This window comes from Paenibacillus sp. Mc5Re-14 (genome assembly GCF_001049835.1).
GTDB classification, from domain to species: Bacteria; Bacillota; Bacilli; order Paenibacillales; family Paenibacillaceae; genus Paenibacillus; species Paenibacillus polymyxa_C.
In genome coordinates, this window is sequence record NZ_CVPD01000001.1 from 2,328,187 (window position 1) to 2,377,500 (window position 49,314).

General features: G+C 46.2%; 48 protein-coding genes, 1 tRNA gene, 2 rRNA genes and 1 riboswitch (2 of these 52 cut by a window edge). Of the genes, 18 read left to right on the plus strand and 33 right to left on the minus strand.

The annotated features are described in order from the left end of the window. The 4 genes in view from BN1546_RS10640 to BN1546_RS10655 are tightly spaced (at most 19 nt apart) and all read right to left on the minus strand, a layout consistent with a single transcriptional unit that may run on beyond the window. Nucleotides 1-28, minus strand: partial view of an MBL fold metallo-hydrolase gene (locus BN1546_RS10640; protein ID WP_090737435.1) — the beginning only. Its footprint begins 1,358 nt before the window's first position; 28 of the gene's 1,386 nt are visible here — the first part of the coding sequence; the start codon lies at nt 26-28; its stop codon lies beyond the left edge, outside the window. Beyond that, nucleotides 25-1,695 (minus strand): ABC transporter permease, encoded by a 1,671-nt coding sequence (locus BN1546_RS10645; protein WP_090737437.1) that lies wholly within the window; start codon nt 1,693-1,695, stop codon nt 25-27. Before BN1546_RS10645 ends, BN1546_RS10640 begins: the two co-directional genes overlap by 4 nt. Before the next feature lie 4 nt (nt 1,696-1,699). Further along, nucleotides 1,700-2,773, minus strand: a complete 1,074-nt coding sequence (locus BN1546_RS10650; protein WP_090737439.1) for an ABC transporter substrate-binding protein — start codon at nt 2,771-2,773, stop codon at nt 1,700-1,702. 19 nt (nt 2,774-2,792) lie between these two features. After that, a complete protein-coding gene (locus BN1546_RS10655) occupies nt 2,793-3,791 on the minus strand; it encodes an ABC transporter ATP-binding protein (RefSeq protein WP_090737441.1) in 999 nt (332 codons plus the stop codon). 201 nt (nt 3,792-3,992) lie between these two features. On the opposite strand from BN1546_RS10655, the gene BN1546_RS10660 reads away from it, so the two are divergent. Together BN1546_RS10660 and BN1546_RS10665 are read left to right on the plus strand one after the other, a co-directional pair. After that, entirely contained in the window at nt 3,993-4,871 is an 879-nt protein-coding gene (locus BN1546_RS10660) for a LysR family transcriptional regulator (protein WP_058711745.1), read from the plus strand. Between the two features lie 141 nt (nt 4,872-5,012). Beyond that, entirely contained in the window at nt 5,013-5,873 is an 861-nt protein-coding gene (locus tag BN1546_RS10665) for a hypothetical protein (RefSeq protein ID WP_058831457.1), read from the plus strand. Nucleotides 5,874-6,003: 130 nt separating this feature from the next. Here the strand turns inward: BN1546_RS10665 and argS are convergent, their stop codons facing one another. The 3 genes from argS to BN1546_RS10680 form a co-directional block, all read right to left on the minus strand. Beyond that, a complete protein-coding gene (gene argS, locus BN1546_RS10670) occupies nt 6,004-7,683 on the minus strand; it encodes an arginine--tRNA ligase (protein WP_090737442.1) in 1,680 nt (559 codons plus the stop codon). Continuing rightward, the gene (locus tag BN1546_RS10675) at nt 7,680-8,120 is read right to left on the minus strand and encodes a YwiB family protein (protein ID WP_013368761.1); all 441 of its coding nucleotides are present in this window, start codon (nt 8,118-8,120) and stop codon (nt 7,680-7,682) included. Before BN1546_RS10675 ends, argS begins: the two co-directional genes overlap by 4 nt. Before the next feature lie 94 nt (nt 8,121-8,214). Then, nucleotides 8,215-9,105 (minus strand): LysR family transcriptional regulator, encoded by an 891-nt coding sequence (locus BN1546_RS10680; protein ID WP_090737444.1) that lies wholly within the window; start codon nt 9,103-9,105, stop codon nt 8,215-8,217. A gap of 150 nt (nt 9,106-9,255) precedes the next feature. On the opposite strand from BN1546_RS10680, the gene BN1546_RS10685 reads away from it, so the two are divergent. The 4 genes from BN1546_RS10685 (at nt 9,256) to BN1546_RS10700 (ending at nt 13,862) form a co-directional block, all read left to right on the plus strand. Beyond that, nucleotides 9,256-11,007: an ABC transporter ATP-binding protein gene (locus BN1546_RS10685; protein WP_090737446.1), complete on the plus strand. Its 1,752-nt coding sequence runs from the start codon at nt 9,256-9,258 to the stop codon at nt 11,005-11,007. Then, entirely contained in the window at nt 11,004-12,743 is a 1,740-nt protein-coding gene (locus BN1546_RS10690; protein WP_090737448.1) for an ABC transporter ATP-binding protein, read from the plus strand. Before BN1546_RS10685 ends, BN1546_RS10690 begins: the two co-directional genes overlap by 4 nt. Before the next feature lie 210 nt (nt 12,744-12,953). Beyond that, nucleotides 12,954-13,268, plus strand: coding sequence for a MazG nucleotide pyrophosphohydrolase domain-containing protein (locus tag BN1546_RS10695; RefSeq protein WP_049825437.1), 315 nt, complete (start codon nt 12,954-12,956; stop codon nt 13,266-13,268). Between the two features lie 12 nt (nt 13,269-13,280). Continuing rightward, a complete protein-coding gene (locus BN1546_RS10700) occupies nt 13,281-13,862 on the plus strand; it encodes an LOG family protein (RefSeq protein ID WP_090737450.1) in 582 nt (193 codons plus the stop codon). Nucleotides 13,863-14,063: 201 nt separating this feature from the next. On the opposite strand, the gene BN1546_RS10705 is transcribed toward BN1546_RS10700, so the two are convergent. Both BN1546_RS10705 and speE read right to left on the minus strand, forming a co-directional pair. Further along, on the minus strand, nt 14,064-15,350 hold the full coding sequence (locus BN1546_RS10705; protein ID WP_090737452.1) for an MFS transporter: 1,287 nt from the start codon (nt 15,348-15,350) through the stop codon (nt 14,064-14,066). Nucleotides 15,351-15,615: 265 nt separating this feature from the next. Beyond that, on the minus strand, nt 15,616-16,443 hold the full coding sequence (gene speE, locus BN1546_RS10710; protein ID WP_043885838.1) for a polyamine aminopropyltransferase: 828 nt from the start codon (nt 16,441-16,443) through the stop codon (nt 15,616-15,618). Between the two features lie 282 nt (nt 16,444-16,725). Here speE and BN1546_RS10715 point away from each other — a divergent pair, with 282 nt between their 5' ends. Then, nucleotides 16,726-18,783: a transglycosylase domain-containing protein gene (locus tag BN1546_RS10715; RefSeq protein WP_058831461.1), complete on the plus strand. Its 2,058-nt coding sequence runs from the start codon at nt 16,726-16,728 to the stop codon at nt 18,781-18,783. Nucleotides 18,784-18,859: 76 nt separating this feature from the next. Here the strand turns inward: BN1546_RS10715 and BN1546_RS10720 are convergent. The 3 genes from BN1546_RS10720 to BN1546_RS10735 all read right to left on the minus strand — a co-directional run bounded on the left by BN1546_RS10720 (nt 18,860) and on the right by BN1546_RS10735 (nt 21,872). Beyond that, nucleotides 18,860-20,022, minus strand: a protein-coding gene (locus BN1546_RS10720; RefSeq protein WP_369690564.1) for an IS3 family transposase whose coding sequence is annotated in 2 segments (ribosomal slippage) — nt 18,860-19,758 and nt 19,758-20,022 — 1,164 coding nt in all. Because the reading frame shifts where the segments join, the coding sequence is not laid out codon by codon here. A gap of 200 nt (nt 20,023-20,222) precedes the next feature. Next, the gene (locus tag BN1546_RS27280; protein WP_040102424.1) at nt 20,223-20,687 is read right to left on the minus strand and encodes a hypothetical protein; all 465 of its coding nucleotides are present in this window, start codon (nt 20,685-20,687) and stop codon (nt 20,223-20,225) included. A gap of 135 nt (nt 20,688-20,822) precedes the next feature. After that, the gene (locus BN1546_RS10735; RefSeq protein WP_090737453.1) at nt 20,823-21,872 is read right to left on the minus strand and encodes a hypothetical protein; all 1,050 of its coding nucleotides are present in this window, start codon (nt 21,870-21,872) and stop codon (nt 20,823-20,825) included. Nucleotides 21,873-21,996: 124 nt separating this feature from the next. Here BN1546_RS10735 and BN1546_RS10740 point away from each other — a divergent pair, with 124 nt between their 5' ends. Further along, nucleotides 21,997-22,389, plus strand: coding sequence for a VOC family protein (locus tag BN1546_RS10740; RefSeq protein ID WP_090737455.1), 393 nt, complete (start codon nt 21,997-21,999; stop codon nt 22,387-22,389). Nucleotides 22,390-22,475: 86 nt separating this feature from the next. Beyond that, nucleotides 22,476-23,288 carry a pentapeptide repeat-containing protein gene (locus tag BN1546_RS10745; protein ID WP_090737457.1) on the plus strand — a complete coding sequence of 271 codons (813 nt, stop codon included), beginning with the start codon at nt 22,476-22,478 and terminating at the stop codon, nt 23,286-23,288. Between the two features lie 103 nt (nt 23,289-23,391). Here BN1546_RS10745 and BN1546_RS10750 read toward each other — a convergent pair whose 3' ends face one another. The 3 genes from BN1546_RS10750 to BN1546_RS10760 all read right to left on the minus strand — a co-directional run bounded on the left by BN1546_RS10750 (nt 23,392) and on the right by BN1546_RS10760 (nt 24,993). Further along, nucleotides 23,392-23,790 carry a hypothetical protein gene (locus BN1546_RS10750; protein WP_255305297.1) on the minus strand — a complete coding sequence of 133 codons (399 nt, stop codon included), beginning with the start codon at nt 23,788-23,790 and terminating at the stop codon, nt 23,392-23,394. Between the two features lie 246 nt (nt 23,791-24,036). Then, nucleotides 24,037-24,390, minus strand: a complete 354-nt coding sequence (locus BN1546_RS10755) for a YunG family protein (RefSeq protein WP_013368747.1) — start codon at nt 24,388-24,390, stop codon at nt 24,037-24,039. Between the two features lie 57 nt (nt 24,391-24,447). Then, on the minus strand, nt 24,448-24,993 hold the full coding sequence (locus BN1546_RS10760; protein ID WP_090737461.1) for a histidine phosphatase family protein: 546 nt from the start codon (nt 24,991-24,993) through the stop codon (nt 24,448-24,450). A 141-nt stretch (nt 24,994-25,134) separates the two neighbouring features. Here BN1546_RS10760 and BN1546_RS10765 point away from each other — a divergent pair, with 141 nt between their 5' ends. Next, nucleotides 25,135-25,884 carry an MBL fold metallo-hydrolase gene (locus tag BN1546_RS10765; protein ID WP_090737463.1) on the plus strand — a complete coding sequence of 250 codons (750 nt, stop codon included), beginning with the start codon at nt 25,135-25,137 and terminating at the stop codon, nt 25,882-25,884. A gap of 99 nt (nt 25,885-25,983) precedes the next feature. Here BN1546_RS10765 and BN1546_RS10770 read toward each other — a convergent pair whose 3' ends face one another. Together BN1546_RS10770 and BN1546_RS10775 are read right to left on the minus strand one after the other, a co-directional pair. Next, nucleotides 25,984-26,490: a PTS sugar transporter subunit IIA gene (locus tag BN1546_RS10770; protein WP_013368744.1), complete on the minus strand. Its 507-nt coding sequence runs from the start codon at nt 26,488-26,490 to the stop codon at nt 25,984-25,986. A 277-nt stretch (nt 26,491-26,767) separates the two neighbouring features. After that, nucleotides 26,768-27,274: a YwhD family protein gene (locus BN1546_RS10775; protein ID WP_090737465.1), complete on the minus strand. Its 507-nt coding sequence runs from the start codon at nt 27,272-27,274 to the stop codon at nt 26,768-26,770. A 124-nt stretch (nt 27,275-27,398) separates the two neighbouring features. Here BN1546_RS10775 and BN1546_RS10780 point away from each other — a divergent pair, with 124 nt between their 5' ends. From BN1546_RS10780 to BN1546_RS10795, 4 genes are all read left to right on the plus strand, one after another. Beyond that, a complete protein-coding gene (locus BN1546_RS10780; RefSeq protein ID WP_090737467.1) occupies nt 27,399-29,411 on the plus strand; it encodes a M1 family metallopeptidase in 2,013 nt (670 codons plus the stop codon). Between the two features lie 11 nt (nt 29,412-29,422). Continuing rightward, nucleotides 29,423-30,250, plus strand: a complete 828-nt coding sequence (locus BN1546_RS10785; protein ID WP_013368741.1) for a hypothetical protein — start codon at nt 29,423-29,425, stop codon at nt 30,248-30,250. A 276-nt stretch (nt 30,251-30,526) separates the two neighbouring features. Next, nucleotides 30,527-30,664: riboswitch (cyclic di-AMP (ydaO/yuaA leader) on the plus strand. Between the two features lie 5 nt (nt 30,665-30,669). Beyond that, nucleotides 30,670-31,170 (plus strand): C40 family peptidase, encoded by a 501-nt coding sequence (locus tag BN1546_RS10790; protein WP_013368740.1) that lies wholly within the window; start codon nt 30,670-30,672, stop codon nt 31,168-31,170. Between the two features lie 302 nt (nt 31,171-31,472). Next, entirely contained in the window at nt 31,473-31,979 is a 507-nt protein-coding gene (locus tag BN1546_RS10795; protein ID WP_025677180.1) for a GNAT family N-acetyltransferase, read from the plus strand. 78 nt (nt 31,980-32,057) lie between these two features. Here the strand turns inward: BN1546_RS10795 and BN1546_RS10800 are convergent, their stop codons facing one another. Both BN1546_RS10800 and BN1546_RS10805 read right to left on the minus strand, forming a co-directional pair. Continuing rightward, nucleotides 32,058-32,357 carry a 4a-hydroxytetrahydrobiopterin dehydratase gene (locus BN1546_RS10800; protein WP_007428083.1) on the minus strand — a complete coding sequence of 100 codons (300 nt, stop codon included), beginning with the start codon at nt 32,355-32,357 and terminating at the stop codon, nt 32,058-32,060. Between the two features lie 117 nt (nt 32,358-32,474). Next, nucleotides 32,475-32,768, minus strand: coding sequence for a hypothetical protein (locus BN1546_RS10805; protein ID WP_013368737.1), 294 nt, complete (start codon nt 32,766-32,768; stop codon nt 32,475-32,477). A 187-nt stretch (nt 32,769-32,955) separates the two neighbouring features. Here BN1546_RS10805 and motA point away from each other — a divergent pair, with 187 nt between their 5' ends. Both motA and motB read left to right on the plus strand, forming a co-directional pair. After that, nucleotides 32,956-33,750 carry a flagellar motor stator protein MotA gene (gene motA, locus BN1546_RS10810; protein WP_013368736.1) on the plus strand — a complete coding sequence of 265 codons (795 nt, stop codon included), beginning with the start codon at nt 32,956-32,958 and terminating at the stop codon, nt 33,748-33,750. Beyond that, entirely contained in the window at nt 33,743-34,570 is an 828-nt protein-coding gene (gene motB / locus BN1546_RS10815) for a flagellar motor protein MotB (RefSeq protein ID WP_013368735.1), read from the plus strand. Before motA ends, motB begins: the two co-directional genes overlap by 8 nt. Before the next feature lie 136 nt (nt 34,571-34,706). On the opposite strand, the gene rluF is transcribed toward motB, so the two are convergent. After that, nucleotides 34,707-35,408 (minus strand): 23S rRNA pseudouridine(2604) synthase RluF, encoded by a 702-nt coding sequence (rluF, locus tag BN1546_RS10820; RefSeq protein WP_014599354.1) that lies wholly within the window; start codon nt 35,406-35,408, stop codon nt 34,707-34,709. Nucleotides 35,409-35,458: 50 nt separating this feature from the next. Next, complete coding sequence (locus BN1546_RS10825; protein WP_025677178.1) at nt 35,459-37,735, minus strand: PAS domain S-box protein; 2,277 nt, start codon at nt 37,733-37,735, stop codon at nt 35,459-35,461. Nucleotides 37,736-38,063: 328 nt separating this feature from the next. On the opposite strand from BN1546_RS10825, the gene tadA reads away from it, so the two are divergent. After that, entirely contained in the window at nt 38,064-38,561 is a 498-nt protein-coding gene (gene tadA, locus BN1546_RS10830; RefSeq protein WP_013368732.1) for a tRNA adenosine(34) deaminase TadA, read from the plus strand. A gap of 59 nt (nt 38,562-38,620) precedes the next feature. Further along, the gene (locus BN1546_RS10835; protein ID WP_025677175.1) at nt 38,621-39,178 is read left to right on the plus strand and encodes a GNAT family N-acetyltransferase; all 558 of its coding nucleotides are present in this window, start codon (nt 38,621-38,623) and stop codon (nt 39,176-39,178) included. 123 nt (nt 39,179-39,301) lie between these two features. Here the strand turns inward: BN1546_RS10835 and BN1546_RS10840 are convergent, their stop codons facing one another. The 12 genes from BN1546_RS10840 to BN1546_RS10890 all read right to left on the minus strand — a co-directional run. After that, the gene (locus BN1546_RS10840; protein ID WP_058712453.1) at nt 39,302-40,378 is read right to left on the minus strand and encodes a hypothetical protein; all 1,077 of its coding nucleotides are present in this window, start codon (nt 40,376-40,378) and stop codon (nt 39,302-39,304) included. Nucleotides 40,379-40,573: 195 nt separating this feature from the next. After that, entirely contained in the window at nt 40,574-40,729 is a 156-nt protein-coding gene (locus BN1546_RS10845) for a small acid-soluble spore protein P (RefSeq protein WP_014599349.1), read from the minus strand. Nucleotides 40,730-40,801: 72 nt separating this feature from the next. Then, complete coding sequence (locus BN1546_RS27285; protein WP_013368727.1) at nt 40,802-40,972, minus strand: hypothetical protein; 171 nt, start codon at nt 40,970-40,972, stop codon at nt 40,802-40,804. Nucleotides 40,973-40,999: 27 nt separating this feature from the next. Further along, nucleotides 41,000-41,341 carry a hypothetical protein gene (locus BN1546_RS10850; protein WP_013368726.1) on the minus strand — a complete coding sequence of 114 codons (342 nt, stop codon included), beginning with the start codon at nt 41,339-41,341 and terminating at the stop codon, nt 41,000-41,002. 145 nt (nt 41,342-41,486) lie between these two features. Then, a tRNA-Ser gene (locus BN1546_RS10855) sits at nt 41,487-41,575 on the minus strand. A 90-nt stretch (nt 41,576-41,665) separates the two neighbouring features. Next, entirely contained in the window at nt 41,666-42,949 is a 1,284-nt protein-coding gene (serS, locus tag BN1546_RS10860) for a serine--tRNA ligase (protein WP_013368725.1), read from the minus strand. A gap of 36 nt (nt 42,950-42,985) precedes the next feature. Beyond that, on the minus strand, nt 42,986-43,552 hold the full coding sequence (gene pdxT, locus BN1546_RS10865) for a pyridoxal 5'-phosphate synthase glutaminase subunit PdxT (RefSeq protein ID WP_090737469.1): 567 nt from the start codon (nt 43,550-43,552) through the stop codon (nt 42,986-42,988). Nucleotides 43,553-43,568: 16 nt separating this feature from the next. After that, a complete protein-coding gene (gene pdxS, locus BN1546_RS10870; RefSeq protein ID WP_013368723.1) occupies nt 43,569-44,450 on the minus strand; it encodes a pyridoxal 5'-phosphate synthase lyase subunit PdxS in 882 nt (293 codons plus the stop codon). 131 nt (nt 44,451-44,581) lie between these two features. Next, nucleotides 44,582-45,970 (minus strand): D-alanyl-D-alanine carboxypeptidase family protein, encoded by a 1,389-nt coding sequence (locus tag BN1546_RS10875; RefSeq protein WP_090737471.1) that lies wholly within the window; start codon nt 45,968-45,970, stop codon nt 44,582-44,584. A 326-nt stretch (nt 45,971-46,296) separates the two neighbouring features. Beyond that, entirely contained in the window at nt 46,297-47,754 is a 1,458-nt protein-coding gene (guaB, locus tag BN1546_RS10880) for an IMP dehydrogenase (protein WP_013368721.1), read from the minus strand. Between the two features lie 343 nt (nt 47,755-48,097). After that, nucleotides 48,098-48,214, minus strand: a 5S ribosomal RNA gene (gene rrf / locus BN1546_RS10885). A gap of 145 nt (nt 48,215-48,359) precedes the next feature. Next, nucleotides 48,360-49,314 (minus strand): 23S ribosomal RNA (locus BN1546_RS10890) (it continues 1,972 nt past the right edge of the window).

Genomic DNA, 49,314 nt, shown 5'->3' on the forward strand with positions numbered 1-49,314 from the left:
CCCAAATCCTAAGCTTGGTCATCATCATTTCCACTTTCTTCGCGAGTTTAAGCTTTCCATTAAGATTAGTAGCAGTGTGGTCAACCCAACCGATATAACAGCCATCGCCATGCCAAGCGACACCTGTCCCTGCTCAAACTGGGCAAATATATAGGTTGCAGACGTCTGGACGGACGGCGGTAAAATCAGCAATGATCCTACCAGCTCCCGTGAAGCAATGGTAAAGGTCATCATCCAACCAGCGAGCATCCCCGGTGCAATTAGCGGCAATACAATCCGGCGGAATATGTAAGACGGTCGCCCACCAAATACCTGTCCCGCCTGAAAAAGAGTATGATCCACCTGTGTAAAAGCGCTTTTGACATACTGAACCGTATAAGGGACAAACAAAATAACATACGTCAGAATGACCATGCCGTATGTGTTATACAACGGAATCGGCATCCACGGCGAGTTCCACCACAAAATCAGACCCACCACCATAACAATTCCCGGCACTGTATTCGGAAGCAAGCTGAATGCATCAACTGTCTGTTGAATTTTCGTGCGTGAGCCACCGATAACCAGCGCAAACCAGGTCCCCAGCACCACAGCAATCGTCGATGCACCCAAAGAGAGAAATACACTGTTCAGTAGCGCTTCCATGCTTTCTGAGCCCCACGACAGCAGTTCCTTGTAATAGTCGAGTGTAAGATTGTTCCATGCCAGTCCGATTCCCCGCAGCTTCATGGAGGAGGCCGCGATAATTGAAAAGTAAGGGATACCAATAGCTGCGATGAGCAGCAATAGGATGAATGCGACACTCAGTGCTGTAGTCCAGCTGGATACACGAAGACGAGAAGGTCGCGAACCTTTACCCCCTACCAGCCTGTATGTGAACTTTCGATTGATCACCGATTGCACATACCACATAAGCAGGCAGGCCGTTAACAACACCGAAGCCATTGATGTTGCTTTGCCAAAATCAATGGGCCAGCTGGAAATATATTTGTGAATTTCAGAAGTCATGACCTCATACCCGATACGGCGCCCAAAGGTAGCGGGTGTGCCAAACTCAGCAATCGTTTTAACGAAAATGAGCAGCGCACCCATTCCGTATGCCGATAACAGCAACGGTAAAATGATTCGACGGAACCTGTACAGAAATCCCCCGCCCATGACCGCACCTGCCTCTTCCAGACTCCCGCCAATCCTCACCAGCGCCCCGCGCAGCAGCAGGTACAAGAATGGAAACAGATGCAGGCTCATGATCATCACCATGCCACCAAGGCTGAAAAAGGAAGCCGTTAAGAAATGCAGGTCCGGGAACAACTGTTCCAGATACCCGTTTTTTTGCATAAACAGAATCCATCCCATGGACCCGATATAGGGCGGAGTCATAAACGGAATCAGCAGCACGACATCCAACCAGCGCCAGTGTGCAAGTCGGGTGTTGGACATGATCCAGGCTAGCGGAAGTGCAAGGGCAGTCGTTCCTGCAATTACGCAGATGCCTAGCCAAATTGAGCTGAATAGCACTCCTGCAAATTGAGAAGCAGCTAACGTTCGAAAAGGCGCTGCCCATTGAAATTTCCCTTCAACATACACACTTTGGATGAAGATTTGCAGCAATGGCAGCAAAATTAGGAAAAGAAGCGCGATCAGAGCAAGTATCAGGGACCATCCCCTGATGTGTTTAACAGACAAACCTCCCATCGGCTTATTTGAACTTTTGCGTGAACTTTTCCGTCACGTCTGATCCGTGCTCACCCATCCATTCCCAATTGGTTTTCAGCAATGGGATCTCATCCAGGTTGGCACGCTTGTCAGCTTTGATATCCGTGCGTCCAGGGAGTAGGGAAGCATCTGCTACTAGTTTTTGTGCCTCGTCCGACAACAGATAGTCAATGAACGCTTTGGCATTTTGTTCATGCTGTGTGGACTTGAGGATTGCGGCAGGACGCGGACTAATAACCGTTCCCTCTGTCGGATAGACGATGTCAATCGGCTCGCCTTTGGCTTTAGCCTTGTAGGTCATATAATCGACCGCAGCGACGACTACACCTTTAGCCCCCGTAATCACTGGATCTAGCGCTTCCTGATTGGCACCGGCCATGGCCACACCGTTTGCCTTGTACTGCTCAAACAACGTCCAGCCTCCATCGCCCTTGGCGCTCAGATAGCCTGTCATAAAATCCAACGCTGAGCCGGACAGCGATGGGTCGGGGATGTTAACCTGATCCTTGTACTCAGGCTTCGCTAAATCGCACCATGAAGTAGGTGGTGTCTTCACTAACTTTGTGTTATATGCAATACCTAGAGCAGAAGCACTGGTGCTAAAATAGTTGCCCTCCTTATCGGACCAGTCTGGGTTTAGCTTTTCCGCATTTTTGGCATCTGGATAGGGGAGCGTGAGTCCTTCCTTTTTCAAGCCTTGCACAGACGGAAGTGATGCTAGCACAACCACGTCCGCTACCGGATTCGTTTTCTCCGCTTCCATGCGGGCTAAAATCTTACCTGTCGTTCCCTGGAATAACTCTACCTTAACTCCACTCTGCGCCTCATACCCCGCTACCAGCTTTTTCGCCAGTCCATCCGGGCCTGCGCTGTAAACAACCAGCTTCTGATCGGTGGACGCCGCTGCTCCCGCTGGTTTTGCTGTTCCATCTGCTTGTGCCCCATTCTTCGATGTCGTAGCCGTTCCGCAGCCTGCCACAGCCAGTCCAAAAGTCAATGTTAAAGCAAGCATAGCCCCTTTTTTCCATCCTGTACGAAAAACACGCCTATTCATCATCTTATATAACCCCTTTTCCCTATGTTTCAAGTTGGTGGATGTATTGCGGTGATACCCAAATATGCATTTGTTCGCCTATGGGCAAGCGGGTGGAGTGATACGCAGTCCATTGCTCACCGTTTTCGGCTAATAGACGGATTTCATAGCGGTCGCCAACATAGCTGACATGCAGGATCTCTACTGTAAAAGTGTGCTGATCCGCTTGCTCCTGTTCCCAACGGACATGTTCAGGCCGAAAAAGTGTCCGTTCCAACTCGATCCAGTTGGATTTGCCGATAAACCTTGCCACCTCTGAATGAGCTGGACGACTATAGATCACCTCTGGTGTTCCGGTCTGCAAAATATGTCCACTTTTCATAACGACCACTTCATCAGACATGGACATGGCCTCGATCTGATCATGGGTGACGTATAGGGCGGTTAGCCCCAAATCGCGCACAAGCGATATCATCTCAATGCGCATCTCCTCCCGTAGTACGGCATCCAGTGCACTAAGCGGCTCGTCGAACAAAACCAGTCGAGGCCGGATAGCAACTGCTCTTGCAAAAGCAACCCGCTGCTGCTGACCACCGGATAGTTGATGAGGGTAACGATCCTCCAGCCCTGACAACCTCACCTTATCGAGCGCCTCCAGCACCACTGCCCGCAGTTCCTTGCCTTGAGCGTTAACAGCCCTTTTCCCCCGTTTGCTCGCTCGCAAGCCGAAGGCCACATTTTCAAACACCGTCATATGCGGCCACAGCGCGAAATCTTGAAAGACCATACCAAAGTGGCGGAGATGTGTGGGAACATCCTTTTTGCGTTCAGCTGAAAAGAGAATTTCCTCTCCCATCGTGATTGTGCCGATATCCGGTGTCTCCAGACCAGCAATCAAGCGCAAGAGCGTCGTCTTCCCACAGCCGGACGGTCCGAGCAATGTGGTGAATTTACCCTGTCGTACGACTAGATTCGTCTCATGCAACGCGGTGGTTTGGCTGAAGGTTTTACTTACTCCGCGAATATATAGATCCTGATTCATCACATTACCTGCCTGTTCTTATGACTGACCCCAGTGTAAAACTTGAATTCGCAACCTGTGTTATTGGAAAGTTAAAACAAAATTAATTATTTCAATGAATTGTGTTAACACTCATAGATTTAATCTATATAGAGGCGATTGATGCTGCTGCCCAAAGAATAAGCATGATTGTTCGATCAAACTGAAAGCGAGGCATTCTAAGTGAACTTAAGTCTTCTAAAGTTACATATTGTAGAGCTGCTGAACAAGCACCATAAAATTACCACCGTAGCCGAGCTTCTCGGCCTAAAGCAACCTACTGTTACTTTTCATATGAAAAATCTGGAACGTGAATTCGGAGTAAAGCTGTTTGACACACGTATGGGCAAAATCATCCTGACGGATGCCGGAAATGCCCTACTGCACTATGCCACCAAGATTAATGCACTTGCGGCTGAGGCCGAGCGGGTTGTCCGTGAGTTCGATACACTCCAACGAGGCAGCATACGTATTGGCGCAAGCTATGTACCTGCTACCTATCTGCTTCCTGCCGTGCTGCATCGGTTTGCCCGCGAGCATCCGGGCATTCACATCGCCTTATCCGTGAAAACAGCGCCCGTGATCAAGGACATGCTTGCTCGCCACGAAATTGACCTTGGCATTATTTCGGCAGAGCCGTTTCAATCCCCCACGCTGCTCTCAGAATCCTTGGGGGAAGATGAACTGGTGCTCATCTGCTCACCCACTCATCCGCTCGCTAGCGAAACCGATTTGACATCCGAGCGTATCGCTTCTTCCTCTTTTGTATTGCATGGAAAGGATTCCAGCACACGCCACGCGACTGACAAATGGCTAGAGCGCGGGAGGCGCCGGCTTCCATCCTATCTGGAATTGGATTCACTGGAGGCCATCAAGCAGGCGGTTATGCTGGGAGAACACATCTCCTTTGTCTCTCGTATTGCTGTTCAATCAGAGGTTGAACGGGGTTTACTGGTTGTAAGGCCTATTCCGGGACAGCCTGTTGAAAGGCACATTTATATGGTCAGCAACAGAGATCGTCATCGCTCTGCGCTGATCCACAGATTCACTGAATATTTATGATGGAACCAAGATTAAATCTTAGCTGTCATATAAAAATTATGGCATTTTTTAACCGGAGTACCCTCTTGTCTTGACATACGACTGACAAAATACCCGTAAAGTGAAGCGTGTAACCTATTCGGACGAACAGGAGAGGATAAAATGAAAACAAGCCTGCGTATCACTAAATTCATGTCAGTAGTAACTCTGAGTGCAGTACTGCTCGCAACAGGATGGAAAGGTGCAGAGCCCGTACAAGCGGCTGCCAATGCCACGCCAAGCTATGAGGTTAAGCTGCTGCTGGATACAGCTCAGGTCCTCAATGCGGATGGCTCTTTAAAAAGCGGCATCGTAAATGAGTTCGGAATTAGCGAAGATGCGCAACGATTAAGCGTCGAGTTTTTTGATACAGACTCCTTGCAATTGAATGACGAGGGCTGGAACGTTAGATTTCGCAAAAAAGAGGATAAAAAAAACTATGAGTTAACCTACAAAAAGCGCTATGCGATCACAAACGGGAATATCGATGCAGCACTCACCCAAGCGAATAAAGAAGGTTTCAGTGCCTCTGATGATAATTATGAGGCTGAGGTGGATTGGGGATACAGCAAGCAGACATTAAGCTTTTCCAATGACAAGAAAACAAACGCCTCCAAAGGATTAGCTCTGCCTTCCCCGGATCAGGCGTTAAAACAATTACAGGACAATCTTCCGGGCAAGCTGCAAAACTGGAAAAGCAGCAACTGGGGCAAACATACCTTGGCAAACTCCAGAGTACGCGGTCCTGTACAGGTCAGCAAATATGAGGGCAGCTTTCAGGGCTTGGATACTGACCTTGAAGTATGGCCTATTCGTAGCGCAAACGGATCGGGTACCGACAATATCATCGAAATCTCCTTCAAAACTTCGGATTACAATACTGCCGCAAGCAACCGTGCCAAGCTGATTAACCTGCTACAATCCAAAGGATGGCTGATTCCTGCCGATTCTCTGAAAACGAATCTGGTACTGGAACGCTATTAAGCACTCGAACCTAAAAAGTACTCAAACCTAAAAAAGGAACCGAACGGGCCTCCCTATAGAGGGCAGCACGAACGGTTCCTTTTTACTAATATACATATGACTACAGGGTCATTATGTTGCAGTTTTTTACTTACATACGTTCCGGTGCAGACACACCCACCAGCTTCAGTACATTAGCAATGGTCGTGCGGACCGCGCCAAACAAGGCCAAGCGAGCTTGCGTTTGAGCGGCATCCTCCGTGATGACACGCTCTGCCTTATAGTAGCTGTGGAACATGGATGCCAGCTCGTAGACATAGCGAATCATGCGATGCGGCGCAAAGTTTGCAGCTGCCACCGATACTTCCTCTGGCAACTCGCCAATTTTGCGTAACAGATCGTATTCATGCTCAGCCGTCAGCTTCGACAAGTCAACTTCTGCCAATGGCAGTACAGCAATACCCTGCTCTTCGGCTTGACGATATACGCTGCATGCACGTGCGTGTGCATATTGCACGTAGAATACCGGATTCTCATTGGAAGTGGAAATCGCCAAATCCATATCAAAATCCAGATGTGAGTCCATACTACGCATGGTGAAGAAGTAACGGATCGCGTCTACGCCCACTTCTTCCATCAGATCCTCCATCGTTACGGCCTTGCCAGTACGCTTGGACATTTTTACTTTTTCCCCGTTTTGGAACAAGCTGACCATTTGGGCAATCAGTACTTTAAGCTTATCCGGGTCATTGCCCAGTGCTTCCATTGCCGCTTTCATTCGTGGAATATAGCCGTGGTGATCCGCTCCCCAGATGTTGATGATCGTGTCATACCCACGAGCATATTTGTCGCGGTGATAGGCGATATCCGGAGTCAGGTACGTATAAGTGCCGTCATTTTTGATCAATACACGGTCTTTATCGTCGCCATACTTGGTCGTGTTCAGCCAAGTAGCTCCGTCCTTATCATAAATTTCCTCACGGTCACGCAGCTCATTCAGCGCTTTAAGCACTTCACCGTTATCATACAGTGATGTTTCACTAAACCAGGAATCAAAAGGTACACGGAACCGCTCCAGATCACGCTTGATCTTATTCAGTTCCTTTTCCAAACCGTATTCACGGAAATAAGCGGCACGATCTCCCGGTTCCATGGACAACAGAGAATCGCCCTTCTCAGCCACCAGTTCCTTCGCAAACCCGATGATGTCCTCACCATGGTATCCGTCCTCCGGCATCTCTGCAGGCTGTCCCAGCTCCTGCAAATAACGCGCTTCAATGGAACGGCTCATATTGTAAATCTGGTTCCCCGCATCATTAATGTAATATTCACGAGTGACTTGATATCCTGCAAAATCAAGCACGTTACAGAGCGCATCCCCTACGGCTGCACCACGTGCATGACCCAAGTGAAGACTCCCCGTCGGATTGGCACTGACAAATTCGATCTGTACCTTTTTGCCTGCACCTACCTGTACACGTCCGTAATCTGCTCCTTGCTCCTGTACTTGTCCAATCACTGCATAGAGGTAGCTCTTGTTCAGGCGAAAGTTAATAAAGCCCGGTCCGGCGATTTCTGCACTTTCAATAGAAGCGGAAGCTAAGTCCATATTTGCGATCAAATCTTCAGCGATTTGACGCGGATTCTTCTTCGCAATGCGAGTGAGCTGCATTGCTACGTTGGTAGCTAAGTCACCATGTGACTTGTCCTTAGGCACCTCCAGCGTAATCGTCGGCAGCTCTTCACGGCTCACGATTCCGGTAGCCAGCACCGCTGCCTCGATTGCTGAGGTCACCTTTTGATTAATAAGTTCCAGTGGATTGCTTGTCATGATTGTTGCTCCTCCTGTATATGCAAACTAATGGCAAAATGCCCCGAGAAATCCTCAAATACGTACAGATCATAGGTCCAGCTCACATGTCCGGTGAATCCATCCATCCGAATATCGAGCTTCTGCGTATGCGCAGACATGTTCAGGTTTAAATAAGGCGAGCGGTAAAATCCAGGCAACCTGCGTCCCAGCGCGAACGACTGCTCCGATTGTACCTCACCGTGACGAATCAGCTTTAGCTCATCTGGTCCGATCTTGACTGTGTTCCGTGTCGTACCGCCCTCAGGACTCTCTTGCGGCTCTTCGTACCTTATATATAGATGCTTCCCGCGAACGATTGCTTCTCCAGGAAGCTCCTGTACCACATCTTCTCCGTCATGATGACTATGAAGACGGATTCGAACCTTTGCATTGTGTGGCATGTGTTCAAACTCCATTCTATCGCTATCCTACTGTACTACTATATCCAGTTCCCGATTGCAATTCAAATGAGTTTTTACAAAAAGATGCTTTCACACTTAAAAAATTCAACTACTGTAGGTCAGCAGCACTGGATGCCTGGCTAAAACTTTCAATGAACCGGGAAGCCAATGAAGACATGTATTTATCCTTCAACCAGACAGCCGCCACACGAGTGTGCAATTCTTCACAACTAATTTCCTTAGCGATTAAATGATTATTGCTGCCTAAAGATAAAGCGGAGCGCGAAATCATGCCAATACCCAGCCCTTCATTGGCCCAATGAAGCGTAGTGCGGGCATCGTCATTTTTGCAAAAGATATTGGGCTCAAAGCCATGCTTCATACAGGTATCGTGAATCAATTGCTCAAAACGGCGATATATAATGAGTGGTCTGTTCTTCAACTCAGCCAATGAAATGGTCTTCTTTTCGGGATTCCAATCATATTCTTCCGTCATCACTGCTATCATCGGCTCAGTGGACGCATATCTACACCCTAAACCGGCGGTATTAAAAGGGGTTCTGACGATACCGACCTCTACAATTCCTTTGTTCAAAAGATCGAGAATCCTGAAGGTATTCCCCTCATGTATTTCAAATTTTACACCCGCATAGGTTTTATGAAATTCGGAAAGCCTGTCTTTCATTAGGGTCGCCCCAGAGGAAGAAACCGTCCCAATGGTGAGCGTCCCCTTCATCCCCATGGCAAAATCGTTTATTTCCCTTGTCGTAGCATCCGTCAGCTCCAAAATCTGCTTGGCCCTGTTCCGTAAAATGATTCCGGCCTCTGTCAATTGAATGCTTCGTGAGCCTCGATGCACAAGCTTTACACCAAGCTCTTCCTCCAGCTGCATAAGCTGTTGACTTAAGGGAGGCTGTGCGATTTGCAGTTTTTTGGCTGCCGCTGTAATCTGTCCAGCATCTGCAATCGCTAAAAAATACTTGAGATGTCTCAATTCCATCATGAACCTCCGGTCCTGATATATGTAAAACCTATATCTCTAATATATATTAAATATTATTCATATGGTTGGGGATATGCCATAATCATATTCAGATATGCAATTATAATAGGAAAGTTTATACAATATTTAGGTTAGGTGATGGTTTATTTGCTGAAATTTGCTGTTTTTTTGAAACCTTATAAAAAGGAAACGATTCTTGGGCCTCTGTTTAAACTAATTGAGGCCATTCTGGAATTGTTGCTGCCTACTATGGTGGCTTTAATGATTAATCATGGCGTCGGTAAGGGAGACACCCATTATGTTTGGCAAATGGGTCTTTTGATGTTGCTCATGACTATACTGGGCTTTGGCAGTTCTCTCGTGTGTCAGTTTTACGCAGCCCGTGCTTCCCAAGGATTCGGAACCACACTGCGCAATACTATGTTTAAGCATATTTCATCGTTTTCTTATGCAGATCTTGATAAATTTGGTACGCCCTCTCTCATCAACCGAATTACGAATGATGTCAATCAGCTGCAAACGGCTGTAGCGATGTTGATTCGTCTGGTTATTCGTGCTCCTTTTATTTGTATCGGAGCGATCATCATGTCCATGATTCTGGACTTCCGCCTTGCTTTGGTGCTGTTGGCGGCTACACCCGTTCTGGCTTTGATCCTGTATGTGGTCATTACGAAGGCTTCTCCGCTGTACCGGCTATACCAGAAAAAGCTCGATAAAATCGCTCTGGTGCTAAGCGAGAATCTCACAGGTGTACGGGTTATACGTGCATTTGCCAAAAGAGGAGCTGAACGAGTAAAGTTCAATGCCGCCTCAGATGATCTCACCCAAACCGCTATTCGTGTCGGCCGGATTTCTGCTCTACTTAGCCCAGCCACCTTACTGGTGGTCAACGGAGCTATTATCGCCATTCTGTGGATCGGCGGTATCCATATCCAATATGGATCTCTTACACAAGGAGAGATTATTGCATTTATTAATTACATTACGCAGATTTTACTGGCCCTGATTGTGGTGACGAATCTCATTATTCTGTTCACCAAGGCGGCCACTTCAGCAGCGAGAATTCAGGAGGTTCTGGACACCGAAGCTTCGATTTCCGATACTGCCAATCCTGTATCATTAGACCAGGAAAGAACGAGTAAGACCGGCTCTGTACCAGCTATCTCCTTTGATCATGTCTCCTTTGGCTACAATAAGACAGGACAACTGGCACTTAGCGATGTAGTTGTAGACATTTATCCCGGTGAAACGGTTGGAATCATAGGAGGAACAGGCTCGGGAAAATCTACCTTCGTGAATCTGATTCCCCGCTTCTATGATGCAGTAGAAGGTTGTGTACAGGTCGATGGCATCGACGTACGGCATTATAAGCTGGAGCAATTGCGGCAGAAAATCGGGATTGTTCCACAGAAAGCACTGCTGTTCACTGGGACGATAGCGGATAATATCCGTTGGGGACATGAACATGCCACCGATGAGGAGGTCGCCCGGGCCGCAGCCATCGCGCAAGCGGATGAGTTTATTTCCAACTTGCCGAAAAAATTCGATGCCCCGATCACCCGAGGAGGACTTAATCTATCAGGCGGCCAGAAGCAGCGACTTACCATTGCCAGAGCTATTGTAGGCAATCCGGAAATTCTGATTTTGGACGATTCCTCAAGCGCACTTGATTTTGCAACTGACGCCGCCCTCCGGAAATCGCTACGGGAAAATAGCACCCGCATGACTGTCCTGCTGGTCTCGCAACGAGTAAGCAGTGTACAGCATGCCGATAAAATCATTGTATTTGATGAAGGCCGGATTGTCGGAATCGGCACACATGATCAGTTGATGAGCAGCTCGGAGGTATATCAGGAAATTAATCGCTCTCAGCTCTCAACGCAGGAGGTGGACCAATGAGTGGCAAGGAAACCTGGAGAAGATTGTTAACCTATGTCGGTCAATATAAAACAACAACATTTTGGGTCATCATCAGTGCGATTCTCAGCGTGCTTGCCAGTCTGGTCGGACCCTATATGATTGGCCGGGCTATCGACCATATGGTAAATCAGGGAGCGGTAGACTTTAGAGGTATCGCACAGATTCTATATGGACTAGGCGTTGTATATGTTGTAGGCAGTCTATTTAGCTGGTTGCTCACATATTTGACGAACCGCATTGCTTTTCAGACTGTAAATGATATGCGGCGCGAGTTATTCGATCATTTTAATATCCTTCCGTTAAGCTTTCATGACAATCATCCGCAAGGAGATAGCATTAGCCGTTTTGTGAACGATATGGATGCCGTATCGGATGGATTATTGCAGGGCTTTTCCACCTTGATCACCGGGTTGATTACCATTATTGGTTCGATTGTACTTATGCTGTATATCAGCCCAGTGATGACGTTGGTGGTATTGGTGTCTGCCCCAATCACATATGTCGTTGCACGGTTTATTACTACAAAATCGCAACGCATGTTCCGTGAACAGGCCAAAATTTTGGGAAGCTTGAACGGTTATGTGGAGGAAATGATCGGCGGACAGCGGGTAGTTACTGCCTTTCACTATGAAAACCGCTCGCTTGAGGAATTTTCCGCCAGAAACGAACAATTATATCAAGCCGGAGTGAAATCGCAGTTTTATGGATCTTTGTCCAACCCTTCCACTCGATTGGTCAACAACATGACTTTCTCCGTCACCGCTATGATTGGCTGTATTTCGATCATTTTGGGCGGGATTTCGGTAGGCGGTTTATCGAGTTTTCTCATTTACACCAATTTGTTCGCCAAGCCCTTTAATGAAATTACAGGTGTGCTGACTCAGTTTCAGGCCGCTACAGCTTCTGCTCAGCGTATATTTGCTATTTTGGATTCACCTCCGGAGCAACCGGAAAAGTCGAACGCCGTGCAGCCGGAGCGCAGTAAAGGTACAATTCTGTTTGAACATGTGAAATTTTCCTATAATCCGGAACGAACACTCATTACGAACTTTAGTTTGGAGGTCAAGCCAGGCACTCGCGTAGCTATTGTCGGACAGACCGGAGCAGGCAAAACAACACTCGTTAACCTGCTCATGCGCTTTTACGATGTGGACAGCGGTTCGATCTCCATCGACGGAGTGAATATAAACGATATGAGCCGGGACAGCCTACGTACTAACTTTGGTATGGTGCTTCAAGATACATGGCTGTTCAGCGGAACGATCCGGGACAATATCGCTTACGGAAAGCCAGAGGCCACGGACGAAGAAGTCATTGCGGCTGCGACAGCTGCCAATGCGCATAGCTTTATCAAGCGCCTGCCTCATGGTTACGATACGGTCATCAGTGGATCGGGCGATAGCCTGTCCCAAGGGCAAAGGCAGCTGCTCACTATCGCAAGGGTGATCCTCGTCGATCCACCTATGCTCATTCTGGATGAAGCTACCAGCAGTATAGACACCCTTACAGAAGCCCGGATCCAAAAGGCTTTTATGAAAATGATCGACGGACGCACCAGCTTTGTCATCGCCCACAGGCTATCAACCATCCGCGAAGCAGATCTGATTCTATACATGAAAAACGGCGATGTCGTCGAAAGTGGTACTCATGAAGGACTACTCGCAAGCGGTGGCCACTATGCCTCGCTCTATAACAGCCAGTTCACTACGGCTTAAAAAGGCTGAGCAGATACGGTCACATCAATAAGCTCAACGTCTTAAAAAAGCCAATTGCTTTTTAAGCAATTGGCTTTTTTATTTTTCTTTGATAAATCCCACCTTATATTATATAATAAAAACACGAACAAATGTTTCTATTCCATCTAAACCTTATGGTTTTGTGAGTGGCCAACATTTATGCATGGAGTTGCAGTTGGGAGGCTGAATATGGACATTAATGAATTTCAAAAGTGGGTAAAGCAATATTATCAGGATAGAAACTGGTCAGACTTGGATATCTTTGTCCGAATCGGTTTCCTGGCAGAGGAAACGGGGGAGGTTGCGAGAGCTATTCGCGCCCTGGAAATTGGCAGAGACCGGCCGGATGAGATCGACGGTTCATTCGAGGAGAACAAGGAACATTTAACCGAAGAACTTGGAGACGTACTGGGTAATCTCATCGTGATCGCCAACAAGTATGACATCACCTTGGAGGATATATTTCAAACACACCAGCAAAAACTTGCAAAAAGATATACATAAGGAGAATCTCATATGAAAAGTATCGCTGTTTTTTGCGGTTCCAGTAATGGAGCGTCTGAGGTTTATCGAGAGCATGCTGTTGCTCTGGGCAAGGCACTTGCCGAACAGGAAATAAGCCTGGTTTATGGAGGAGCAAATGTGGGTCTAATGGGTGCAGTGGCTGACGCAGCACTTCATGCAGGAGGTCGCGTCATTGGTGTGCTCCCTTACTTTTTGCAAAGCCGTGAAATTGCACATAATGGCCTGAGCAAATTAATCATTGTTGATTCCATGCACGAACGCAAATCTAAAATGGCAGAGATTGCGGACGGTTTCATTGCTTTACCAGGTGGTCCAGGTACGATGGAGGAATATTTTGAAATTTTCACATGGGCGCAATTAGGCTTGCATGAAAAGCCATGTGGGCTTTTAAATATTAACCATTATTACGATCCTCTTATTTCCTTGTTTGATCGTATGGCCGCGGAACAATTTATGCAGGAAAAATATCGTTCGATGGTAATTACGGATACGACTCCACAAGGAATCCTACATAAATTCACTAATTATACTCCTCCTTCCGTCAAAACATATCTTACGAGCAAACGGGTCTGACATTAGGAATGGCGCATCTCGATCAGCAGACGTACTATATAATTTTAAAAGGAACACCACCGTCAACGTATTCCAGTGGTGTTCCTGTAAATTGAACGAAAATGGCAGACTTTCTCCCCAATCGTCACAGTCGATTTTAAACCTGCATTTAATTATGTAGTCATCCAATGAATGATATCATGCCTAACGAGAACGCCAATCTTAAATCCCTGCTCCCGTAGCGGTCGGATGATCAACAGGTTCATTTTCCTGAAAGTCACGTCGATACCACCAGCCGATCAGAACAGCAATGGTAGTCATTGCCGCAGCCAGCAAATACACCTGCACCATACCAAATCGGTCAGCATACCAGCCCATAAATAATAAAGCCAGACCAAAAGCGAGATTGGTAAGCACATCAATTCCTGCCATTACTTTGGGCAGCTGGGCTGGCGGTGCACTGGTTTGCAGCAAGGTGCGGCGAATAATGCCTGCCATTTGAACAGGTAAGCCTGACACAGCAAAAAGAACAAGCGCAGCCACGGGAATGGTATTCAGCGCAAATACAATGGTAATCAGTACATACACTAGCAACGCTCCGAGCATGTACAAAAAGCTGTTCTTTTGCAATCTCTTGACCAAGCCAACGACAATTAATCCACCCAAAATGGTGCCGGAGAAAAAGGACGCATTCATGAAGCCCCACCAGCTCGCATCCCGATGCAGCACTTGACTGACGTACGCCAAAATAAATACGCCGAGCCAAGAGACTCCCCCAATACTGTCCACGCTGTCGACAATCATTAGAGAACGAATACGACGGTTATGCCAAATGATTTTCCATCCTTCCCCAAGCTCTTTCCAATGGGAGCCTTTTTCCTTTGCGGGTTCTACTGCATCTGTTAAGGACTCTGGAGATTCGGGGTTTGATTCCTTTTGATCCAGCGGATCACGAATGAAGGACGTGACAGTTACAGCCACGAGATAACAACAGGAGGCAATTGCAAGAGTATTCAGGGAACCCAGCCAAGCGACAATCATTCCGCTCAACGCCCAGCCTGCACACTTGACCACCTGATCACTGACCGCTACCATACCGTTTGCCCGCATGAGTCCCTCACCAGTGGCCAAACGGGGTACAAGCGCATTACGCGCAGGATTGGTCCATCCATCCAAAAAAGACATGCCAAAAACCATCACAAAAATAAACAGAAACGACCTCTGCTCAGGTACGATCCACAAATAAAGCAGCAGCAACGTAAAAATGATAAACTGCCCAAACTGGGAAAATAGCAGAACCTGCGTCAGCCGAAATCGACCGAGCACGATCGGTGCAACAAGCCCACTAATCACTTGAGCTGACAAACGAAACAACGGGATTAAAATAGTCGTCATTAAGGAATTACTTGAACTGAATACCAACACCACCACACTCAACATGTAGATGATATCTGCTGCGTTGGAAATCGTCTGAGACCCCCACAGGTAATAAAAAGAGCGTCTGATCAAAAAAGTTCCCCCCTCTTTGGTATATCGCCAATTTATGTATTTCCATAACCAAACCTCCCCTGTCGATTACAAATCTGTTAAATGTCCGGTTTTTTGTATGTTCTACATATACCCTTAAATTTCCTTCTTTTATCTTAAAAGGAAATTCAGTGTCCACTATATTTTCATGCCTACTACAATCTGATTTAACACAAAAAAAAGCGTCTATAGCGCTCTTTTCGCTCTATACTGGCGATAAAGATCACTAAGACGCTTCTTAAAATGTTTACTTTGTTAAATCTTCCACAAATTTAGGTAGTACAAATGCCGCTTTGTGCAGACGTGGACTGTAATATCGGGTATCCATCTCTGGAATTTGGTTCTCGTCCACTTCGAGCGGGTCATATTTCTTGCTGCCCAATGTGAATGTCCAAAGACCGCTCGGATAGGTTGGAATGTTTGCACCGTACACACGCACAATCGGGAAAATCTCTTTTACATCTTTGTTGACCTTCTGAATCAGGTCAGCCTTGAACCAAGGATTATCCGTCTGTGCCACGAAAATGCCGTCTTCCTTCAGCGCCTCAAAAATACCTTGGTAAAACCCACGTTCGAACAGCGGCGCTGCCGGACCAACCGGCTCCGTCGAATCGACCATAATCACATCGTATTCATTTTTGTGTTCGATAATATGCATGTAGCCGTCATTGACCAGTACTTCCACATTGGACTCGTCCAACTTCCCAGCAATTTCAGGTAAATATTTTTTAGAATATTCAATGACTTTACCGTCAATCTCCACCAATACAGCCTTTTCCACTTCAGGATGCTTGATGACCTCACGGATAACGCCGCCATCCCCGCCGCCCACAACCAAAACCTTTTTCGGATTCGGATGTGTATTCAAAGCCGGATGTGCTACCATTTCGTGATATACAAATTCATCCTTAACCGTTGTCATCACCATGCCGTCCAGAACAAGCATATTGCCGAATTCCTCCGTCTCGATCATTGCCAGATCCTGAAAATCTGTTTTCTCAGAGACGTAGGTTTGTTTGATTTTTGCTGTAATGCCGAAAGAGGGAGTCTGCTTCTCCGTAAACCACAAATCCATCATTCCAACCTTCTTTCTGATCAAAGTATGTGTCCGGCAATCCGGTAGCATAAACATGGACTTTCCTTATAACTGCAACACGCAAACCCCGAGTTTGCTATATTTATTGTACCAAACACACTTGAATTTCACACTTTTTGCATTATAAGCGATACCCGAATGGACTGTAAAAGCATTTTTAGGGCTTAATCTTGTTTAAAATAGATACGTATATGCATCTGATGAATAGACGCTTTCGGATTGACTATACTGAGAACATCAACTATGGAAGGAGGTGGCATGATGACCGATACTACCGGGCGATCCTCCAAGCGTAAACCGCTTTGGCTTCGATGCTTTCAAGGGCTGATGTCTCTCACGATTCTGACGGTCATCGCCGCCTGCATTCTGCTCGCCTATTTGTACACAACCAGCCTTCCGCTCGCCGATACAGACCGGAATTCCCGTCTGCTCGATAGTCAGGGGCAAGTCATTGCTACCTTCTCTGCCGGAGGAAAGGAATCTATTCCTGTCCAGCTTGATCACATTTCGCCCGATTTAATAGCAGCTACACTGGCTGTGGAAGACCGGAAGTTTTACGATCATTTTGGCTTTGATTTCAAAGGTCTGGGCCGGGCAGTAATCGTTAATTTGACCCGCTGGGATATGTCACAGGGGGCCAGCACGCTGACTCAGCAGCTTGCGCGCAATCTGTACTTATCTCACGAGAAAACGTGGACGCGCAAGGCCAAGGAAGCCATCTATACTGCACAGCTTGAAATGAAGTATTCCAAGGATGAGCTGCTGCAAATGTATTTAAATGAAATTTACTATGGTCATGGCGCCTATGGCATTGAGGCGGCCTCGCAAATGTATTTCGGTAAATCCGCAAAGGATCTGGATTTGGCCGAAAGCGCCCTATTGGCAGGTATTCCGAAAGGTCCGACCTACTATTCACCATATAATCATATGAAAAACGCAAAGGATCGGCAGAAAATTGTACTGGACTCCATGGCACTCATCGGTAAAATTACACCGGCTGAAGCAAGCAAGGCCTATGAGGAAATACTGGCCCTACGGCCCGAGAGCCAGCGTCGGACAGTGGAAGCTGCTCCCTGGTTTCGCGATTATGTTCGCCAGCTAGCGACTCATCAATTTGGGATTAGCGAAGCGGTGCTTGAGCATGGCGGACTGAGCATTTATACGACGCTGGACATGCACATGCAGCAGGCAGCCGAGGCGGCTGTCAATGAGGGCATGAAGAACAGCAACGGACTGGAAACTGCACTAATCTCCATGGACCCGCGCAATGGACATGTCAAGGCCATGGTCGGCGGAACGAACTATGTCGGGAATCAATACAACCATGCACTGGCCACAACCCGGCAGCCAGGCTCGTCTTTCAAGCCGATAATGTATCTCAGCGCGCTGGATTCCGGCCAATTGACGAGTACGTCCAAATTCGAAAGCCGACCGACGTTGTTCCACTACGACAACAACCGCAAAACTTATAAGCCCAAAAATTTTGGAGATAAATATTTGGGTGAAATAGATCTGCGGCGCGCCATTGCGGCATCTGATAATATTTATGCCGTCAGCACCATTCTGCAGGTAGGAGCGGATAAGGTCATGGACCTCGCCAGCAAAATGGGCATTACGAGCGAGCTCAAGCCCGTGCCTTCGCTGGCGTTGGGCGTGTCGCCCGTCAGCCCGTTTGAGATGGCCTCGGCCTTCTCAGTCATCAGCAGTGGCGGGCAAAAGGTAGCTCCGGTGGCGGTGCTGCGCATCACCGATGCGGCTGGGCGATCGCTGTACGAAGCGCCGCAAGCCGCACCCGTTCAGGTGGTAAAGCCCGCCTCTGCCTATGTCCTCACACGCCTCATGGAAGGCGTGTTCGAAGAAGGCGGCACCGGCAACCGAGTCGCGAAGTTGATCAAGCGCCCGGTTGCCGGCAAAAGCGGCACGACCAATACGGACGCGTGGATGGTCGGCTTCACCCCGGAGCTATCCACCGCTGTTTGGGTCGGATATGACAAGGGCAAGGCCATCAGCACCCAGGATGCCAGGCGGGCGGCACCGATTTTCGCACAATATACGGAAAAAGCGCTGGAGAATGTGCCGCCCAAAATCTTCCCGATCCCTGACGGCGTAGTCAGCGCCTATATTGATCCGGCTAGCGGCAAGCTGGCTGCGCCGGACAGTCCCGACAAGCGGCTGGAGGTATTCGTTAGCGGTACCGAGCCGAAAGAGACCCTATCGGGGCAGAATAACCCACAGGCATCGACACCTACTGACCAAGCGGAACGACAGGCCGAAAAAAAATCCTGGTGGGGCAATTTTAAGCGATGGTGGATGGAGTAATAGCAAAAAAAGACTGGAAAACGCCATGATGCGCTGGTCATACCCCTGTCAAGTAGACAGAACTAAAAAGACATCTTTAAGCAGCAACCGTTTCTCGGTATTCAATCGGGGAACGGTTGTTTAATTTTTTCTGAAATCTATTTTCATTATAAAAAGAAATGTACTCCCGTACGTGTTGTTCTACCTCCGCTAGGGTTCCGGGTTTCGTTAAATAAATCTTCTCTGTTTTAAGATGGGAGAAGAAGGATTCTATACAGGCATTGTCTAGGCAATTTCCACGCCTTGAATGGCTCCCAAGCATTCCAAGCCGCTTAAGCTTGCGGTTAAACGGCTTGGAGGTATACTGAAAACCCTGGTCTGAATGGAGAATGACACCCTCCATGTTCACGTTCTTACTTAGAACGTCTAGCGTCTCGCTAACTAGAGCAAGGTCATTTCGTTCCGAAAGACGCCAAGCCACGATTTCATTGTTAAACAGATCTTGAATGACAGAGAGATATACAAACCGCTCTCCAGCTCGTATGTATGTAATATCGGTAACCAGCTTGGATAAAGGAGAATCTGCCTGAAATTGTCGATCTAATCGGTTGCCATTTACCACAGATGCCTGTTTGCCAAAAAAGCGCCGCTTCTTTCGAATGACGGAACGGATCCCTAATTTCTTCATTAGGCGGTACACCTTTTTGTGATTGACCAAGATACCTTCTCTACGTAAAGCAACGGTCATCCGCAGATAACCAAAATAGGGATGGATCCGGTGGATCGACAACATATGCGATTCCAGAAGCTCTTCTTCTTGCTTACGCTGCTGGGTTGTTTGCTGAGTCTTTCTCCATTTATAATATCCTGCCCGAGAAACATGGGCTAATTCAAGTAACCATTTCAACGAATATCGTGTTCGCATTCCCTCAATAATTTCAAACCTCGCTTCTTTCCTCGTCACTCCTTGTGTAGATTTGGATACTGCTTTTTTAAATATTCAATCTCCGCCCGTAGATACGCCATCTCTTCTTCCATACTGGAAAATTTCGTTTTGGGTCGTCCCTGTCTTGTGGTCGTTGGCTGGAGGTTCTCCCCCGCTCGATATTTCGTCACCCAGCTTTGTACTTGGGATTTATTACGAATGTCTAAGTGTTTCGTCACTTCACGAATACTCATATGTTCTTCGTTCACCAACCGGATTGCCTCCATCTTTACATCTAAGGAGTATTGCCGGAATGATTGTCCCTTTTTAGCCATGAAAAATCCCCTCCGTTCAACAAGATTAAGTCCATCTTAACAGATGTCTTTTCTCTCTTGTCTACTAGAAGGGGATAATACCACGCTCTCCCAGTCTTTTTTATCTTTACTTCAATTATCTTATTCGCCCATTTTAGCTCTCTTGCCAGTGCCATCAGCCATTACACAGTTAAGCCCCGTTCTTTCCTAAAGCTGCGCTATTACCAAAAACAGCTAAATGACTCAATACGGTTGGTGTCTACACCATAGTAAAACCAAAAGCGGCCACTCCACCGAAAACCTGCTACGGATGTTCTGCCTACAAAGACAGGGTACATCCAGAAGCGCTCTCCGTTCGTCAGCCATACAAACGTGTTGCGGTACAAACAACCGAAAATGGCTCCTGGGTCAACCGCATAGGCCGAAACTAGCGGTTTCGGTGGCGTAAATTGCGGTGGTGGGGAAGTTGGTGCTTGAGCTTGCTGCCCACCTTGCGGACCGAACGGCCCTTGCGGTGGCGGGGAGAACGGCTGTGGCGAAAAGGGGCCTGGGCCTGGTGGCGGACCTACCGGAGACGGGAACGAATCCTGCATATCAGGAAATTGTGGAATTGAAGGACCTGACGGTGTGAATGGACCCGGAGTACCCGGTTGCGTTCCGAAAGGAACTTGTGGCAGTAAAGACATGTGTTTCACTCCTTGTGTTCTAGGCTGATGTATCCTATGCGGGACATCAGCCCGTGGACTGGGCGAATCCCCATATCGCCGCCAAACTCCGTCATTTCGTCCTTTTATATCAAAAATTCTTATATCTTGACCGGATTAACTCCCCGTCTGGACATGCTCCAGCTCAATTTCATGCACCATTCTAATCTCGACTCGTTTCCTGAGCTCATCATACTGTTCCAGCAGCCGGTGCTTATACCCTAATTTGTCGTTCATCCAGCCTATAATAGAGTCATCCTTATGCTCTGTGGACCAGCTAAACAAATCGCTATAGATTTGAGCAAATGATTCCTCGTTACGGCGAGCGAACCGGAGCGGTTGAACTCTATAGCTGAGCTTCAGTTCCAACATTTCATACAACACTTCCAAACGGTACTCCAAGTCCTGTACACCTGCTTTGGATACATGGTAGCTTTTTATATCCTGAATAAGCTCTCTAAAGGTCAACCCTACATGCTGCATAGCAATATAGGACCACACACAACTTCCCGTAGCTGTTCCATGAGCCTCCCAAAGCGGATTCCACAAAATAGACCGAATTGTATCCTTCTGCTCTTCTCCAAACAAAGCAATTCCAGCAATAATTCCTGCATTACAGTCTACGGAAGCATGTCGCTCTCCCCAATGCACCAATCGTGGAATCATATCTTCAGTAGTACATTTAAAGCTTAGTAGGGGTAAGAATTCATCAAACAGATGCTGATCCACTGCTTGTTCCAATTCAGTCGCCAGTCGTTCACGGAACGATTCGCATGGAAGATGTACGAGCCCCAAACAAGCATCCACAGATGCTGCCCCATATGGCCCGTTCACCCATGCGACGAGATCAGCCGCAGCTTCCACATAACCCAAATAACCTAACACATGCAGCACACCATCAGGTATATGTTCCGAGGATGTCTGATTTCGAACATAACGCTCGTACATATCCTGCGCCAAAGCAACATCTCCGCATCTCATGATCGGCTGAAGAAGCAGCCCCCTAATATAATGATGAGGATCTTCTACAAAAAGCCTATATAACTCCCAGGCATCCTTCACGGTTCCATATTGGGCAACTACATCCGTATAGGCAGAAATGATGCTGGCATCCACTTTATTGCCTGAGCCCAACATATCAATAATCCTTGCTGTCGCGTCTATCATCCGGTTTTCCCCTTTCTCAGTTATGCCTATCTTTCTTTATGAAGTACTTCTCTAATCGTGAATATTTCTATTATAAAAGAGAAAAAATGTTATCATCTATAATCCACTCAAGGGAGCTGATCTGATGCAGGATTCTAGTCCAAAAATCACAACGTTTTTCATGTTTCCCGGTCAAGCAGAGGAAGCCATGCAATATTATACCTCTGTATTTAAGCCGTCTGGTATCATGAGTATTTTTCATCAGGAAGATGGGACCGTGTTACATGCCGTGTTCAACCTCAAAGGGCAAACCTTTATGGCCATAGACTATAACCATCAGGACAAACACCCTTTTACCCCAGCTCTATCGCTATTCGTCACTTGTGATTCGGAAGAAGAAATCTATCGCGTGTTTGGTCAGCTGTCTCAGGAAGGCCGAGTTTTAATGCCCCTTGAAGCCTCGCCCGTAAGCCAACAATTTGGCTGGGTAGAAGACAAGTATGGAGTTTCATGGCAATTAAATTTGGCAAAAGGGTAACCGACTATTTTACTTAGCAATACACTCCTTCATCTTTTTTTGGTACTATTACATGTAGTAGGTGCTAATAAAAGGATGTGTGTTTATTGTATACTGCCGATTGTGAAAAATGTTTTGGTTTATGCTGTGTTGCCTTGCCTTATGCCAAATCTGCTGATTTTGCCTTTAACAAGGATGGAGGAACTCCCTGTCAACACCTAAATGCGGATTATCGCTGCGACATTCATAAGAACCTAAGAAATAACGGCTTGCGAGGCTGTACCGTATATGATTGCTTTGGGGCAGGTCAAAAAATATCCCAAGTTGTATACAACGGAAAAAGCTGGAGAGACAATCCGGCAATAGCTGATGAAATGTTCAATCTATTTCCCATCATGCAACAGCTTCATGAACTGCTGTATTACCTAAATGAAGCCCTTAGCTTAAAAGAAACTCACTCCATTTATACCGAGTTACATAAAGCGATGGAAAAAACCGAGCAGCTTACGGATCAAGCTCCAAAATCTCTTATAGATCTTCATGTACCCACCCATAGGGCGTTAGTCAATGATTTACTTGTACAAACAAGTGAGTTAGTGCGAGAAAAATTCAAGAAAAACATGGAGAACCATAAACTCAGTAAAAAAATCAAGAATAGAGACCTTATCGGGGCTAATTTAAGAGGCGTGAATCTGAGAGGTGCCAACCTGAGAGGCGTTCTACTGATTGCTGCTGACCTACGTGAGGCTGATTTGAGTATGACTGACCTTATCGGTGCAGATTTTAGAGATGCTGACTTAAGTGGGGCTAATCTGGAAGGAAGTATCTTTCTTACACAAGCGCAGTTAAATTCGGCTAAAGGCAATAGCAAAACCAAACTGCCCCCTTCTCTAAGCTTTCCCAGCCATTGGATAAATTAGATTTTACCCTAAAGCAACATTGCTTACCTATATGAAAAAAGAAGTAGACCGCCCTCGACAAGGTACCGATCTACTTCTGAATTTTACTGTTTACTCCGTCATTCTACTCATCCGTCGCATGCTGCTCTGTAGTGCTTTCCTGATAAAAACAGACTTGTGCCTTGCATCCATAACGAATAGTAGATCCAGTATCCTCATAATAACCCACATCTTCGAAATCTGCGGGCTTTGTGGCCTCAATTAGATTCAACAAGTCCTGCGCGACTTCTTCTATAGAATCTTTCTCGGTGTCCCCTCCTATAGCCGGACCGCCTGGTCCTTCGTATGCAGTCAATATCCAGCTTTGTCCAGTCGAATTTGTTGCCTTAATTATGTACCCATAAGCTTCTTCCAAATCTTTCGATGTCCTTTGAGGCTGTCCGAATAAAGTAATTAGCGCTCCTCTAAACTGAGCACTGCTCTCCTCCTCCAGCGATGTAGCATGAAGAATATTGGATGTCATCAATACAGTCTTTGGATCATTAACTTTTTTATAACTATATTTCGATACATACTTCTCGCCTGAATACTTTTTACTTTGTGGGGTTGATTCCTGTTGATCCAATATTATTGGGTTTTGTTTAGAAGTATTCAGTAGCAATCCACACACAATCGCAAGAAGGATCACCGCAACTGCTAAATATTTATTAATTGCACTCCCTCCTTACTCCCTAAAAACTATTTGGCTATGGATACATCTTAAATACACTTATACCTTTTCGTTAAGAGATTCTTCTAGTCTCCGGCTTAAGGCTGCATACTGCTCTGCATTGGTGTCTGAAAATGCTTCTTCCCGGTTAGAGTGTACATGCTGATACTGTGGAAGGCTTAAAAATTGCGACTTTGTAAAATCTATAATGTCCTCACCGATTCGGTTGTAATAATGCCAGCCGCTATCCAGCCAGGTCTTCAAAATATCACCACCAAGCCTGTCCTGAACGACAAGCGCTGTGACTCCACATTGTCCGGCTGCAGGATTATTAGCTGTCCATTTAGAGCTAGACTCCAAAGACCAAGCCTGAAACAATGCCTTTTCTAATTCTACAAAACGATTTGTATTCAATACACGTCTCCCCTTTTGAAACCATTCTGTACTTATAGTGAACCTATCCTACTTATTTCAATCTATATTCCACACTCTGTGAATCTTGGCTTCTGCTTCATTCAGTTCTAGCAAATACACGTCGGGATTGGATAGTTTTTTCCACTCCTCAAAACCAAACTGCGGATCGTAATGTCGAATGAGAAGAGAGAGTAAAGCTCCATGAGTTACAATGATAACCGTTTTTTCCGCCCGCTCTATAAGCTCCTGAACAAGCTGGATTCCTCGATCTGCTGCTTCACGGGATGATTCTCCTCCTTCCAGCTTCAAGTCCTCGTCCAGATATGTCTGTTCCAGCATGTCCAGCCAATGATCCAGATGATCACGGCATAGTACACGTTCCTGAAGACGTAGATCAGTATATACCTGCAAATGTCTACGCTCAGCCAAGGGCTGAATGGTTCGCACGGCCCGTTTCCATGGACTGGACACAATATATTCCACACCTACATTCTCCATAAAATCAGCCAACTGCTCAGCTTGTCGTTTACCTTCATCGGTGAGTCGGGCATCTGGTTCCTGTCCAGTTGCTTGGGCATGTCTAACAAAATAAATTTTCTTCACGTCATCGCTCCTAACCGTCACACAAATGTAGTATTCTATATATTTACAAATAATTATTTTTATGTTATGATATAGGTTTACATATTTGGATTACGTGATAAGATTCCTTTGTATTACATCAACTCTTATGGGAGGGATTCGATGCAATTAGACAAAGGAATACACATGCTCCAGGTTTCTGCTAATATCATGGGAAGTATAGAGAGCATTCACCCCACCTTAATGTGGGACGAAGACAATATGATTTTAGTTGATACAGCTTACCCCGGGCAACTCTCCCTTTTAAATGAAGCTATTCTAGATACCGGATTAGCAATCCATAAACTTACCTCCATATTAATAACACACCAGGATCTTGACCATATTGGCAGTTTAGCAGATATAATCCGGGCTTCTTCCTCTCTAGTTCAAGTATTAGCCAGTTCTATCGAAAAGCCTTATATACAGGGAGAAAACCAGCTTATAAAGCTAACCCCAGAAGCAATAGATCAAGCTGTAAGCTCCATGCCTGAATCCGTTCCGGTAGAGTGGAGACATGCATTCCGGCGTACACTTGAAAATCCCCCAAAGGCTATTGTAAACTCCACCATCGTTGCTGGAGAGGAATTGCCCTTCTGTGGGGGGATCTTAGTTATAGATACTGCTGGTCATACACCAGGACACCTAAGTTTCTATCATAAATCCAGTCAAACCCTGATTGCAGGAGATGCTCTACGTGTAGTAAGCGGCAAATTACTGGCTCCAGACCCGCAATACTGCTGTGATTTCAATATCGCCAAAGAATCTCTTAAAAACCTGCTGCCATATGATATTAAAAAAGTGATTTGTTTTCATGGAGGGCTATACGAAGGCAATTGTAATCAGCGGATATCTGAAATATGTGAATCCTAGCTTTTGTTCACATGTTCATACCAGTCCCTTGACCAGTCAGTGAATCATCTAAAGAAAAGACTAACCAGGAATTCCTGGTTAGTCTTTTCTGAATGAAAGCTAGGCTTTTAAATGAACCCTTAATACAGGTACATCTGAAGTAGCAGATGAGCTTTCTAATATCTCCACATGACTGATCATCTCTTGCCCGTCTGGAACGATTACTGGAGTAATTACAGGTAATCCACCCTGTTGAATCGCGTCCAGGTCAAACTCCATCAATAATTGTCCAGCTTTAATGCTATCTCCTACTTTGACATGAGGGTTAAACCCCTGCCCTTTGAGAGAGACGGTATTAATCCCGACATGTATCAAAACTTGTACGCCAGATTCATGTTCAATAATCAGAGCGTGTTTGCTTTTCTCCATGACATGGGCAACTTTTCCCGCGAAAGGAGCGGTGACCCTACCCTCAGATGGATGAATAGCGATGCCATCCCCCATAGCTTTTGTAGAGAACGCAGGATCTGGAACCTCTTCTAGAGAAACCACTTTTCCTTTAATTGGCGCTACCATGTCGAATTCTTCAATACGGGGAGCCGCCTTCTTTTTCAACCATTTAAACATAACGATGCCACCTTATTTAGAGATTACATTCATAAACAGCGATAGGAAAAAAACTATATCCTTTTAGGAACCGGTTCCACGAATTCATTAAATAAAAACCGGAGTGAAACCGATTTCTATTTGAATTATAGTGAATGCCTTTCCATGATGTCAAGGCGATGATGTTCATAACTTACATGAAAAAGAAGTAGACCGACCCCAACCAAGGTATCGGTCTACTTCTGAACCTTACTGCCGACTGCTCTTTAAGCAGTTGTGTACACTGTTAACGCTAGGCTTACCCTTCCAGCGCCTGCTTCAATTCCTCTGGCGAGGCGTCCCACCATTCCTGATTATGCGAAATCAGCAGGCTTTTGAGCGCTGCTTTATCTTCGCTGCCCAGATCATCCAGCATGAAACGGCGCTTGAGTGCATAATCCATACGGTTAACATGATCGGCAAGAATTTTCCAGCCGCGTTTGGCTTCGTCGTCAATCAGCATCTCGCAGGCCGTCGCGCCACCGTACATACGTCCTTCAGGCGTACGGTCCACAGCTACCCATACCAGCCATACCTGGCGTCCGTTCGGTACGTCTTCTTTATTCGTAGAGAACTTGATTCCACGTTCTACTTTACTTTTGGCATGCATGGCACCGATATCAATTTTCGCCTCTCTTCGGTCAATGATGACCGGGGACATGCTGTTCAGGTCGATTGAGCCTGCGCCGAAGCCCTTATGTTTACTCTTGCCACTGACAATATTCAGTGCAATCTGCTTTTTGCCGTCCGGCTGATTTTCACTCATGCGTCACTAGGCCTCCAATTTCCGTCTTCACACTCATTCTACACTATAAATATTTTAACTAATAATCTCCCGAAAGCAAACATATACATGCTGTAGATGCTTGTCAACGGGAGGTATCCATTGTATGACCCCAGCACGCGCCAAAATCGTTTTATTGTCTACACTAGCCCTCGGACTCCTCGCAGGGACGTTATGGTTTGCCTGGCAACCCCAATCGCAATCCGCCCCTCAGTCTGCAGGCAAACCACTATACGGCTCCGAGTCTGAGTCTGCGCTTGCGCCAGATATGGGCAAGCCTCTAGGGGCCAACATCATGCCCGACCTGCCCAAGAACCCTCCACAGCCCGCTTCGGAAATTCTCAGCAAACGGGTGGTGGAGTATCACATTGATGTATCTCTGGAAAAAGGGCGGGTTTTGCGAGGCACTGAGACACTGACCTGGAGACATCCGGGCAAGAAAACTGTGAATGATCTGTATCTTCATCTATACCCGAATGCCTTCTCTTCTATGGAAACCACCTTTATGAAAGAATCCGGGGGAAAGCTGCGCGGAGACACCATGCCCAAGGACGGCTTTGGCTCCATGACGCTGACCGAACTAAAAACAGAAGATGGTTTATCTCTCATGCACCGTACTCAATATGTACAACCAGATGACGGTAACGCAAGTGACCGTTCGCTCATGAAGGTACGTCTGCCCAAGCCAGTACGAGGTGGCGAAGAAATCACACTATATATGAAGTTTGAAGTCAAACTGCCTGGCATTTTTGCTCGTATGGGTGCGACAGATGATTTTGTAATGGCTGGACAGTGGTTTCCAAAGCTCAGCGTCTATGAGACTGCAGGACAACGTGGACGCGCCGACGAGGGCTGGAACCTCCATCAGTATCATGGCAACTCCGAGTTCTATGCCGATTTTGGAATTTACAGCATACGAATTCGGGTGCCTGAAACACACATCGTAGCAGCGACCGGGTTTCCCACCCGTGGTGCAGTACGACAGAACGGCCAGAAAATATATCAATTTTATGCCGATGATGTACACGATTTTGCCTGGTCCGCTTCACCCAACTTTGTAGCCGTAGAAGAACCCTTTTCTTCTACTGAAGTTCCTGGTGTCAAAATCAAGCTCTATCTGGACCCGTCCCATAAGGAACTCAAAGGACGTTATATGAGCGCAGCCAAGGCCGCCCTTTCGTACTACAGCAAATGGTACGGGCCTTATCCATATTCCACTCTATCTATCGTCGTTCCACCCAAAACAGGCAGTGGAGCCGGCGGCATGGAATATCCGACACTCATCACGGCCGCAGCTGCGGACCAACTGAATCCCGGCTATAATCTGGAACGGACGCTGGTTCATGAGATTGGGCATCAATATTTCTACGGAATGGTAGCCAATAATGAATTTGAGGAGCCCTGGCTGGATGAAGGCTTCACCTCCTATGCAGAAGAACGGCTCATGGAGCAAGAATATGGGCTTATCCCCAACTTGCCATTACAATCCGGACAGGTAGCTTCTCCACAGCCGCTAAACCGCGAATCCTGGAAGTACGGATCGTCGGCTGAGTATGCACAAAATGCCTACTCACGAGGCAAGCTGGTACTACGAGGTATTGAGCGTCAGGTGGGTACGAAAAAAATGGACCGGATTATGCGAACCTATGTCCAGACCTACCGATTCAAGCATCCGACCTCACAGGATTTTCAGCGTGTCGTGGAGAGGGTGACTGGACGCTCATGGAGCCACTATTTTGAACAATATGTATATGACGGCCAGATGGCGGACTTTTCTGTCGATCGCATCACGAACCGCAAGTTGGAGAATGGATATGAAGCAGTCGTGACGCTCAGCAAAAAAGGAGCAGATTATCCCAAGATCCCTGTTCAATTTACCTTCAAGGATGGCACGACAATATTTAAGGCATGGGACGGTACGGGCAAAAGTACATCTTTCCGACTCAAAAGCACCTCCCCCGTGTCCTATGTGGCCGTTGATCCTCTATACACTATTGCACTGGAGAACAAGCATATTAATAATAGCCTGAAGGCTGAATTGGACGAAAAGCAACAAACCCGTTGGAGTGTGAGTGTAACCAAGCTGTTGGAGACACTGCTTGGAAGTCTGTCATGGTGAGGTGTCTATAGATGCGGACTGTTTTAAAAGAAGGCTGGGCGCTAGTGCGCATACGCTTTTATATCGTTATCATTTTATTTTTGTATCGTCTGCTGTGGGGAGTATTTCTCTATCGGCTGGTACAGTCGGCCGTTGTCCCGCTGCTGCTGCGTTATCCTGATCAGAGCCAAAACGAGCTGGGAAAGACCTTGTTTTGGATGGAGGGCCAGATCGCTTTGATGGACAGCCGGGAAGTACACGTATATTTATGGATACTACTAGGGGCGACCGTATTGCGCGTCCTAATCACTCCCTTCATTAGAGCTGGCATATATCAAAGCCTGTATACCGATGCGTCTGAACCGCAAAGCCTGTCCTTCTTCAAGGGGATGAAACGTCACGGTATGTCATCTCTGTTGTATTACATCATCGAGTTGGGTTTGCTGCTGCTTCCCGCCTTCTGGGTGGTACCGAGACTCTATCCTATTGTAGCAGGAACGCTGCAATCTTCCTCTTACCTGTTGCATTTGTTGCCCTATGCCATTGGGTGGGTGGCTTACGGTTGGTTCATTCGGCAGTGCATCCTGTATATGCAACTGGGCACGGTCAGTGGTCATGCCATACTATCGTCCCTGCTCGCCTTCTTTCGCCAGCTTCTTCCGGCTGTAAGCGTATCTCTCTTGCTTGGTGCTTGTGTGCTGCTGGTCTTCGGTCTATTTGGCACCGTAGCGATGATTTGGACTGGTATGTTGGCGCTAATTCTCCAGCAATCGTATCATTTTGTTACCAGTCTGGTCAGGCTGTGGCATATCAGTTCGCAGTATCGTCTATGGCACATCGATATCTCCAGCAGAGGCTAATCCCTCTCTTTATGCTTTCTCCTGCATTTTTAGCTGTCGAAAAAACTTTTTTCTTTCCCGTGCAAACGGCACATAACTGAATACTGTTAACAGAATCTGTTCCTAGGGCGTTAGGAACAGATTTTTTTTGTAACTTTTTGCGATGAAACATTTGCCAAAGCCTGCTGTCTTTGTTACAATAATCGCAGTGAACTGATAGTAACAACTTTGTAATCTTTATTGTAACCTTTATCTTAAAAACATCGTTGTCGTGAATACTGCTCTCCAAGGTGCACATCTTAAGTTAAGCCTAATTCCTGGCACCTAGGAAGCGGGGGAACCAGTTTGGGTGAATTGATCTCGCAACAGAGTGGTCATAGGGGAACCTTCTACCGAATCCTTAAGCTAACCTCGCAGGCATTGGAAGGGGTATATTTTTTTTGAAGAAGAAGCTAACGATCGCAGCCATGGGTCTCGCCATTGCCTTTACATCTTTTACATTCGGTGGCAGCAGTGCATTTGCAGACTCTAAGATGGACCAGGTCATCCAAGATGCCAAAGGAACGAACTATAGAAGCGGAGGTACTACACTCGAGGGATTCGATTGCTCCGGCTTCACAATGTATGTATTCAACAAACTGGGAATTAAACTGCCGCATCAATCTGGATCACAATTCAAAATGGGAGCTTCTGTATCCCGCGATGAAATGAGACCAGGCGACCTGGTGTTCTTCAACACCACAGGAAGAGGCGTTTCCCATGTAGGTATCTTCGTAGGTGAAGGGAAATTCGCCCACTCCTCGACTTCACGTGGTGTAGTAGTTAGCTCACTGAACGAAAATTATTACGCTAACCGTTATGTCGGTGCAAAAAGAATTATGAGCACAGACGCTTACCATTCTGTAGCTTCAGATATTCCTGATGACGACAACGTAGAATAACTACCGCACAGCAAGCTAACCCTAGCCGCAATTTGATTCTGGCCGGAATCGAATTGCGGTTTTTTATGTCCACTACATCAGTAATTATTATCATTACTGACGAACTGACACCTCAAAAGGTTTCAGTTTTAGCGAACATCGTCGGTTTACCGCCACCGCTGGGGGAGCATATGAGCAGTAAATCCTTCTTATTGAATGTATACCCGACTTAGGTACGAAATAAACACGCTTGCCATTCTCCTACAACTTGTCTACAATCTGTGGTTAATGATTGAAGTACCTACATAAGGAGGAATGAAAAAGTGCCGGCCTCAATATCCAACTACCGGATTGTACCGATGGACGAGCATCAAGCGGCTGAAATCTGTGAGTGGCGCTATGATCCCCCCTACAACATATACGGCTGGCTTCCCTGGGAACAAATGAAGGCACTTGAAGTTGAATTTGGAAGTCCCACGCTTCGCCAAGAGCAATATGTTGCCGTACTGGACGAAGAGAATGAGCTGACGGGATTTGCTCAATATTTTCCTATGGTCGGTGTGACCCGGCTGGGTCTTGGAATGCATCCCGAAAGATGCGGACATGGCACAGGCTCCGATTTTGTCCGGGCCATTGCGGAGGAAGCCAGACGACGTCATCCACAGAATGAAATTGACCTAGAGGTTCTCACCTGGAATCAGCGGGCTATACGAGCCTACAAGGCAGCTGGATTTGAGCTGACGGATACCTATGAACGTCAGACTCCAGATGGCAGAAAACCGTTCTATTGTATGGTATATCGTCCTGAACAACAGAACCGGGTTCTATAAATAAGAGCGCCTTCGCTATACAACCGCGATGTTGTATAGCGAAGGCGCTCTTAATATATACAACAGATCATTATAAAATCAATGACTGCTGCGCATTTTTTCAAAAGCTTCATTATATTGTTGGGCTTCCTTAATATCTACGGCCATAATACCGCCATCGTCCCAAGAGGTCAAACGCAGAGTCACGGTCTTGTAATCAATCGTAATAAATGGATGGTGATTGAATGCCTCAGATATAGCGGCAACTTCATCCACGAATGCAATTCCCTTCATAAAACTGGAAAAATTATATTTCCGAACGATCCAACGTCCTTCCTCCAGTTCCCAGCCCTCCAGTTTCTCCAGATGCGCTTCAATCTCTTCTTGTGTAAAAGGCATGTTACGAACTCCTCCCCGTTTATACGGAAGCCTTTTAGCCGCTTACATGCGGCCAAAACTACGATATATTGGTGTACATATTACCACGGCCCCGTTGATAAATCCATAAGACGGCCTTTAAATCAAAGGGACCGACGTCAGCTCCTCATCTCCGATGAGTACATAGATCCGGTGCTGCTCCGGCTCATAAATCACAACGCCGCTGCCTACAGTGATTATGGGCTCCGTACCCAGTGCATAAAATAGGTCTTCTGCCAAAGCTTCATTGACTTCCTGACGCCCCATCGGGTTCAGCCTGTCCCAATCTTCTGCTTCCATTTCAAAAAATTCATAGCTATCTGGGATGCGTCCCACAGCCTCTGTCAAATCGTTCAAAATTTGTTCATACTCGCGCCCATGCTTTACTCCCATGCTATTTCCTCCAATGGTTCAGCGATTCAATACATAATCACTTTATTATACCGGAAATTGGCCCTTAACAAAAAAGAGAGTTTTGTCGATAAATACTATAATCCGTCTCATAATGACGCGCTTGGGGCAAGGACGACCCATGCGGCATGAAAGGATTCAAAATCTATTCTCATGGATGAGGTGTATCATGCAAATTACAACCATTATTGGACTTGTGCTCGGGCTTTTGTCACTGGTCGTCGGGATGATCCTGAAGGGCGCGCCAGTCGTCAATCTGGTCAATAATCCCGCTGCTTACATGATTATTTTCGTCGGAACAGCAGCAAGTATATTCATGGCGTTTCCGATGGATGACATGAAACGAGTGCCAAAGCTGTTTAAAATTATTTTCACCCAGCAGAAATTGCTGGATCGCAAGGAGCTTATCGGTACATTTACCGAATGGGCATCCATTACCCGTCGTGAAGGTCTGCTCGCGCTGGAATCCAAGGTCGAAGAGATCGACGATCCCTTTATGCGCGGCGGTATGCGAATGATTATCGATGGTAATGATCAGGAGTTCGTACGCGATGTTCTGATGGAAGACATTAACGCTACCGAAGATAGACACCGCGCCGGCGCACTGATTTTCTCCCAAGCCGGTATGTACGCTCCAACACTCGGGGTACTTGGTGCGGTTGTAGGTCTGATCGCCGCTCTGGCCGACCTTAGTGACATGGAAAAACTGTCCCATGCCATTGCAGCCGCCTTTATTGCAACGTTGCTCGGTATTTTTACAGGTTATGTCCTATGGCATCCAATGTCCAACAAGCTGAAACGGCTATCCAAAAAAGAAGTGGAACTTAAGTTAATGATGGTCGAAGGTCTGCTTTCCATTCAATCCGGTATCTCGACGATTGCCATCAGCCAGAAGCTAGCAATCTTCCTAACTCCAACCGAACGGGCTTCGATGACCCAGAAGGATGGCGATTCCAGTGAGTAAAAAGAGACATGAACCGCATGAAGAGCATGCTGACGAAAGCTGGCTGTTGCCATATTCCGACTTAATGACCCTTCTGTTGGCTCTTTTCATTGTCTTATTCGGTATGAGCTCGCTCGATGCCAAAAAATTTGAAACTATGGCTCAATCCCTGAGTTCAGCTTTTAGTGGCGGTACTGGCGTGCTGGATCACTCAGCCGCGAATCCGTCGTCACAATCCATGGATATGGGCAAAAATAAAGAAGAGGTATCACAACCCTTAAAATCGAAAGCCACTTCCACCTCTGATCTGCAAAAGCAACTCGCCCAGCGGGAAGAAGAAGATTTAAAGAAGCTTAAAAAGCAAATGGATCAGTATATTCAAAATAACGGCCTGTCCACCCTACTGAACACCAAGCTGAACCAATCCCAGCTGATGATCACCATTAGTGATAATGCCCTGTTTTCATCCGGGCAGGCCGAAGTAAAGCCAGAAGCGAGAAAGCTGGCCAAATCCATTTCCAGCATGCTCCAGCAGTTTCCTGGTTATGATGTTATCGTATCCGGTCATACGGACAATGTACCTATTTCCAATAGTCAGTTCCCGTCCAACTTTGATTTGAGTGCCAAGCGTTCGCTCAATTTCTTGCGTATTTTGTTGCTCAATCCGCAGCTCGATCCTACCAAGTTTGTATCCATCGGATATGGCGAGTATCGACCATTGGCAGGCAATCAAACTGGAGCAGGACGCGCCAAAAACCGTCGTGTCGAAATTTCCGTTCTTCGCAAATATCAGAACGGTACACAAGTTATTAGTCCTACCTCAAGCTCGAATGAAGGTTGATCATGAATATGTTATATGAACAAAGGCACCGCCGCATTTTTTATGCAGCTGGTGCCTTTTACTTTAGGGATTTCTGTTCTCTAGCCCTGTCATATACGAGGGACAAGCGCTGTAGGCTATAAGAAGGCCTCTGGCATTAGCTAAGTGTATAATCAAGCATCTGGCCCAGTTCCAGCTTTTCAGCCTCTGTTAAATCACGCCAGGCGCCTTTCTGAAGGGATCCCAAACGAATATTCATGATTCGCAGGCGCTGCAGTTTCTTAACTTCATAACCGAAGGCAGCACACATACGTCGGATCTGACGATTTTTCCCTTCTGTCAGGATAATACGGAATACATACTCAGATACACGTGTTACTTCACAGGGCAGCGTTCGATGACCGAGTATCTTTACACCGCTGGACATCCCCTGCACAAAGGATGGTGTGACCGGACGATCCACTGTTACGATATATTCTTTCTCATGTTTGCCTTCTGCCCGTAAGATCTTATTCACAATGTCCCCATCATTGGTTAATAAAATGAGACCTTCCGAATCCTTATCCAGGCGTCCAATTGGAAATATCCGCTGCGGGTGCCCCACAAAATCGACAATATTGCCTCTAATGTGGCTCTCTGTCGTGCTTGTAATGCCCACTGGCTTGTTCAATGCAATATAGACGTGATCGGACTTATCGCGCAGTGGCTTGCCGTTCACACGGACGTCATCGCCTTCCTCCGCTTGACTGCCCAGCACGGCCACTTCGCCGTTAATCGTCACGCGGCCGCTCTCTACCAGCTTGTCCGCCTCCCGGCGCGAGCAAAAGCCAGTTTCGCTGATAAATTTGTTAATGCGCAACCTGTGTACCCTCCATTTCTACGAACACACTTCCTTCTGCCCCCAGCTCATTACTCAGGCTTGGCGATCGGAAGCTGCACGAGGGCGGTTGTTCCCTCTCCCTCTGTGCTTTCAATATCCAGTGTGCCTTTATGGCTCTGTATAATACGCTGGCTGACCATAAGCCCTAGTCCTGTACCTGTTTCTTTGTTTGTGACAAAAGGTTCTCCCAGCTTGGATAGCATTTCTGCGGGAATACCCGTTCCCTGGTCCCGTATGAAGATTTTAACGCTTTCTCCCTCTAAGAACAAATGAATTGTGATGATGCCACCTTTACTCATAGCCTCCATGCTATTTTTAAGTAAATTAATGAATACCTGTTTTAACTGATTTTCTTCAGCATATACCAAGGCAGGCTCGTCCGTGACCTGAAGGTTGAATACAATACCCAACAGATGCGCCTGGCTATCCAGTAAAGAAATAACATCACTCACAATATAACGAACATCTTTTTTCTGAAAATGCACTGCCTGTGGCTTCGCCAGTATTAAAAACTCGCTAACGATCAAATTGATGCGATCCAGCTCAGACATCATAATATCGTTGTGTTTCATATTCAACACTTGATTTTGCTGCTGTAGTTGTAGGAAGCCACGTAGCGTGGTTAATGGGTTACGAATCTCATGCGCTACGCCTGCCGCCAGTTGCCCTACGGTTGTCAGCTTCTCTGATCTACGCAGCAGTTCTTCCATCCGGTTGCGCCCCGTAATATCACGCGAAACACAGATAAAGCCTAAGATTTCGCCTTGTTCATCCAGAATAGGGGACGTACTCATACTAATCTCTACTGTACTTCCATCCTTACGCATTCGTAGGGTCTCACTTGATACGATGCTTTCTCCCTGAAGCAGGCTCTCCTTCTGAAATTCATACTCCTCTTGTTGCTGCGGAGGTACAAACTCCAGCTTACGGCCAACCAATTCCTTCTTAGTCCATCCGTACAAAGCTTCGAAGGCATGGTTAACCCGAATAACACGATCCTCCTGATCGGTTACATGAATCGCATCTGCCGTCTGATTAATAACCGATTCTAGATGCTCCTTTACAGAACGGTTTTCTTCATACATCTGTTCAAGTCTTCTCGTATACATCCCCAGATTGTAGGCCATCGCATTGATGCGCTCACCCAGCCGTGCAAGCTCATGGCCGCCCTTAATTTCTAGCCGTGTATCAAAATGGCCGTCAGCCATCTCGTTCACTTTTCCCAAAATCGACTGAATCGGACGGACAAATAGGCTGGCGAGCACATAGCTTCCAATGATCACAACCTCCAATAGAACAATGGAAATAGCAACTAAACTAATCAATTGCTTAGATATAACAGAAGCGATTGTATCATAATTCATGACAATACGAATGACATAGGCATCACGGTTTGTCGGATAAAAAGGTATGTAACTGACAAGCACTCGTTCGCCTTTAATATAGCAATCTTGTACGATACTCTCTCCCGAAAGGATCGCCCTTGACACGGCCAAACGATCCTCAGGCACTCTCGTTAGTTGATACGTGCCGAATTGGATCGGTTCGTTGTACATGTAATAGTGTTTTCGGTCGTTACCGTTCTTGTCCATCGTAGCGCCACCAAAGGTTGCAGGGTTGATTCCTGTTATCTCCAAAATGCGATAATCCACTTGCTGAGTCTGCTTCACAATCTCAGCTGGACTCAAGATAGGTATAAAATCCTGGACTGAAGTATCCTGGAAGGATACTCGAATTAAGTAGTTGCGTTTTTGGTCATAATAAAATCCCCATTTATTAATATGTGAGGAGGCTGAATCTGTGTAATCAAAAGAACTGGTCCAAAAATGATCCAGATTCTGACCATGCGCCATGGCCACCTGTCCATGCTCATATAATTGGTCAACTGCATTTTTCCAATACCCCATTAATGGATCGGATGACGTTAGCTCTTTAGGATTCGAAGATTTGACAACCTTATACCCCTGTCCATCTCGGATCATCAAAGAGATATTAATATCCCTGTGGAGTGTAGCTATCTGTTGTAGCTGTTCCTGCTGGATATTTCGGATGTCGGGATCAAGCTGATTGGCAGCCAACGTAGCAGAGAGCCACAGATTATATCCGAGCTGCTTGTCAACAGCCTCCCAACTATGTCGGGTTTGTTCAATAGCTCCTCCGATGATTTTAGCCGTCAGAACCATTTTGGTTTCACTGTCACTTCTTAGATTTTCGTGGGTCGTGTAGTAATTGAGTGCGATGTTTAACAATAGGATAAACAGGACCGACCCCGACAAAATGATCGTTATTCTGATTTTTATCGACACACTGATTTCTCACCTCTTGCCGTATGCTGGCGATTACTGGCAATTGCTAACTCAATGATACCGTAATAGTGCCTGGGATACCAGCATTTACATTTACCGGATATACATAAATACACATCCTGTGAACAATGTTGTCAATAGGCGAGCATTTACCTACAATGTATTAAGATAATCATCCACATATAGTCCACAAATACACAGATGTTATTATAAACTGTGGATAAACCTGTGGACAAGTATGGTGTTATCCACAATTTTATTCACATCATGTTAACAACGGAATACTTGTTCGTTGGATAATTCCGCGTTTGAAAGGAGCATTTTCCCAGTGACCATTATGGATCACGCCTATTGGATGAGAGAAGCCATTCAGGAAGCGTACAAGGCAGAAGCGTTGGGTGAAGTCCCCATCGGAGCTGTCATTGTAAAAGATAATGAAATCATCGGTCGCGGCTACAATTTGCGCGAGACCGACACCGACCCAACTGCACACGCAGAGATGGTTGCCATCCGGCAGGCCAGTGAGCATTTGGGAGCTTGGCGCCTGCTGGATTGCAGGCTGTATGTCACTTTGGAGCCGTGTCCGATGTGCGCTGGAGCCATTGTGCAATCACGCGTCCCCCATCTAATATACGGCACCACAGATCCCAAGGCGGGCTGCGCAGGCACGCTAATGAATTTATTGCAGGAGCCTCGGTTCAATCATTGTACAGAAGTAACCAGTGGTGTACTTCAGGAGGAATGTGCCTCCATGCTAACAAACTTTTTTCGGCAGCTCCGGCAAAAAAGAGCGGCTGCCAAATTGTCTCCTCCTTCATCATCCTGAGGAGGAAAGTCTAAAGCTCTTCATCTCACTGCTAATTCCTCATGAAAGGAGATCACCCCATGCCTATGAGCTTGTATAATACGCCTCAAGGTATCTTTTTACGTCCCCTAAGCTTGGAGGATGGAGAAGCTCTTCTCGCCCTTAGGCTTCGAAATAGGGACTCTCATGCGCCCTATGAACCGCTGTATGAGGATTCATTTTTCACTTTAGAGAAACAGCAGGATTACATCCGTGAGAGATTGCGCCAAGCGGAAGAAGATCGAGGATACTTGTTTGGTATCTTTCTCCTAAAACAAGAACGGCTGATAGGTTATATTTCTATTTCCAATCTGGTGCGTGGAGTTGGACAATTCGCCGATGTCGGCTATATGATGGATCAACATGAGCAGGGAAAAGGGCATATGACGGCTGCCTTAAAATTGATCATACAGTATGCCTTCCGTGCCTTATCTCTACATCGCCTCCAAGCAGGCACCCTTCTCCATAATGATCGCTCACAACGCGTATTACAGAAGTGTGGCTTTCAGCCAGAAGGTATTGCTCGCAAGCTGGTACAGATTCAGGGCGAATGGCAGGATCATCAGATGTTCGGAATTCTAGCTGAGGATCACGTGTGACGAATCTCAATAACCGCACGGAGGATAACTTAGTCATAAACAAAAAAACCGCCCGGCCTACGCCGAGCGGTTTTCTTACATCACATTCGAAGGAATGATGTTTGTAATCATGTTACCTCCTAATTAAGGAGATACAGTTTGCATTTTTTGTTGTAGCTGTTCAATAGTCAGAACTTGATCAGCTGTTGGAATACCCACTTTAAATGCTGCTTTTTCATTGATTTTGCTGTATTGCGAGTAGCCTGTTACAGACAATTTCACATTGTCTTTCGTAGAAGGATCATTCACTTCCACGTTCGCATTCAGATCTTGATACACAGGAACGTTATCCTTGTTCAGAGCAGTGTTAATGTCAAACTGTTTCACTGTCAAATAGTTCTTCAACTCATCCAGCTTTTTGCTGACTTCGCTGGTGTTGGATTGCAGTTCTTTCTTCGCTTTAGCCAGTTCTTCCTTCTTCACTTGAAGCATGCTAGCATATTCGTCTTTAGACATAATATCTAGGACCTTAGGAAGCGCCTTAGTAATAAATGTATTAGTCGCTTGCTTCACATTGTCGTTCGTGATTTTAAACTGAACCACTTGTTTAGCTTCAACGCCTTGTGGCAATTTAGCATCTTTAGGATCAATATCAAAGAAATACGTAGCTTGATCATACTCATTCATAATCGCAGCAATCACTTCGTTCGCAAATTTTTGCGATTTTTCCTGATCCATAGTTGCAGGGTTAAACTCTTGTCCTGATTGTTTAGCCAGTTCTTGTGGATCAATGAGTAGGAATTTACCTACAACATCCTGTGGAAGCGGGTAAAATGGAATATTAGGAATTTTAACGTACAATTTATCTTTAGTCATTACCATTGGAATCGTAAAGCTGGTAGAAAGATCACCTTTCAAATGAATGCCCAGCGTCATTTCAGATTGGAAAGGCTCTTTTTGGTATACACCATCCATTGTAATATCAGCATTTTTCAGCATGCTAGTTACCATTGCACTTTGCTCAGCTGGAACAGAGGCAGAGGTAATTGTCAGTTCCTTAACGGTAAATTGACTTTTGGATTCATAGGAATTCAGCTTCATAGCATTTGCTGTACCGGTCGTAACAGCTTCCTTCGGTTCTAACTTCTTGCTACAACCTACCAGCGCTACCGTCATAAGCAACACCATAGTGAGGACCAAGACGGATAATTTTTTACTCATTGTGTAGATTCTCTCCTCTCAAATTAACCCCTTTTTTTATGCTATAAAAAAATACACACCTTCTATTTTAACTCATATTCACAAACGGCGAAACACTTATTGGAAAATTTTCTTACAATAAGCACAAAGACACCCTGGCTCTTTAACCAGGGTGTACTATACTTTGTAATATTTTTAGGAGAAAAGTCTGACTGCTTATGAACCTTGTCTGTTGTGGTGATCGACGTGATTCCGCTGTTTCACCTTCTTGGAACCGGATAGGGGCTCTTGTTGATGACTACGCTCACGCTTTTCATTACTTCCGCCAGAATCCTGGGCCTCGGGAACAGGAACAGCTCTAGGCTTGCCCATTTACGCATCCTCCATTCTAAGTCTAAATTATTGGTACATCAACAAATCCGTTTATTACCATTTAAAATAGGACTATAGATGGGTCAGATCTTCCGTTTTATCGTGATTCAGTGAATCCTGATGACGACGATCATTACGATCCTGCTGCACTTGCTGTGCCTGATGACTATTTACTGGACGTTGCTCCAAATCATCGACAATGTTGGACAGGTTTTTATCCAGTCCATTTTTGGCCTTTGTCATGTAGCCTACCTCCTCATTCCTTCATGACTACGAGTGTGTCAATGATTGTAATGTTTGAGCACATTGGTGAATGTGCCGAGTATAATCGGACACCAGCTGTTGAATGATATCTGTTCGTTCATCCACAGACCGCCCGTCACGCTCTACATCGACTAAGCTAACCTGTACTTCCCGGGAATCTACATACGTACACGCAAAATCAAAGGAGTACATTTGTCGGCCTTCTACCTCGATATGGATTCGTATAGCCCGGTTATCGGCTTCATCTGCCTGTACCTGTGTTTTATCCCCTGAATTCAAAAGAATCGGCAGTTGTTCCTGCCAGGCCTCTACCAGCTTTTGCTGATCTACTGTCATTTCTCGATTCATGCCAGCACCTCCACATCTGATAACGTGTGAAAAAAACAGGCTTTTTATACAACAAAAAAGCCATTCTTCACGATTCCTGATCATTAGCATATAGAACCTAATGTACCAGCTATCGTATTTGAATGGCTTGGTTTTATTTAGAATATGGCGGAGAGGATGGGATTCGAACCCATGTGAGCTTGCACTCTAACGGTTTTCAAGACCGCCCCGTTATGACCGCTTCGGTACCTCTCCAGGTGGTAAATGGATAAAGCTGCTTCCCTCTATCAAACAACTCAGGCGCAACAAAATTATTTTACCACAGAATTTTTAAGAATGCAAGGCTTACTGTTTAGGAGTTATAACCTCAATGCCTCGCATGTATGAACGCAGCACTTCGGGAATCACAATGCTTCCATCCTCTTGCTGATAGTTCTCCAAAATAGCAGCTACAGTCCGCCCTACAGCCAACCCTGAACCGTTCAGTGTATGTACAAATTCAGGCTTTGCCTTCGCATCTGGACGAAACCGGATGTTTGCACGACGTGCCTGGAAGTCTTCTGTGTTGGAACAGGAAGAAATCTCACGGTACATGCCGCTCTCAGGCAACCATACTTCCAGATCGTACGTTTTGGCAGACGTAAAACCCATATCCCCTGTGCAAAGTGCCAGCACCCGATATGGAAGTCCGAGCAGCTGCAAAACACGCTCAGCGTTATTCGTCATTTTCTCTAATTCTTCATAAGAGGTATCCGGGTGAACCAGCTTGAGCATTTCCACCTTATTGAACTGATGCTGACGAATCAAGCCACGTGTATCACGTCCTGCAGATCCTGCCTCTGAGCGAAAGCAAGAGCTGTATGCCACATAATATTTAGGAAGCTGATCTGCATTCATAATCTCTTCACGGTGGTAGTTCGTTACCGGAACTTCGGCCGTAGGAATGAGATAATACTCAGTATCACGCAATTTAAACAAATCTTCTTCAAACTTTGGAAGCTGACCCGTTCCGTACAGACTGTCTCGATTTACAATGTATGGAGGTAGCATTTCTTCATAACCATGCTCACTACTGTGCAGATCCATCATAAAGTTAATTAGCGCACGTTCCAAACGCGCTCCCAGTCCCTTATAGAACGTAAAACGAGAACCCGTCACCTTAGCTGCAGCCTCAAAATCAAGAATATCTAGATCCTGAGCCAACTCCCAATGTGCTTTGGGTGTAAAAGAAAACTCGCGCGGCTCTGACCAGCGACGAATTTCCACATTATCCTCTTCAGAAGCGCCTACAGGCACAGTCTCATTGGGGATATTAGGGATCGACATCACCAGTTCGTCGATCTGAACTTCCAGTTCACGCACTTGCTCATCCAATTCTTTAATACGATCGGAGACCTGGCGCATTTCAGCAATAAGATCATCCGCATTTTCCTTATTCTTCTTCAACTTGGCTACTTCACCAGATACGACATTCCGACGATTTTTGAGTCCTTCACTTTCCTGAAGCAACTCACGACGGCTTACATCCAGATCTGTAAAACCATTAATCAGATCCAGAGATTTACCTCTGTTCTGTAAAGCTTTCTCAACCCGACCAAGCTCATTACGCAAAATCTTTATATCTAACACAGGTGATCCCTCCTACACTACAAACCTGACTTTCCGCTATCCGCGGACCATATCCACGAAATACTGATGTAACCGGTAATCGTCTGTTAATTCCGGATGGAAGGATGAAGCCAGCAAATGGCCCTGACGGGCTGCTACAATCTCGCCGTTATATTCAGACAGCACATCTACTCCCATTCCGACAGATTGTATTAAAGGCGCGCGTATAAACACCGCACGAACCGGCTCCTCAATCCCTTTAATGTTCAAGTCTGTTTCAAAGCTTTCTCGTTGGCGACCAAAAGCATTACGCGATACTGTAATATCCATTAGTCCCAAATGTGCTTCTTCCTGTCCTTGAATCGTTTTGGCCAATACAATCAATCCCGCGCAAGTGCCAAATACAGGCTTGCCTTGATTGGAAAATTGACGTATAGCCTCTACAAAATCATACTTGCGCATTAGCTTGCCGATAGTTGTGCTCTCACCACCGGGAATGATAAGACCGGACAGCTCATCGAGCTGTTCGATCTTCTTCACTGCTATACCTTTAGCACCTGCACGTTCAACGCTTCGTATATGCTCAGCCACAGCGCCTTGCAGCGACAATACTCCTATTTTCATGCCGGCCCCTTCTTTCTTACCAACCACGATCTTGCATGCGCTCATGCGATGCCAGTTTGGAAATTTCAATGCCTTTCATAGGAGTTCCCAAATTCTTGGACACTTCTGCAATCAGCTTGTAATCCGTGTAATGAGTGGTCGCTTCCACAATTGCCCGTGCAAATTTCTCAGGGCTGTCCGACTTGAAGATACCAGAGCCTACAAAGACACCATCAGCGCCTAAATGCATCATCAACGCAGCATCCGCAGGTGTTGCTACACCGCCTGCTGCAAAGTTGACCACTGGTAGCTTACCAAGCTCATGCACTTCCAGCAGCAGTTCATAAGCAACTCCGAGGTTTTTCGCTTCTGCATACAGCTCGTCCTTCGACAGGTTTTGCACCTTGCGAATTTGACCATTAATAAACCGCATGTGACGAACAGCCTCAACAATATTTCCAGTTCCCGGCTCACCCTTTGTACGGATCATAGATGCGCCTTCACCGATACGACGCAATGCTTCCCCTAGATCCTTGGCTCCACAAACAAATGGAACGGTGAACTCCCGCTTATCGATATGGAACACCTCATCTGCAGGTGTCAATACTTCACTCTCATCGAGATAGTCAACACCGAGAGATTCGAGTACCTTTGCCTCAACAAAGTGACCAATACGAGCCTTAGCCATAACAGGAATAGAAACAACCTTCATAACCTCTTCCACAATCGTAGGGTCAGCCATACGAGCAACCCCACCAGCTGCACGGATATCCGAAGGCACTCGTTCAAGAGCCATTACGGCTGTAGCGCCTGCTGCCTCTGCAATTTTAGCCTGTTCAGCGTTCATGACATCCATGATTACGCCGCCTTTTTGCATCTCTGCCATACCTCTTTTTACACGCGAAGTTCCCGTTTCCATGTCGTTGCCTCCTGTAAGGGTTACGTTTAGATTCTAACTTAAGATTTTACCGTACGAACGCCAAATACACAATCATTTCAAGTTACAAAATAAGTAATGCAGGACACGTTAGGTCGATTAGCATTTCATCTTTAGAAGAGATTCTTAATTCCCTGGAACAAATCGCCGAAGAAATCACCAATTGCCCGGAAAAGCATTCGGAACCAGCCACCCTCTTCTACTGCCGTGGTTGTAACCAAATCAACAGTTTTCGTCTGGCCTTTATCCACGCCATCCGTTTTGTATGTGTACGTAATTGTACCGACTTTAGCCCCTTGTTTCAAAGGTGCCACGAGAGAGCTTGCTGGTGTTATGTTCGTTGTAAAGGTTACCTTAGGATTGCTTGCACCCTTAGGTACGATAAAACTTACTGCATCTTTTGTGACAATCGGCACTTCTGTTTCCGTACCTTTGGTTACAGGCACATTCTCAACGCCCTTAACCACCGTCTTTGGAGCAACAACCTGCTTCACTTCAAAGTTATCAAAGCCATAGTTCAGTACTTTAGCCGTCTCTGTAAAACGATGAGGCTCTGAATCTGCTCCCATAACTACACTAATGAGACGCATTCCATTACGCTCAGCCGTACCTGTAAAACAGTTTCCAGCATTGCTCGTATGGCCCGTTTTCATACCGTCCAAGCCAGGATAAGCAAATTTTCTAAAGTTAGTAATATTTTTGTTTGCTTCTAGCATCCAATTATAGTTAATAATTGGCGCTTTATCATTCGGTCGAAATTTGTACGATTGAATTGTGGTAAACCGTGTATAATCTGGATGATCCTTAATGATGTAACTGGCCAGAGTAGCTGCGTCTCTCGCTGTCATCACAGTTTCCCGGTCTGTGTCCGGTTGAAACCCTGTAGGCATATCCTTACGATCCAAGCCAGTCGAGTTGATAAAATACGTATTTTTCATACCCATTTTCTGAGCGGTTTCATTCATTAGTTTTACAAAATCGTGCTCGGTTCCAGATACGCGTTCAGCAAGAGCTACTGTGGCATCATTGGCAGAACCTACTGCCATGGCAATATAAAGCTCTTCTACCGTATGTTGATCCCCTTGAGCCAAAAAAATACGTGATCCGATACTCTTAGAAGCATTCTCGTTAACCGTAACCTTATCCGTCCACTTAAGTTTTCCTTGCTTAACCTGCTCCGCTACGAGGTACTCTGTCATCATTTTGGTCATACTGGCTGGCGGAAGCGGCTCATCTGGATTCATAGAGAGCAAAACCTGCCCAGTGGAAGGCTCAATCAAAATGGCCGAACGAAGTGCCAGACTAGGGGGGTTAATGGAACCTGTTCCCGTGATATTCGTTGCCTCTGTTGCCGCTCCAGCAGCAAAAGTAGCCACGCTTGAATCGAAATTGCCTACAACAGGCAAGGCCGACATATACATCATATTAAGCACCATGACTGCAGTCACACTCTTTTTAATCATGCTGCGTTTATTATTCTTTTTAAAATTGTTCGCTTTCAAATGAATACAAACTCCTCTCGTACCTTAACCCGATCCGCTATATATAACGAGACGGTGGTTACAGCCTTTACTCGGCCAAAGAATTAATGTTTTAGTGTTATACAATTTAATATCATTTCGTTTCCTAAGATATAGCTTGTCATGAGCATTCTGTGCTCGAATCTTCTTAACTGGTAGGAATCATCCAAAATACCTATGCGTCCTAATTCATCAATAACCTCATGAGAAGGCGGACACTTGTCTATTCTATCACAGGGGTATCTCTAAAAAAAGACAGGCAGAGCGAAATGCGCTCTGCCTGTCGTCAAGTCAAATACAGCTGAATTTTATAGAGAGTAGTTTGGCGCTTCTTTCGTAATCTGCACATCATGCGGATGGCTTTCGCGCAGACCTGCACCTGTAATACGGATAAAGCTTGTATCGTTACGAAGCTCTTCAATATTAGCAGTACCACAATACCCCATACCGGAGCGAAGACCGCCCAACAGCTGGTGAACAGTGTCGGAAAGTGGTCCTTTATAAGCAACGCGTCCCTCAATGCCTTCCGGTACCAATTTCTTGTCGTCATCTTGGAAATAACGATCTTTACTACCTTGCTTCATCGCAGCCATAGAGCCCATACCACGATATACTTTGAAGCGACGTCCTTGATAAATTTCCGATTCGCCTGGGCTCTCTTCCGTACCTGCAAAAAGACTTCCCAGCATTACTGCAGAAGCCCCTGCCGCAATGGCCTTTGTAATTTCACCGGAGTATTTAATACCTCCATCTGCAATAATCGGAATATTATATTCACGTGCTACTGTTGCACAATCATAAATAGCTGTTATTTGCGGAACACCAATCCCTGCAATTACGCGTGTTGTACAGATAGAGCCTGGGCCAATACCAACCTTAACGACCGATGCTCCTGCTTCAATCAATTCACGCGTTCCGTCACCCGTAGCTACATTACCTGCTACAATCGTCAGATCAGGATAAGTTTTACGCAACTCGCGGACTGCTTCAATAATGTTAATATGATGGCCATGAGCGGAATCCACAACAATCAAATCCACACCAGCTTTTACAAGTGCTTCAGTCCGTTCAAACGTATCCTTGGAAATGCCGACAGCCGCACCGACCAGAAGACGCCCTTGTGCATCCTTCGCTGCGTTCGGAAACTGAATAGCTTTCTCAATATCTTTGATGGTAATCAGACCTTTGAGGTAGTTCCCTTCATCGACTAGAGGAAGCTTTTCAATTTTATGCTTTTGCAAAATGACTTCCGCTTCCTGTAAAGTCGTGCCTACTGGTGCAGTTACCAATTCTTCCTTTGTCATGACTTCACTAATTTTAAGATCAAAATTGTGAATAAAGCGAAGATCACGGTTAGTAATAATACCCACCAGTTTGTTCTCTTCGTTTACAACAGGCACACCGGAAATACGGTATTTACCCATAACAGCCTCAGCATCGGACACCAAATGATCCGGAGTTAATGAGAATGGGTTGGTGATAACACCGCTCTCTGAGCGTTTAACCCGATCTACCTCTACCGCTTGCTGCTCAATCGACATATTTTTATGAATAACACCGATACCGCCCTCACGAGCCATTGCAATTGCCAACACTGCCTCAGTAACAGTATCCATACCAGCACTCATCAAAGGAATGTTCAGCTTCACGTTATCACTCAAACGAGTCGCTACGCTTACTTCTTTGGGCAGTACCACCGACTTACGAGGTACTAACAAAACATCGTCAAAGGTAAGGCCTTCCTTACCGAATTTATCTTCCCACACCAAGATGATCCTCCTTCAAAATGTTTAGTCTGTATTGGTCTTGTTGTCTGTCCGACATGGACAAATCAAGGCTCTCTGAAAATATATTATTGCAATCTTAGCAAAGCGGTATAGGGGTGTCAAGCCTTCATCAACAGCCCTAACCCGTAGTATTCCCCTGTACAAACAACTGTACTCCTACGAAGGACAACCATTATAAACAAACGGTTTTAAGGATAACTGTCTACTTACAAAAGTATATTTTACTTTGAGTAAGCAACAGAGAAGTAAGAATATAAGTAATTTCAACTACATGCAAAAAAGGACCATGATCTTATTGAGATCATGGTCCTTTTTACTTGTTGCTTGGCAACGTCCTACTCTCCCAGGACCCTGCGGTCCAAGTACCATCGGCGCTGGAGGGCTTAACGGTCGTGTTCGGGATGGGTACGTGTGGAACCCCTCCGCTATCGCCACCAAACATGAATTTACACCGTAAATTCTTTTTCAGGAATCAGCATCGCTAAATGCTGTGTGTTTGTCCGTGTAACTTCAGCTACTTGAGCTGACGATATACTGAACTTACACCCTGAAAACTGGATCCGAAACTTCCTTGCGTCTTATCTTAGGATAAGCCCTCGACCGATTAGTATTGGTCAGCTCCATGCATTACTGCACTTCCACCCCCAACCTATCTACCTCGTCGTCTTCAAGGGGTCTTACTTACTGGGAAATCTCATCTTGAGGGGGGCTTCACGCTTAGATGCTTTCAGCGCTTATCCCTTCCGTACATAGCTACCCAGCGGTGCTCCTGGCGGAACAACTGGTACACCAGCGGTACGTCCATCCCGGTCCTCTCGTACTAAGGACAGCTCCTCTCAAATTTCCTACGCCCACGACAGATAGGGACCGAACTGTCTCACGACGTTCTGAACCCAGCTCGCGTACCGCTTTAATGGGCGAACAGCCCAACCCTTGGGACCTACTTCAGCCCCAGGATGCGATGAGCCGACATCGAGGTGCCAAACCTCCCCGTCGATGTGGACTCTTGGGGGAGATAAGCCTGTTATCCCCAGGGTAGCTTTTATCCGTTGAGCGATGGCCCTTCCATGCGGTACCACCGGATCACTAAGCCCGACTTTCGTCCCTGCTCGACTTGTAGGTCTCGCAGTCAAGCTCCCTTCTGCCTTTGCACTCTTCGAATGATTTCCAACCATTCTGAGGGAACCTTGGGGCGCCTCCGTTACTCTTTAGGAGGCGACCGCCCCAGTCAAACTGCCCACCTGACACTGTCCTCGCACCGGATCACGGTACCAAGTTAGAACCTAGATACGATCAGGGTGGTATCCCAAGGATGCCTCCTCTCAAGCTGGCGCTCAAGATTCAACGGCTCCCACCTATCCTGTACAGATCGTACCCAAATTCAATATCAAGCTGCAGTAAAGCTCCATGGGGTCTTTCCGTCTTGTCGCGGGTAACCTGCATCTTCACAGGTATTAAAATTTCACCGGATCTCTCGTTGAGACAGCGCCCAAGTCGTTACGCCATTCGTGCGGGTCAGAATTTACCTGACAAGGAATT

Bases quoted from the DNA above. Each gene is read 5' to 3' on its own strand.
- BN1546_RS10840 (WP_058712453.1), bottom strand. From the start codon at position 40,378: ATGAGTAAAAAATTATCCGTCTTGGTCCTCACTATGGTGTTGCTTATG.
- BN1546_RS27285 (WP_013368727.1), bottom strand. From the start codon at position 40,972: ATGACAAAGGCCAAAAATGGACTGGATAAAAACCTGTCCAACATTGTC.
- BN1546_RS10800 (WP_007428083.1), bottom strand. From the start codon at position 32,357: ATGCCTTTTACACAAGAAGAGATTGAAGCGCATCTGGAGAAACTGGAG.
- speE (WP_043885838.1), bottom strand. From the start codon at position 16,443: ATGGATTTGTGGTTTACGGAGAAGCAGACTCCCTCTTTCGGCATTACA.
- BN1546_RS10645 (WP_090737437.1), bottom strand. From the start codon at position 1,695: ATGGGAGGTTTGTCTGTTAAACACATCAGGGGATGGTCCCTGATACTT.
- BN1546_RS10700 (WP_090737450.1), top strand. From the start codon at position 13,281: ATGAAAAGTATCGCTGTTTTTTGCGGTTCCAGTAATGGAGCGTCTGAG.
- BN1546_RS10780 (WP_090737467.1), top strand. From the start codon at position 27,399: ATGACCCCAGCACGCGCCAAAATCGTTTTATTGTCTACACTAGCCCTC.
- BN1546_RS10845 (WP_014599349.1), bottom strand. From the start codon at position 40,729: ATGGGCAAGCCTAGAGCTGTTCCTGTTCCCGAGGCCCAGGATTCTGGC.
- BN1546_RS10690 (WP_090737448.1), top strand. From the start codon at position 11,004: ATGAGTGGCAAGGAAACCTGGAGAAGATTGTTAACCTATGTCGGTCAA.
- BN1546_RS10785 (WP_013368741.1), top strand. From the start codon at position 29,423: ATGCGGACTGTTTTAAAAGAAGGCTGGGCGCTAGTGCGCATACGCTTT.
- BN1546_RS27280 (WP_040102424.1), bottom strand. From the start codon at position 20,687: ATGTCTTTACTGCCACAAGTTCCTTTCGGAACGCAACCGGGTACTCCG.
- BN1546_RS10715 (WP_058831461.1), top strand. From the start codon at position 16,726: ATGACCGATACTACCGGGCGATCCTCCAAGCGTAAACCGCTTTGGCTT.
- BN1546_RS10835 (WP_025677175.1), top strand. From the start codon at position 38,621: ATGCCTATGAGCTTGTATAATACGCCTCAAGGTATCTTTTTACGTCCC.
- pdxS (WP_013368723.1), bottom strand. From the start codon at position 44,450: ATGGAAACGGGAACTTCGCGTGTAAAAAGAGGTATGGCAGAGATGCAA.
- motA (WP_013368736.1), top strand. From the start codon at position 32,956: ATGCAAATTACAACCATTATTGGACTTGTGCTCGGGCTTTTGTCACTG.
- BN1546_RS10650 (WP_090737439.1), bottom strand. From the start codon at position 2,773: ATGATGAATAGGCGTGTTTTTCGTACAGGATGGAAAAAAGGGGCTATG.
- BN1546_RS10695 (WP_049825437.1), top strand. From the start codon at position 12,954: ATGGACATTAATGAATTTCAAAAGTGGGTAAAGCAATATTATCAGGAT.
- BN1546_RS10770 (WP_013368744.1), bottom strand. From the start codon at position 26,490: ATGTTTAAATGGTTGAAAAAGAAGGCGGCTCCCCGTATTGAAGAATTC.
- BN1546_RS10680 (WP_090737444.1), bottom strand. From the start codon at position 9,105: ATGGAATTGAGACATCTCAAGTATTTTTTAGCGATTGCAGATGCTGGA.
- BN1546_RS10775 (WP_090737465.1), bottom strand. From the start codon at position 27,274: ATGAGTGAAAATCAGCCGGACGGCAAAAAGCAGATTGCACTGAATATT.
- BN1546_RS10805 (WP_013368737.1), bottom strand. From the start codon at position 32,768: ATGGGAGTAAAGCATGGGCGCGAGTATGAACAAATTTTGAACGATTTG.
- BN1546_RS10665 (WP_058831457.1), top strand. From the start codon at position 5,013: ATGAAAACAAGCCTGCGTATCACTAAATTCATGTCAGTAGTAACTCTG.
- BN1546_RS10740 (WP_090737455.1), top strand. From the start codon at position 21,997: ATGCAGGATTCTAGTCCAAAAATCACAACGTTTTTCATGTTTCCCGGT.
- BN1546_RS10735 (WP_090737453.1), bottom strand. From the start codon at position 21,872: ATGATAGACGCGACAGCAAGGATTATTGATATGTTGGGCTCAGGCAAT.
- BN1546_RS10765 (WP_090737463.1), top strand. From the start codon at position 25,135: ATGCAATTAGACAAAGGAATACACATGCTCCAGGTTTCTGCTAATATC.
- argS (WP_090737442.1), bottom strand. From the start codon at position 7,683: ATGACAAGCAATCCACTGGAACTTATTAATCAAAAGGTGACCTCAGCA.
- BN1546_RS10675 (WP_013368761.1), bottom strand. From the start codon at position 8,120: ATGGAGTTTGAACACATGCCACACAATGCAAAGGTTCGAATCCGTCTT.
- BN1546_RS10750 (WP_255305297.1), bottom strand. From the start codon at position 23,790: ATGACATCCAATATTCTTCATGCTACATCGCTGGAGGAGGAGAGCAGT.
- BN1546_RS10655 (WP_090737441.1), bottom strand. From the start codon at position 3,791: ATGAATCAGGATCTATATATTCGCGGAGTAAGTAAAACCTTCAGCCAA.
- pdxT (WP_090737469.1), bottom strand. From the start codon at position 43,552: ATGAAAATAGGAGTATTGTCGCTGCAAGGCGCTGTGGCTGAGCATATA.
- BN1546_RS10850 (WP_013368726.1), bottom strand. From the start codon at position 41,341: ATGAATCGAGAAATGACAGTAGATCAGCAAAAGCTGGTAGAGGCCTGG.